51 protein-coding genes, 1 tRNA gene and 1 pseudogene (2 of these 53 cut by a window edge) are annotated in these 55,901 nt (G+C 69.2%); 34 read left to right on the plus strand and 19 right to left on the minus strand.

The genetic code is table 11. The features are described from left to right. Positions 1 to 206, minus strand: the 5' portion of a protein-coding gene (locus tag K8612_RS18915) for a LysR family transcriptional regulator (protein ID WP_223763292.1). Its footprint begins 718 nt before the window's first position; the window shows 206 of its 924 coding nt (coding positions 1-206); its start codon is at positions 204 to 206; its stop codon lies beyond the left edge, outside the window. A gap of 102 nt (positions 207 to 308) precedes the next feature. Between K8612_RS18915 and K8612_RS18920 the strand changes: the two genes are divergently transcribed. Next, positions 309 to 752 carry a DUF4437 domain-containing protein gene (locus K8612_RS18920; protein ID WP_223763293.1) on the plus strand — a complete coding sequence of 148 codons (444 nt, stop codon included), beginning with the start codon at positions 309 to 311 and terminating at the stop codon, positions 750 to 752. Positions 753 to 757: 5 nt separating this feature from the next. On the opposite strand, the gene K8612_RS18925 is transcribed toward K8612_RS18920, so the two are convergent. Next, positions 758 to 1,558 (minus strand): intradiol ring-cleavage dioxygenase, encoded by an 801-nt coding sequence (locus tag K8612_RS18925; protein WP_223763294.1) that lies wholly within the window; start codon positions 1,556 to 1,558, stop codon positions 758 to 760. 143 nt (positions 1,559 to 1,701) lie between these two features. Here K8612_RS18925 and K8612_RS18930 point away from each other — a divergent pair, with 143 nt between their 5' ends. The 6 genes from K8612_RS18930 (at position 1,702) to K8612_RS18955 (ending at position 7,198) form a co-directional block, all read left to right on the plus strand. Beyond that, positions 1,702 to 2,109 carry a DUF3224 domain-containing protein gene (locus tag K8612_RS18930; protein ID WP_223738957.1) on the plus strand — a complete coding sequence of 136 codons (408 nt, stop codon included), beginning with the start codon at positions 1,702 to 1,704 and terminating at the stop codon, positions 2,107 to 2,109. 154 nt (positions 2,110 to 2,263) lie between these two features. Further along, positions 2,264 to 3,319 (plus strand): hypothetical protein, encoded by a 1,056-nt coding sequence (locus tag K8612_RS18935; protein ID WP_223763295.1) that lies wholly within the window; start codon positions 2,264 to 2,266, stop codon positions 3,317 to 3,319. 94 nt (positions 3,320 to 3,413) lie between these two features. After that, a complete protein-coding gene (locus K8612_RS18940; RefSeq protein ID WP_223763296.1) occupies positions 3,414 to 4,646 on the plus strand; it encodes a serine hydrolase in 1,233 nt (410 codons plus the stop codon). Between the two features lie 54 nt (positions 4,647 to 4,700). Continuing rightward, positions 4,701 to 5,333: a glutathione S-transferase N-terminal domain-containing protein gene (locus tag K8612_RS18945; protein WP_223763297.1), complete on the plus strand. Its 633-nt coding sequence runs from the start codon at positions 4,701 to 4,703 to the stop codon at positions 5,331 to 5,333. 180 nt (positions 5,334 to 5,513) lie between these two features. Continuing rightward, positions 5,514 to 6,881, plus strand: a complete 1,368-nt coding sequence (locus K8612_RS18950) for a DUF6861 domain-containing protein (RefSeq protein ID WP_223763298.1) — start codon at positions 5,514 to 5,516, stop codon at positions 6,879 to 6,881. Then, positions 6,881 to 7,198 (plus strand): hypothetical protein, encoded by a 318-nt coding sequence (locus K8612_RS18955; RefSeq protein WP_223763299.1) that lies wholly within the window; start codon positions 6,881 to 6,883, stop codon positions 7,196 to 7,198. Before K8612_RS18950 ends, K8612_RS18955 begins: the two co-directional genes overlap by 1 nt. Before the next feature lie 20 nt (positions 7,199 to 7,218). Here the strand turns inward: K8612_RS18955 and K8612_RS18960 are convergent, their stop codons facing one another. Continuing rightward, on the minus strand, positions 7,219 to 7,650 hold the full coding sequence (locus tag K8612_RS18960) for a helix-turn-helix domain-containing protein (RefSeq protein WP_223738951.1): 432 nt from the start codon (positions 7,648 to 7,650) through the stop codon (positions 7,219 to 7,221). A gap of 75 nt (positions 7,651 to 7,725) precedes the next feature. Between K8612_RS18960 and K8612_RS18965 the strand changes: the two genes are divergently transcribed. Continuing rightward, complete coding sequence (locus K8612_RS18965; protein ID WP_223763300.1) at positions 7,726 to 8,580, plus strand: class I SAM-dependent methyltransferase; 855 nt, start codon at positions 7,726 to 7,728, stop codon at positions 8,578 to 8,580. Here the strand turns inward: K8612_RS18965 and K8612_RS39265 are convergent, their stop codons facing one another. Continuing rightward, a complete protein-coding gene (locus K8612_RS39265) occupies positions 8,581 to 10,278 on the minus strand; it encodes a delta-60 repeat domain-containing protein (protein ID WP_306799672.1) in 1,698 nt (565 codons plus the stop codon). Between the two features lie 81 nt (positions 10,279 to 10,359). Beyond that, positions 10,360 to 11,868, minus strand: coding sequence for an aldehyde dehydrogenase family protein (locus tag K8612_RS18980; RefSeq protein ID WP_223763301.1), 1,509 nt, complete (start codon positions 11,866 to 11,868; stop codon positions 10,360 to 10,362). A gap of 300 nt (positions 11,869 to 12,168) precedes the next feature. Between K8612_RS18980 and K8612_RS18985 the strand changes: the two genes are divergently transcribed. Further along, positions 12,169 to 13,110 carry a 3-hydroxyacyl-CoA dehydrogenase family protein gene (locus K8612_RS18985; RefSeq protein WP_223763302.1) on the plus strand — a complete coding sequence of 314 codons (942 nt, stop codon included), beginning with the start codon at positions 12,169 to 12,171 and terminating at the stop codon, positions 13,108 to 13,110. Next, the gene (locus K8612_RS18990; protein ID WP_223738947.1) at positions 13,107 to 13,706 is read left to right on the plus strand and encodes a hypothetical protein; all 600 of its coding nucleotides are present in this window, start codon (positions 13,107 to 13,109) and stop codon (positions 13,704 to 13,706) included. Before K8612_RS18985 ends, K8612_RS18990 begins: the two co-directional genes overlap by 4 nt. Before the next feature lie 68 nt (positions 13,707 to 13,774). Here the strand turns inward: K8612_RS18990 and K8612_RS18995 are convergent, their stop codons facing one another. Together K8612_RS18995 and K8612_RS19000 are read right to left on the minus strand one after the other, a co-directional pair. After that, on the minus strand, positions 13,775 to 16,882 hold the full coding sequence (locus K8612_RS18995) for an efflux RND transporter permease subunit (protein WP_223763303.1): 3,108 nt from the start codon (positions 16,880 to 16,882) through the stop codon (positions 13,775 to 13,777). A gap of 21 nt (positions 16,883 to 16,903) precedes the next feature. Then, positions 16,904 to 18,061 (minus strand): efflux RND transporter periplasmic adaptor subunit, encoded by a 1,158-nt coding sequence (locus tag K8612_RS19000; protein ID WP_223763304.1) that lies wholly within the window; start codon positions 18,059 to 18,061, stop codon positions 16,904 to 16,906. A 466-nt stretch (positions 18,062 to 18,527) separates the two neighbouring features. On the opposite strand from K8612_RS19000, the gene K8612_RS19005 reads away from it, so the two are divergent. The 11 genes and pseudogenes from K8612_RS19005 (at position 18,528) to K8612_RS39270 (ending at position 28,137) form a co-directional block, all read left to right on the plus strand. Beyond that, positions 18,528 to 18,791: a hypothetical protein gene (locus tag K8612_RS19005; RefSeq protein ID WP_223738944.1), complete on the plus strand. Its 264-nt coding sequence runs from the start codon at positions 18,528 to 18,530 to the stop codon at positions 18,789 to 18,791. An 11-nt stretch (positions 18,792 to 18,802) separates the two neighbouring features. Next, on the plus strand, positions 18,803 to 19,312 hold the full coding sequence (locus K8612_RS19010; RefSeq protein WP_223738943.1) for a phage holin family protein: 510 nt from the start codon (positions 18,803 to 18,805) through the stop codon (positions 19,310 to 19,312). After that, a complete protein-coding gene (locus K8612_RS19015; protein WP_223763305.1) occupies positions 19,258 to 20,208 on the plus strand; it encodes a hypothetical protein in 951 nt (316 codons plus the stop codon). The genes K8612_RS19010 and K8612_RS19015 overlap by 55 nt, the downstream gene beginning before the upstream one ends. Positions 20,209 to 20,343: 135 nt before the next feature. Continuing rightward, positions 20,344 to 21,111, plus strand: a complete 768-nt coding sequence (locus K8612_RS19020; protein ID WP_223763306.1) for a zinc-dependent metalloprotease — start codon at positions 20,344 to 20,346, stop codon at positions 21,109 to 21,111. A 117-nt stretch (positions 21,112 to 21,228) separates the two neighbouring features. Beyond that, positions 21,229 to 21,390: pseudogene (locus K8612_RS19025) on the plus strand (DUF2378 family protein); the annotation flags it as partial. A gap of 234 nt (positions 21,391 to 21,624) precedes the next feature. Beyond that, entirely contained in the window at positions 21,625 to 22,518 is an 894-nt protein-coding gene (locus K8612_RS19030; RefSeq protein ID WP_223763307.1) for an ATP-binding cassette domain-containing protein, read from the plus strand. Then, the gene (locus K8612_RS19035) at positions 22,515 to 23,324 is read left to right on the plus strand and encodes an ABC transporter permease (RefSeq protein WP_223763308.1); all 810 of its coding nucleotides are present in this window, start codon (positions 22,515 to 22,517) and stop codon (positions 23,322 to 23,324) included. The genes K8612_RS19030 and K8612_RS19035 overlap by 4 nt, the downstream gene beginning before the upstream one ends. After that, on the plus strand, positions 23,311 to 24,558 hold the full coding sequence (locus K8612_RS19040; RefSeq protein WP_223763309.1) for an aminotransferase class I/II-fold pyridoxal phosphate-dependent enzyme: 1,248 nt from the start codon (positions 23,311 to 23,313) through the stop codon (positions 24,556 to 24,558). The genes K8612_RS19035 and K8612_RS19040 overlap by 14 nt, the downstream gene beginning before the upstream one ends. Beyond that, positions 24,555 to 25,466, plus strand: a complete 912-nt coding sequence (locus K8612_RS19045; protein WP_223738937.1) for a nucleotidyltransferase domain-containing protein — start codon at positions 24,555 to 24,557, stop codon at positions 25,464 to 25,466. Before K8612_RS19040 ends, K8612_RS19045 begins: the two co-directional genes overlap by 4 nt. Beyond that, positions 25,463 to 27,151 carry an alpha-amylase family glycosyl hydrolase gene (locus K8612_RS19050; RefSeq protein WP_223763310.1) on the plus strand — a complete coding sequence of 563 codons (1,689 nt, stop codon included), beginning with the start codon at positions 25,463 to 25,465 and terminating at the stop codon, positions 27,149 to 27,151. Before K8612_RS19045 ends, K8612_RS19050 begins: the two co-directional genes overlap by 4 nt. After that, positions 27,148 to 28,137, plus strand: a complete 990-nt coding sequence (locus tag K8612_RS39270) for a nucleoside-diphosphate kinase (RefSeq protein WP_306799673.1) — start codon at positions 27,148 to 27,150, stop codon at positions 28,135 to 28,137. Before K8612_RS19050 ends, K8612_RS39270 begins: the two co-directional genes overlap by 4 nt. Positions 28,138 to 28,142: 5 nt before the next feature. On the opposite strand, the gene K8612_RS19065 is transcribed toward K8612_RS39270, so the two are convergent. Next, positions 28,143 to 28,931 (minus strand): hypothetical protein, encoded by a 789-nt coding sequence (locus tag K8612_RS19065; RefSeq protein WP_223738935.1) that lies wholly within the window; start codon positions 28,929 to 28,931, stop codon positions 28,143 to 28,145. A gap of 176 nt (positions 28,932 to 29,107) precedes the next feature. Between K8612_RS19065 and K8612_RS19070 the strand changes: the two genes are divergently transcribed. The 3 genes from K8612_RS19070 to K8612_RS19080 are packed head-to-tail and all read left to right on the plus strand — an operon-like array spanning position 29,108 to position 33,148. Further along, entirely contained in the window at positions 29,108 to 31,759 is a 2,652-nt protein-coding gene (locus K8612_RS19070) for a PEP-utilizing enzyme (protein ID WP_223763311.1), read from the plus strand. Beyond that, positions 31,752 to 32,381 carry a gamma-glutamyl-gamma-aminobutyrate hydrolase family protein gene (locus K8612_RS19075; protein ID WP_223763312.1) on the plus strand — a complete coding sequence of 210 codons (630 nt, stop codon included), beginning with the start codon at positions 31,752 to 31,754 and terminating at the stop codon, positions 32,379 to 32,381. The genes K8612_RS19070 and K8612_RS19075 overlap by 8 nt, the downstream gene beginning before the upstream one ends. Beyond that, positions 32,378 to 33,148 carry a phosphocholine cytidylyltransferase family protein gene (locus tag K8612_RS19080; RefSeq protein WP_223763313.1) on the plus strand — a complete coding sequence of 257 codons (771 nt, stop codon included), beginning with the start codon at positions 32,378 to 32,380 and terminating at the stop codon, positions 33,146 to 33,148. The genes K8612_RS19075 and K8612_RS19080 overlap by 4 nt, the downstream gene beginning before the upstream one ends. Here K8612_RS19080 and K8612_RS19085 read toward each other — a convergent pair. Further along, positions 33,141 to 33,656: a hypothetical protein gene (locus K8612_RS19085; RefSeq protein ID WP_223763314.1), complete on the minus strand. Its 516-nt coding sequence runs from the start codon at positions 33,654 to 33,656 to the stop codon at positions 33,141 to 33,143. The two genes, K8612_RS19080 and K8612_RS19085, sit on opposite strands and share 8 nt — an antisense overlap. Positions 33,657 to 33,826: 170 nt before the next feature. Here K8612_RS19085 and K8612_RS39275 point away from each other — a divergent pair, with 170 nt between their 5' ends. Further along, the gene (locus K8612_RS39275) at positions 33,827 to 34,984 is read left to right on the plus strand and encodes a M57 family metalloprotease (protein ID WP_306799674.1); all 1,158 of its coding nucleotides are present in this window, start codon (positions 33,827 to 33,829) and stop codon (positions 34,982 to 34,984) included. 384 nt (positions 34,985 to 35,368) lie between these two features. After that, the gene (locus tag K8612_RS19100) at positions 35,369 to 36,307 is read left to right on the plus strand and encodes a hypothetical protein (protein WP_223763315.1); all 939 of its coding nucleotides are present in this window, start codon (positions 35,369 to 35,371) and stop codon (positions 36,305 to 36,307) included. Positions 36,308 to 36,917: 610 nt separating this feature from the next. Here the strand turns inward: K8612_RS19100 and K8612_RS19105 are convergent. Next, a complete protein-coding gene (locus K8612_RS19105; protein WP_223763316.1) occupies positions 36,918 to 38,165 on the minus strand; it encodes a sterol desaturase family protein in 1,248 nt (415 codons plus the stop codon). A gap of 67 nt (positions 38,166 to 38,232) precedes the next feature. On the opposite strand from K8612_RS19105, the gene K8612_RS19110 reads away from it, so the two are divergent. Further along, complete coding sequence (locus tag K8612_RS19110; RefSeq protein ID WP_223738928.1) at positions 38,233 to 38,823, plus strand: Crp/Fnr family transcriptional regulator; 591 nt, start codon at positions 38,233 to 38,235, stop codon at positions 38,821 to 38,823. A 28-nt stretch (positions 38,824 to 38,851) separates the two neighbouring features. Here the strand turns inward: K8612_RS19110 and K8612_RS19115 are convergent, their stop codons facing one another. Next, a complete protein-coding gene (locus K8612_RS19115; RefSeq protein ID WP_223738927.1) occupies positions 38,852 to 39,427 on the minus strand; it encodes a hypothetical protein in 576 nt (191 codons plus the stop codon). Between the two features lie 38 nt (positions 39,428 to 39,465). On the opposite strand from K8612_RS19115, the gene K8612_RS19120 reads away from it, so the two are divergent. From K8612_RS19120 to K8612_RS19135, 4 genes are all read left to right on the plus strand, one after another. Then, positions 39,466 to 40,461 (plus strand): hypothetical protein, encoded by a 996-nt coding sequence (locus K8612_RS19120; RefSeq protein ID WP_223763317.1) that lies wholly within the window; start codon positions 39,466 to 39,468, stop codon positions 40,459 to 40,461. After that, positions 40,458 to 42,503: a putative metal-binding motif-containing protein gene (locus tag K8612_RS19125; RefSeq protein ID WP_223763318.1), complete on the plus strand. Its 2,046-nt coding sequence runs from the start codon at positions 40,458 to 40,460 to the stop codon at positions 42,501 to 42,503. Before K8612_RS19120 ends, K8612_RS19125 begins: the two co-directional genes overlap by 4 nt. A 187-nt stretch (positions 42,504 to 42,690) precedes the next feature. Continuing rightward, positions 42,691 to 42,767, plus strand: a tRNA-Asp gene (locus tag K8612_RS19130). 226 nt (positions 42,768 to 42,993) lie between these two features. Beyond that, a complete protein-coding gene (locus K8612_RS19135) occupies positions 42,994 to 44,352 on the plus strand; it encodes a hypothetical protein (protein ID WP_223738924.1) in 1,359 nt (452 codons plus the stop codon). 92 nt (positions 44,353 to 44,444) lie between these two features. On the opposite strand, the gene K8612_RS19140 is transcribed toward K8612_RS19135, so the two are convergent. After that, positions 44,445 to 45,071: a hypothetical protein gene (locus tag K8612_RS19140; protein ID WP_223763319.1), complete on the minus strand. Its 627-nt coding sequence runs from the start codon at positions 45,069 to 45,071 to the stop codon at positions 44,445 to 44,447. A gap of 14 nt (positions 45,072 to 45,085) precedes the next feature. Beyond that, the gene (locus tag K8612_RS19145) at positions 45,086 to 46,765 is read right to left on the minus strand and encodes a hypothetical protein (RefSeq protein ID WP_223763320.1); all 1,680 of its coding nucleotides are present in this window, start codon (positions 46,763 to 46,765) and stop codon (positions 45,086 to 45,088) included. 156 nt (positions 46,766 to 46,921) lie between these two features. On the opposite strand from K8612_RS19145, the gene K8612_RS19150 reads away from it, so the two are divergent. The 3 genes from K8612_RS19150 (at position 46,922) to K8612_RS19160 (ending at position 50,475) form a co-directional block, all read left to right on the plus strand. Further along, a complete protein-coding gene (locus K8612_RS19150; protein ID WP_223763321.1) occupies positions 46,922 to 48,493 on the plus strand; it encodes a serine hydrolase in 1,572 nt (523 codons plus the stop codon). A gap of 128 nt (positions 48,494 to 48,621) precedes the next feature. Next, positions 48,622 to 49,524 (plus strand): bile acid:sodium symporter family protein, encoded by a 903-nt coding sequence (locus K8612_RS19155; protein ID WP_223763322.1) that lies wholly within the window; start codon positions 48,622 to 48,624, stop codon positions 49,522 to 49,524. 123 nt (positions 49,525 to 49,647) lie between these two features. After that, positions 49,648 to 50,475 (plus strand): biosynthetic peptidoglycan transglycosylase, encoded by an 828-nt coding sequence (locus K8612_RS19160; RefSeq protein ID WP_223738919.1) that lies wholly within the window; start codon positions 49,648 to 49,650, stop codon positions 50,473 to 50,475. 12 nt (positions 50,476 to 50,487) lie between these two features. On the opposite strand, the gene K8612_RS19165 is transcribed toward K8612_RS19160, so the two are convergent. The 6 genes from K8612_RS19165 to K8612_RS19190 form a co-directional block, all read right to left on the minus strand. Beyond that, the gene (locus K8612_RS19165; protein ID WP_223763323.1) at positions 50,488 to 52,140 is read right to left on the minus strand and encodes an O-antigen ligase family protein; all 1,653 of its coding nucleotides are present in this window, start codon (positions 52,138 to 52,140) and stop codon (positions 50,488 to 50,490) included. A 25-nt stretch (positions 52,141 to 52,165) separates the two neighbouring features. Then, positions 52,166 to 52,597 (minus strand): hypothetical protein, encoded by a 432-nt coding sequence (locus K8612_RS19170; protein WP_223738917.1) that lies wholly within the window; start codon positions 52,595 to 52,597, stop codon positions 52,166 to 52,168. A 340-nt stretch (positions 52,598 to 52,937) separates the two neighbouring features. Continuing rightward, complete coding sequence (locus tag K8612_RS19175; RefSeq protein ID WP_223738916.1) at positions 52,938 to 53,177, minus strand: DUF2188 domain-containing protein; 240 nt, start codon at positions 53,175 to 53,177, stop codon at positions 52,938 to 52,940. Positions 53,178 to 53,363: 186 nt separating this feature from the next. After that, entirely contained in the window at positions 53,364 to 54,083 is a 720-nt protein-coding gene (locus tag K8612_RS19180; RefSeq protein ID WP_171421246.1) for an ABC transporter ATP-binding protein, read from the minus strand. Then, on the minus strand, positions 54,076 to 55,290 hold the full coding sequence (locus K8612_RS19185) for an FtsX-like permease family protein (protein WP_223763324.1): 1,215 nt from the start codon (positions 55,288 to 55,290) through the stop codon (positions 54,076 to 54,078). The genes K8612_RS19180 and K8612_RS19185 overlap by 8 nt, the downstream gene beginning before the upstream one ends. 13 nt (positions 55,291 to 55,303) lie before the next feature. After that, positions 55,304 to 55,901: the end of an efflux RND transporter periplasmic adaptor subunit gene (locus K8612_RS19190; RefSeq protein ID WP_223763325.1), read on the minus strand. It continues 611 nt past the right edge of the window; 598 of the gene's 1,209 nt are visible here — the last part of the coding sequence; its start codon lies off the right edge, out of view; its stop codon occupies positions 55,304 to 55,306.

The raw sequence follows: 55,901 nt of genomic DNA on the forward strand, positions 1-55,901 counted from the left end.
GCGGCCGGGAGGATGCGCAGCGCCACCGCCGTGGGCTTGAGGCTCGTGGGGGTCCGGTCGAAGAGGCGCGCCCCCAGCTCCTTCTCCAGCACGGCCAGGCGCCGGCCCACCGTGGTGGGGTCCACCTTCAACCGCCGCGCCGCCGCGGAGAGGTTCCCCTCCCTCGCGATGGCCAGGAAGTGCCGCAGGTCGCTCCATTCGGGCATGGCCTGCATTCTCGCAGAGGGCCCCTGCGGAAACGGGCATTTTCGCAGCCCCCGTCCGCCGCCATCCTCCCCGGCGTTTCCTTCCACCGAGGAGTGCCTCCCGTGAAGACCCTGCCCAAGCTCGTCGCCGCCGTCGCCGTCCTCTCCGCGTTCACCTTCGCCGCCGCCAGGGGCAAGGAGTCCGCCGCGTTCCAGCAGACCGCCTATGACAAGCTCGCCTGGACGGAGATGATGCCCGGCGGCCCGTCCGTGCACGTGCTCTGGGGCGACATGAAGAAGGGCCCGTACGCGCTGTTGATGAAGTTCCCCGCCGGGTTCGACTCCGGGCCGCACACCCACTCCGCCAGCTACCACGGCGTGCTGGTGAAGGGCCGCATGACGAACACCAGCGAGGGCGCCGCCGAAGCGGGCGCCGTGGAGGCCGGCAGCACCTGGGACCAGCCCGGCAAGGTGGTGCACCGCAACCAGTGCTCGCCGGACGCCGAGTGCGTGCTGCTCATCGCCCAGGACAAGCCCTTCGACTTCGCGCCCGCGAAGGCGAAGTAGCCGCGTCAGACCTGGATGGGCACCACCAGGGACGCGGCGTAGCCGTCCGTGGTGTTGCCCGTCACCGTCGCCAACTGCGTGGACGCGCCGTCGCTGAACACGTTGTCGCTGGAGAGCGAGACCTGGCTGAGGTTGCGGACGCTCTGCGAATACCCGGACGTCGCATAGACGGTGTCGCAGACGTCCTCCGGCAGGGCCAACTGGGACGTGGCCACCTTGTTGCGCGAGGAGGAGGTCGCCTCCACCGAGGGGTAGATTTCGAAGTGGATGTGCGGCCACCGCCCGCTGTAGCAGGCGGGGAAGACGCTGGTGAAGGTCACCCTGCCCTCCTCATCCGTCACCTGCACCCCGCGCAGGTAGTTCTCCTGGGTGACGCCCGACGAGTACATGGAGTAGCGCCCCGCCTGGTCGCAGTGCCACAGGTAGATGGCGTAGCCCCGGAGCGGCGTGCAACTGTCATTGCTGGCCACCAGCGTGAGGGTGACGGTGAGCGGGATGCCCGCCGCGACGCCGCTCGCGCCCGCGATGCTGGAGCGGATGTCGCTCCGGACGATGCCCGACAGCACCAGGGCGTTGGCTCCGTTGGACCCGTCGCCGGGATAGGGGCCGGCCGTCTCCTCCGGAATCCTCGCGCAGCCGGACGCGTCGTCGTTGCCGCCGCTGGAGTCCGTCCCCCCGCAGCCGATGATGGGAATGAGGCTGGTGAAGGCCATCCAGCGCAGCAGCTCCCGCCGGTCCGTGCGCTTCGCCAGCACCCGCAGGTCCTGCTGGAGTCCGTCGTGGTGGTTCTGTTCGTGGTCACTCATGCGCCCTGCCCCCTTGGAGTGACCGTGACGGTAGGGCAAAGGTCTTAAGCGAGTCCTAAGGCGCCGGGCGTGATGCGTTTTTGCAATCCAGGCGCGGGCTCCTGGCGTATCTGTCCGGCCATCTGGCAAGGGAGCAGGCACCCATGACGAAGCGCGCGAGTGGTCCTTTCGACGTCAAGCTCACCCCCATGGCCCCGGAGGCGGGCGCGGTGGAGGCGGCCCCGGGCCGGATGACGCTCGACAAACGCTTTCACGGCGGACTGGACGCCACGAGCCAGGGACAGATGCTCGCGGTGCGGACGCCGGTGGAGGGGTCCGCGGGGTACGTGGCCATGGAGCGCGTCAGCGGAACGCTGGACGGCCGCGCCGGCACCTTCGCGCTCCAGCACTCCGGGACCCTGACGCGCGGGGCGCCCCAGCTCGTCATCACGGTGGTGCCGGACTCCGGAACCGGCGAGCTCACGGGGCTCGCCGGTTCCATGACCATCGACATCGCGCCGGGCGGGAAGCACTCCTACGACTTCCAGTACACCCTGCCGGACGCGCCATGACCCACCCAGGCGGACGTCCCGCGGTCGATGGCTCCGGGTGGGCGAGCGGGCCCAGCGCGGGGCGCTGACGCCTTCGCGGGCCTGTTCGGGAAGATTGGCGCCGGAGCGCGTAGAAGCAGGTGACGGGAGCCTCCATCCCTCCCGGCACCCCATCATGGCCCGTCCCAAGAGCCCCCTCGTCTGGATCCTCCTCGCGGTCGGAGGCGCCTGCGCGTTCTGCTGCACCGGCACCCTGGGGCTCATGGCCCTGGGGCTCTTCGCGGGAGGCGACAGCGCCACGCCCGGCGCCCCCGGCGCGGTGAGCAGGGCCCAAGGCGGCAGCCCCGGGGAGCCCGGAGGCTTCGCGTTCGACGCGCCTCCGGGCTGGAAGACCCAGCAGGACGGGCGCTTCCTCCTCGAGTGGGAAGATCGGGGCGACACCCTGGGGGTGGAGGCGCTCCGGCTGCCAGCCCTGCCCGGGCTGGATGACGCCGAGGGCCGGCTCGCGAAGCTGTGGCAGGAGCGCATTGGCGCGGACTGGAACGACGTGAAGCCGAACCCGCTGGTGATGCGGCGCTTCGTGGCCAACGGGGCCCGCGCCTTCTTCACCGCCGCGGCGGTGCGCGCGAAGAACAACGACCGGACCTTCCGGGTGAGCCTCTACCTGGTGGAGGCGGGAGACCGCCTGGAGCCGCTGGTGTTCATCCAGAGCTTCATGACGCCCGGGGGCCTGGGCGAGGCCATGTCGGCCTCGTTCTCCTGGAACACGTCCTACGTCCGGGTGGAGGAGGCGCTGAAGGGCGTGCGTGGGAGCCCCGTGGGCCTGCCGCTCGTGGACGACGCGGAGGTGGTGGGCCACTTCGTCTACGGCAGCAGCTCCGCGACCCAGTGGGTCAACACCTATACCGGCGGCACCAGCATGACGGCGGTCTCCTACAGCGTCGACTACACCTTCGGCGCCGATCGCGAGTTCCAGTACAAGTTCGCGGGCGCGTCCGGACAGGTGGGCGCGATGAAGTTCGGCTCCGACGACGACCAGGGCACCTGGAGCGTGAAGCACGACGTGCTGACGCTCACCGGAGCGAAGCGGACACGCCGGTACCTGCTCATCGGGGCCGCGCGCTCTCCTGAAGGCAAGCGCACGCTCTACCTCATGCCGGAACACCCAGGATGGTCGCTGGCTCCGGGCGCCATCGGGCAGAACGGCGAGCTGTATGTGGCGGTGGACTGAAGCGCCCCCATCCGGTGACACCGCCAGGGGTCCCCGGTGTTCCATCCGCCAGCCGGCACGAATGCACCGGCCCTTCCCTCACAGGAGATGGAACATGGCGGTCCTGCACCGTGGAGTGCGGCTGGGTATGGCATTGCTCGCGAGCTTCACGGCCCCCGCCTGCGGGCCGGAGGCACCGGCCGGTGTCGCGCTGGAGTTGGGCGAACAGGAGCTGGAGGCGGCGAAGTCGCCCCTGCCGCCCCTGGACCGCGAGGCGCTGCGGCAGGCCATCGCGGGGCTGCCGAACGCGGAGGTGACGGGCGCGCTGGTCCGGGTGAGCGGCGCGGACGGGCGCTGGCTGGGCACGTCCGGCGTGGCGGACGTCCGCACCGGCGCCCCGGTGCCCGCGGACGCGCACTTCCGCATTGGCAGCATGACGAAGGCGTTCACGGCCACCGTCGTGCTCCAGCTCGCCGCCGAGGGGCGCGTGGACCTGGACCGGCCCGTCCAGGACTACCTGCCGCGCCTGCTGCCCGCGGGCGTCTACGCGCCCATCACCGTGCGCCAGTTGCTCAACTTCACCCACGGCCTGCCCGGCGTGCCGGTGCCGCAGAAGGACCCCGGCTGGTTCTTCGAGAACCGCTTCCGGCGCTTCAGCCCCCGGGAGCTGGTCTCCCTGGCGCTCCCCCAGGGCCCCCGCTTCGCGCCGGGCACGCGGCAGGAGTACGGCAACATCGGCTACCTCGTCGCGGGGCTGCTCATCGAACAGGTGACGGGCCGGCCCTACGGGGACGCGGTGCGCGAGCGCATCCTGCGGCCGCTGCACCTGCGGGACACCTTCGTGCCCGGCAACGACGTGACCCTTCCCGGGCGCCACGCGCGTGGCTACGAGGAGGTCGCGCCGGAAGAGACCGGCTGTCCGGCGGGGGCCATCACCTACGGCACGCGCTGCCTGGTGGACGTCACCGAAGCGAGCCAGTCCGTGCCCTGGGCCGCCGGAGAGATGATCTCCACGGCCGAGGACCTGGACCGCTTCCTCGTCGCGCTCTTCCAGGGGCGGCTGCTGCCGCGCAAGCAGCAGGAGGAGCTGTTCACCGTCCCGGACCTGCCCGCCGCGGGAGGAGGCCGCGCCACCTACAGCGCGGGCCTCTCCCGCTACGACCTGGGCGGCGTCATCTTCTGGGGCAAGAGCGGCGACCGGCACGGCTACAACAGCGGGATGGGCGCCACGAGGGACCTGCGCCGGCGCCTCATCTATTCGGTCAACACGCTCCACATGGGAGGAGAGCCGCCGGACATCGCCGCGCGGATCATCCAGGCGGCCCTGACGGGGCCTTCACAGCCGTAGAGGGTGGGGGCGAGATGGGGTTAGCCTGCCACGCCACATTGACTGGAGGCTCCCATGTCCACGCTCGACACGCCTGTCATCATCGGCCGTTCAAGCTCGCATTTCACGCGCATCGCCCGGCTCTTCGCCGCGGAGCTGGGCGTTGATCACTCCTTCCAGGTGGTGCGGGACCTGCTGTCCACGAACCCGGAGGACTACGGCGGCAACCCCGCGCTCCGGATTCCCGTCCTGAAGACATCGCAAGGGGTCTGGTTCGGCGCGCTCAATGCCTCCCGTGAGCTGTGGCGGCGGTCGAACCCCAGACCCCGGGTGGTGTGGCCGGAGGATCTGGACGTGCCCCTGCTGGCGAACCTGCAGGAGCTCACCCTGCAGGCCATGGCGACGGAGGTGACGCTGGTCATGGAGAAGATGGCCGGCGCCGGTGAGGGGACGACCCATGCGCGCAAGCTGCGGGAGTCCCTGCTCAACATGATGGCGTGGCTGGAGTCGAACGCGAGCGCCGCGCTGGCCGCGCTCCCGCCCGACCGGGACCTGAGCTACCTGGAGGTCACGCTCTTCTGCCTCGTGACCCATCTGGAGTTCCGGGACGTCCTACCCACGGCCCCCTATGAAACGCTGAACCGCTTCTGTCAGCAGTTCGCACAGCGCCCATCCGCCAGCGCCACCCAGTTCCGCTTTGATGTCTGAGTACACCCGGGCTTCGCGGGACGAGCGCGGCTTGTAACGACCCTCCAGGTCATCCGCCAATGGAAGGATGGCTGGGCTGAGGTCTCCACGCGTCATGGACAAACGGGCTTCGTTGCCTCCGAGTACATCTGGACCCATTTGCCCGAACCCAGCGCAAGACTGCATCGGGTTGAAGCGGGCGTGTCCGGCACCGCCATTGCCATCGCGGAAACCTATTACGGCGATCTGGCCACCCAGTGGGGGCAGGACCTGCGCTTCTTCGTCAACGTCCTCGCGAACGTGAACCGCCTGGCCGTGCCTTTGGGGACAACGGGGTGGCGTGAAGTGCACTTTCGCAGCGACACCTTGATCTGGATTCCAGGCCGTGGCTTTGCCCAATCCCTATCGGATGTCGTCAACTCCGGTTCCCGCTCCTACAACCTCGCCACGACGGTGGGCTCCACCGTCGCGCGCGTCACCCAACTCTGGGATGACTTCCATCGCGCGGTCGCCCTCTCCACACGCTATCTCAGCGGGTCCGTCACGCGGCACGCGGAAAAGGTCCTCCAAGACATCGTCATGGCACTGGCCGAGATGGTGCTGGGAGGGATCGCGGTGCTCGCGGTCTCAACCGCGATAGGAGCGGGAATCGGTGCGCTGGCCGGCGGGATCGGCGCAGCACCGGGTGCAGCCGCCGGATTCGAGATCGGGCTCATTGTCCTTGAGTGGTTGGGGCTGGCCATGTTGCTGAACTGGCTCGTGGAGTCCCTCTGGAAGGTGGCCAAGGCATTCCACAAGTTCATCATCACGGTGTGGGATGCGAAGGGGAACGCGAACGCGATCGATCGCGCCGCACGCGAATTCGCAGAGGCCATCGCGACGCTGGTCAGCGCCATCCTGGAAGGGGTGATCATGCTGGCGATGTCTCGCGGGGTGTCCTGGATGGTACGCGCGCTGCGCGGGACAGCCCTCTCGCGCAAGCTGGGAGAGGCCCAGTTGGCGAAGTGGCTTCACAAGCGCCTCGACCTCTTTCGAGAGAAACATGGAGCGCGCCCGCGGGAAGTCCTGGGGAAGTTGGCTCAAACTGTGATGGAAGCCCGCTTCTTTCGGGGAGTGGAGCTCGTCCAACGAACGCCGAAGGGAAATCACCAGTCCCTCGGAGAGTTCGATGGGGTCGACATGCACCAGAGGCTCCTCATCGAATACAAGACGGCGCGGGAGCTTCATCTGTCAAACCCACCGACAAGCCCAGTGAAATGGGCCGAAAAACACATCTTCAAGAGCACCGTCGCCCGCATCAAGGCACTCACAGGGACCGCGACCGGAACACGGCCAACTCCGGAGGGCTCGGCGGAGGTTCCCGCTCTCGTGGAGCTTCAGGGCTTCCGTCGCTTGCAGTTCCGCATTGACGCGGACACTCCGGGACTGCGTGCAGGAGTGGAAGCTGCACTGCAAATGCTCCGTTCGGCCCATCCTGGCTGGACGTTCGAGGTGCGCTGGGGCATTGACCTTCGATTGCCGCCCCTACCCGACTGGGCCACCGTGGGCCACCATCAAGAGAGCCGCTGATGTCTGTCGCAATTCTCGTCACCTTCAAAGCGAAAGACAGGGACTCACTCTACATTCCAGTGGCCACCCAAGGGGCGTACCACGCCTTGTGGCTTCCTGCGGCGGAGAAGCTTGGGCTCAAGTGGGTGCCCCTGTTCGAGAATGGTCCCATCATCGGCGTGGGAGACCTGCCGGCAGTGATGGATGAGTTCCGGAAGCTGCGGGAAGCGCTGGCAGGCAACCCGAAGAATGATTCTCTTCTCGAACGCATCGATTCGATTCTGGAGGGACTCAGCGGCTTGGATCTCAACGAAGTCTCCGAGATCGTCATTGGTTGACGACCGAGCCCGTCCTGGCGCTACGGCCGCCGCGGAGTCTGCTTCCTTCGCGTGCCCATCGCGCCGGACGCGGCGCCTTTGAGGATGCGGCGGAAGGTGGGGCAGTCCAGGTGGCTCGGATGCGGGCAGGCAGCGGCGTGCCGCAGGCCGTCGCGCATCGCGCTCAGCTCGCGGATCGTCCTGTCCAGCTTCTCCGCCTGGGCCGTGAGCATCTTCCGGTCGATTCTTGGCCGTCCGTCCGGCGCGAACATGCGCCCCACCTCATCGAGCGAAAAGCCCGCTGCGCGCCCCATCGCGATCAGCGCCAGCCGCTCCAGCACCTCGGGACCGAACAGGCGGCGCAGCCCCCGCCTGCCGATGGAGGCAATCAGGCCCCGCTCCTCATAGAAGCGCAGTGTCGAGGCGGGAACGCCGGAGCGCTTCGCCACCTCCGTGATGTCCAGTGCGGTCATTCGCTTGACCTCAAGTCGGCTTGAAGTGGCACCCTGCGGCTTCAGGTTCTTGAAGGCAAGCAGGAGGAGACATCCATGGATGACACGCGCCAACCCGAGGACGAGCAGACGAACCTGTGGAACGGCCCCGCCGGACACGCCTGGGTAGAAAACCAGGCGGTGATCGACGCGATGTTCAAGCCGCTCGAAGACCTGCTCGTCGAGGCAGCCGCCGAGGGCTCCGCGCGCCGGGTGCTCGACGTCGGCTGCGGTACAGGCAGCACGACGCTCGCCGTCGCGCGGCGGCTGGGCGCGGAGGGCCTCTGCACCGGTATTGACATCTCGGAGCCGATGCTCGCCGCCGCCCGGGCCCGGGCCGAGCAGGAGGGCACCCCGGCCCGCTTCATCCGCGCCAACGCGCAGCTCCACACCTTCGAGCCCGCGAGCTTCGACATGATCATCTCGCGCTTCGGCGTCATGTTCTTCGAAGACCCCGTCCAGGCCTTCGCGAACCTGCGACACGCCGCCAGGAGTGGCGCCCGACTCCTGGCCATCGCGTGGCGGAGCCCTTCGGAGAACCCGTTCATGACGACGGCCGAGCGCGCCGCCGCGCCGCTCCTGCCGAACCTCCCCGCCCGCAAGCCGGACGCGCCAGGACAGTTCGCCTTCGCGGATTCGAACCGGGTCCACCGCATCCTGGAGGCGAGCGGCTGGGCCGGAATCGACATCCAGCCCATCGACGTCACCTGCACCCTGCCCGAGAAGGAGCTGGTCCGTTACCTGTCCCGGTTCGGGCTCCTCGGGAGGGTCCTCCAGGAGGTGGACGAGAAGACCCGCGCCCAGGTCATCCAGACGGTCCGCGCCGCGTTCGAACCGTTCGTGCACGGAGCGGAGGTCCGCTACACCGCGGCCTGCTGGAAGGTGGAGGCCAGGTCGTCAGCGAGCGCCTGATCACGGCTCGCGGGAGCCGCGGCCGCGCACGTCCAGCGGATCCTGCTTCGTCTCCACGCAGGTGGCTCCCTGGGCCTGGGCCCTGCGGATCCTCGCGTCGCAGTGCTGCCACGCCCCCGCGGGCGTGGCCACGCTCCCGCCAAGGTGGAGCGCGCACGAGGGGTTGTGTCCCCAACTGTCCTCCTGCATCCAGTAGAGGAACGTCTCCGTCATGGCGCCCGGCCGGGTGCACTCGACGAAGTGCGACTTGCCGTCCGCCTTGAAGAACGCGCTCGTCGTCGCGTTGGGGACCTGCTTCTTCGGCGGAAGGACCGTCTCGAAGCGCGCCTGGAAGCCCTGCACCCGGGTGCCGTCCGCCGCCAGCCGGAGAGGAGAGGTCACCGGCTGGCCCGCCAGCTCGTCGAAGAGCCCATCCACCACCACCGACCCGTCCGGCATCGCCGCCACCATCCGGAGGAAGCCCGCGACCTCTGGGTTCCGCTTCGCTTCCGCCGCCGCCTTCCGGTAGCGCAGCCCCGCACCAAGCCCCTGCTGGAACCGCGCATCCACCGAGCCGTCCGCCTTCAAGCGCACGAGCCCCGGACCCCGCCAGGGGCCCTCCGGCGGATCCACGGCGGGGATGTTGTTCTGGGCCAGCACGAGCGTCCCGTTCGGTCCCAGCCCCATCTGCGGCACGCGCATGAAGCGGCCCTGGGGGAACTCCCCTTCCTGTTGGAAGGTCTTGTAGGCGGGGTCGAGCCTCCCGTTGGGCGTCAGGCGCACCACGTGCGCGCGCTTCCCGCCCTGGCCCACCTCCCCCACCCCGATGACCGAGCCGTCTGGACGCGGGGCGATGAGGCTCAACTCCATGCCGTCCTCGCCCTTCATCAGCCAGGACAGGAGGGGCGTGTTGAAGCGCGCATCGGGCTTCCACCGCGCGTCGAGGGCGAGGATGGGAACCTCGGCCCGCTCCCCTTCCGGCTCGAACCGGCCGCTCAGGAAGAGGCCTCCATCGGCCCGCGCGCGGACCTGGTTCAACTCGAACCAGCCCAGCCCGAGCCCCTTCAAGACCGAGTCGAAGCGCACGGCGCGGTCGATGGCGCCATCGGGCGTGAAGCGCAGCAGCCACAGCGGCACCTGCTTCAGGTAGCTCTCGTCTGGCGTTGACGCCGCGACGATGAGCCGCGACTTCGCATCCACCTCCGCGGTGATGATGAACGACGAGGCGCCCACCTTTTCGAGCAGCGCCTCCCGCACCTTGCGGTTGAAGGCGTCCGCCTGCGCCCCCGCCGCCGTGTGGCGGACGAGCACATGGGCAATGCTCGCGGGCCCGCTCTCGCCTTGAGCGGCCTTCGCGTCGCGGGAGTGATACGTCGCGATGTAGCCCCCGGAAGGCACGGCGAGCAGTTGCACCAGCTCCTTCATGCGGTCCCGGTCGGACGCGGCCTCGAGCGCCACGGAGGCCGGTGACGTGTCGCGCTGGCCCAGGGCATCGATGACCACGACGCTGCCCACGGGCTCGCCGTTCAACCGGTTGCAGGTGTGCCCCACCACGCCCCAGGCACCCTTGGGCGCGGGGAGGACGGCCACGAGCTCGCAATCGCCATTCGGCTCGTGGAACTGGTCATGGGGCGACCAGATTCCGTCCTCCTCCGCGAAGGCCCCACCGCCCAGTGCCAGGGCGAGCAACACCGTGCCCGCGTTCCTCAAAGCCTGCATCGTGCGCTCCCGTTTGACTCAAGGTCGCACCATGGTGTCACGCCGCGTGCCCCTTCTGGAACCCACGCGCGGGTGGACGCCTCAGTCAGGCCAGTTGCCTTCCATGGGATGCGGGCCGTCCGTGAAGGCACGCACCAGGTGGACGCCGCCGACGAAGGCGCCCGCCCATGAGCCGCCCTTGCCGCCGAAGGACTCCTCGCGGTCGCCCCGCGAGCGCAGCGCGTTGATGCCCACCTTGAAGGCATGGAGCCGCGCGGCGATGCGTTGGGCGAGCCCCGGGTCGTCCGTCGCCACCGAGGCGACGAGCGCGCCCTGGGAGACGTTGGCCTCCCGCAGCAGCTCCTCCTCGGAGTCCACCGACACCAGGACGTCCACGGGGCCGAAGGGCTCGCGCAGGTAGAGCTCACTGTCTCGCGGGACGCCGAAGAGCAGGACGGGCGGCAGGTACGCGCCCCGCTCCTGCCGCGCGGTGAAGGCGTCCTCCGCGAGCATCCCCTCATGCAGCACCTGCGTGCCCTGCTCCCGCGCCCGGGCGATGAGGCCGCGGAGCTCCTCCACCTTGCTGGGGGAGATGAGCGGCCCGAAGTCCACGTGCGCGCCCAGGACCGGGTTGCCGACGCGCAGCGTGGAGACCGCATCGACATACGTCCGGACGAACTTCGGGACGAGTGACTTCTCGACGACCCAGCGGGTGTAGGCGGTGCAGCGCTGCTTGCCGAAGTCGAAGCCCGCGCGAATCTGTTCGCCGAGCCCGTCCCAATCCGTGAAGTGCGTGATGGCGTAGGCGTTCACGCCCTCCATCTCCAACGCGTAGCGCTTGTCCGTGTCACGCAGGCGGCGGTGGACCTCGCCACCGTTGGCGCGGCCGCCAATGAAGGCGACGCCCGCGATGAGCGGATGGCCGACGAGCGCCTCGGAGAGGTCCCTCCCGCGCCCGCCGACGAGCGACACAGGAAGCCCCGCGCGGCGCAGCAACGCGAACGCGAGGGTCAGCGAGACGCCGCCGCCCTGGGTCGGAATCTTCGCGATGACCGAGTTGCCCGCGAGCGACTGCACGAGCACGTTGAGCAGGAGGACGGAGAAGGGATAGTTCCAGGAGGCGATGTTCGAGATCAGGCCCAATGGCTTGCGGCCATCGATCATCCGGCCCATCTGCTCCAGGTACCACGCGATGCCCGCGAGACACCGGTCCACGTCGTTGGAGGCCGTGGGCAGCGTCTTGCCAATGTCCCACGCGAGGATGCGGACGAGCAGGTCCCGGTGCGAATGGAGCAGCACCACCGCCTCCGTGACCGCACGGGCGCGCTCATCGAGCGGACGGGCCGCCCAGGGCCCGAACTCCGCCGCTGCCTGCTCGACGCCCGCGGCGACCTGGGAGGCGCCGAGCAGCGGCAGCTCCGCGAGGACGCTGCCATCGATGGGCGAGACAGCGTTGAACCAGGCAGGCGGCTGGACCCACCTCCCCGCGATGGGCGAGAGCAGACGCCCCTGGGAGTCGAAGGCCTCCGGCACGGCCCTGCGCGCCTCGGCCAGCAGGAGGCGACTTTCAAGATGACGAAGGGGCTCGCCAACACGTTCGGTATCCAGCATGGGTGCTCCTCCTCGCGCGTCGACCGCGCTGATTCCAATGAAGCCCCGGCCCATGACGAGCTGCGGCATGAGTGCAATATCGTCATGCACGCCGCGTCTGTCTGGGGAGGCAGGCAGGGGCCCGCCGGGCGGTGTGTGCGCCCCCTGAAGGCGAGCCGCACGGGCGCGTCGTGAATCCGAGACGCCGAGGAAGGCCCGGCGCGTCACGCATGCGCCCTGGACAATTGCAGCCACCATTCAAGGGATTGCCACGCGAGCGGCGGGCAGCCACGCTCGCGCCGCATGGGACACAAGCGGCTGATGAGGATTGGCGTTGTCGGCGGCGGGGCCATGGGGTGCGGCATCGCAATCGAGCTCGCCCTTGCCGGCAGGCAGGTGGTGCTCTTCAACAGGCAGTCGGAGAGCAGCGAGGCGGCGCGCGTGAAGCTGGAGCGCGACGCCGCGCTGCTGGTGGACACGGGACTGCTCCGCGCGGAGCAACGCACCGCCGCGCTCGCGCGCATCCGTCGCACCACGGTGCTCGCGGAGGCCGCCGTGGACCAGGACCTGGTCATCGAATCCATCCCCGAGGACCTGGCGCTCAAACAGCAACTCTTCAAGGAATTGGACCGGCTCGCGTCACCGGACACCCTGCTCGCCACCAACACCACCGCGCTGAGCGTGACTGCCATTGCCCGCGACTGCGCGCACCCCGAGCGGGTCCTCTCCGCGCACTACTACCTGCCCGCGCACCTGGTGCCGCTGGTGGACGTCATCCCCGGTGAGAAGACGTCCCCCGACGCGGTGGAGACGGTGCGGCGCTTCCTCGAGGAGCTGGGCAAGTCGCCCGTGGTCTTCGCGAGGGACGTGCCGGGCTCGGTGGGCCCGCGACTGCAGCAGGCGCTCATCGGCGAAGCCTTTCGAATCGTGCAGGAGGGCGTGGCCACGCCGGAGATGGTGGACCGCGTGCTCACCCAGGGCATCGGGAGGCGCCTGGGCGCCTCGGGCATCTTCGACCGGCTGGACCTCGTGGGGCTGGACTTCATCACCGGCGTCCTGCGCGGCTCGGGGCGCCCGGTGCCGCCGGTGCTCGCCCAGAAGGTGGACCAGGGCGAGCTGGGCTTGAAGACGGGCCAGGGCTTCTATCCATGGACGCCGGACAGCGCCGCCGCCTTCGAGGAGCGCATGGCCCGCCACCTCATCACGCAACTGCGCGAGGACCGGGCCGCGGGCCGCCTCCCCCCGCCGGAGTCCGGCGAATGAGCGCCGACGTCGTGCTCGTGGACCCCGCGGCGCTGTCGGACTTCGTCGCGGACGCCATCCGGGAGTACACGGCGTGCACGCCGGAGCTCCCGCCGCGAAGCTGGGCGGTGCTGCTGGGGCGCTTCACGGACGACGCGATGCACGTGGAGCGCGTGGGCTTCGCCACCAACATCCGCGAGACGGACGACACCGTGCTCCAGGAGTTCGAAGCGGCCATCATCCCCCGCTTCGGCGCCTGCTACGCCAACGGCAGGCGCGGCTTCTGGTGTGAGCCCCGCGAGCTGCTGCGCATCACCGCCGAGGCCGAGGCCGAAGGGCTGGAGGTGCTCGGCTCCATCCACCTGCACCCGGACTGGCACCGCATCGGTCCGCCGCACGAGCGCGGCCTGCGCGTCAGCCAGGAGCCCACGCCCATGGACCAGCACCTGTTCCAGGGCAGCGGCTGGCCGCTCAACATGATCCTCTACCTGGAGCGGAGAGAGGGCAGGCTCTACCACTCGCTCGGAGCGTGGGCCCCGCCGTCCGACGCGGAGTCCGGCGCGGGCTGCCGCGCGCTCGCCATCCGGATGCGCACTCCGGAAGCAGGCGTGGCGTAGCCACGCCCATCGGCGCCGAGGAGTCCCACCACGACCCTCCCCGGCGCTCTGGCCCCGCCCGCCGGCGCCTACGCCGCGGCGTCAGGCGCCCGCTGGAGCTCCGGGGCTTCGCTGGCGGCCACGGTGCGCGTCTTGGCGATGAGCAGGTAGATGGCCGGCACGAAGTAGAGGGTGAAGAGCGTGCCCAGCGCCATGCCCGTCACCAGCACGAGCCCGATGCTGTTGCGCGCCGCCGCGCCCGGCCCCGACACCAGGACGAGCGGGAAGTGCCCCGCCACCGTGGCCACCGTCGTCATCAGGATGGGACGCAGCCGCTCCGCCGCCGCCTCCTTCACCGCCTCCAGCTTCGAGCGGCCCTCCTCCTGGAGGCGGTTGGCGAAGTCCACGATGAGGATGCCGTTCTTCGCGATGAGCCCCACCAGCGTCACCAGCCCCACCTGCGAGTAGATGTTGAGCGTGGTGGTGAAGCTGTCCGTGAAGTACGGCATCATCGGGTTCGGCATCCGCAGGAACGTGGTCACCAGCGCGCCGAAGAGCGCCAGCGGCACCGACCCGGCGAGGATGATGAGCGGATCCCGGAAGCTGTTGAACTGGGCCGCGAGCACCAGGAAGATCAACACCACTGCCAGCCCGAACGCCGGGGCGAACGAGTCGCCCTCCAGGCGGAGCTGCCGGGACTCGCCCGTGTAGTCGATGCGGTAGCCCGCGGGCAGGATGCGCGCGGCCTCGGTCTCCAGGAAGGTGAGCGCCTCGTCCAGCGGACGGATGGCCACGCCGCTGAGCTTCACGGCGTTGAGCTGCTGGAAGCGGTTGAGCGACCGGGGCGCCACCTTGTCCTGGAGGGACGCGATGGCCGACAGGGCCACGAGCTTGCCGTCCGGACCGGTGACGTGGAGGTCCTTGAGCTGCTCCGGCGTGAGACGCGAGGTCCGCAGCACCTGCGGGATGACCTTGTAGCTGCGGCCCGCGATGTTGAACCGGTTGACGTAGTTGCCGCCCACGGCGGACCCCAGGTCCTGTCCCACGGTCCCCAGGTTCAAGCCCAACTGCGCCACCTTCTCGCGGTCCACCTCCAGCTCCGACTGGGGCTGGTCCAGCTTCACGTCGATGATGGGCGGGAAGGCGAACATCCCGCTCTGCGTCGCCTTCTCCTGGAGCTGCTGCGCGAAGCCCAGCAGCTCGTCCGCCTCCGCCGTGGAGGCGATGACGAACTCCACCGGGAAGTTGCCGCCGCCCGGCAGCGCGGGAGGCTGGAGCGTGAACGTCTGGACCGCCGGGAGCGTGCTCACCCGAGCCTGCGCCTCCGCCAGTACCTGCGCTGTCGTCCGCTTGCGCTCCTTGAACGGCTTCAGCACCAGGCCCCAGAAGCCGTTGCTCGGCTGCACGATCTGGAAGTTGAAGCGGGACTCCGGCATCTCCATCAACAGCTCGCTCGTCCGCGTCACGGACGGCTTGAGCTGATCCAGGGTCGAGTTGGACGGCGTGCTGACGATGCCGATGACGAAGTCCTGGTCCTCCACGGGCGCCAGCTCCCGGGGTGACTGGCTGAACATCATCAGGGCGAGCACGCTGAGGAAGATCCACGCCGCGTAGACGGGACCGCGCACGAGCAGCGAGCTGTCCAGGGAGCGGGCATACGCGGCCCGCAGGCGCTCGAAGCCGCGGTTGATGACGCCCGCGAGCCCCTTGTCCTCGTGGCCCGCCTTCAGGAGCACGGAGGACATCATCGGGGAGAGCGTCAGCGCCACCACGCCGGACAGGGCCACCGCTCCGGCCAGCGTCAGCGCGAACTCACGGAACAGCGAGCCCGTGAGCCCGCCCTGGAAGGCGATGGGCGCGTACACCGCGGCGAGCGTGAGCGTCATCGCGATGATGGGCCCCACCAGCTCGCGCGCGCTCCGGAGGGCGGCCTCCACCGGGCGCAGTCCGTTGCGCAGGTGGCGCTCCACGTTCTCCACCACGACGATGGCGTCGTCCACCACCAGGCCCACCGACAGCACCACCGCGAGAAGGGTGAGCAGGTTCACCGTGAAGCCGAACACCTGCATCAGGAACACCGTGCCGATGAGCGACACCGGGATGGCCACCACCGGCACCAGGATGGAGCGCACGGAGCCCAGGAACAGGAAGATGACCACGACCACGATGAGCAGCGTCTCACCCAGCGTGCTCACCACCTCGTCGATGGCGTTCTGGATGTAGTCCGTGCCGTCGAAGGCGACGCCGCCGTGGATCTGCTCGGGCAGGTCCTTCTGGAGCGAGTCCATCTCCTTGCGGATGCGCTGCATGACGTCCAGCGAGTTGGCGTTGGGCAGCGACCAGATGCCGACGAACACCGCCGTCTTCCCGTTGAGCGTCACGTCCGTGTCGTAGTCCTCGGCGCCGAGCACCACGTCCGCCACGTCCGACAGCCGCACCACCGCGCCGCCATCCTTGCGGACGATGAGCTGCTTGAACTCCTCCACCGAGCGCAGGCCCGTGTTCGCCGTGAGGTTCACCTGGACGAGCGAGCCCTTCGTCTGGCCCACGGCGGCGAGCGTGTTGTTGGTGGCGAGCGCCTGACGGACCTGGATGGGGCTCACGTTGAGCGCGGCCATCTGGTCCGGCTTCATCCACACCCGCATGGCGAACGTCCGCGCCCCGAGGATGTCCGCGCGCTGCACGCCCTCCACCGAGGACAGCCGGGGCTGCACCACGCGCACCAGGTAGTCGGACAGCTCGTTCTGCTCGAGGAAGTCCGAGGTGAAGTTGAGGTACGCGACGGCGAACTGGCTGTCCGCCGACTCGATGCTCAACACGGGGACCTGGGACTCCGGCGGCAGGTCTCCGCGCACCTGGTCGACCTTGGCGCTGATTTCACTCAAGGCGCGGTTGGCGTCGTAGTTGAGCTTGAGCCGGGCGCGGATGATGGAGATGTTCTGCAAGCTCGTGGACTCGACGTAGTCGATGCCGTCCGCCGCGGCGATGACGCGCTCCAGCGGCGTGGTGATGAAGCCACGGACGAGCTCCGCGTTGGCGCCGACGTAGACCGTGGTGACGGTGATGTCGGCGTTCTCGCTGCGCGGGTACTGCCGCACGTTGAGCGAGCGCAGGGCCTGCAGGCCCGCGATGATGATGATGAGGTTGACGACCAGCGCCACGACGGGCCGCCGGATGAACAGGTCGGTGAATTTCATGGGTTCGCCTTCCTGCGTCCCTTACGGGTTCACCGGCTGGGGAGCGACCTCGGTGGGCGGCGCCAGCGCGTTGTTCACGACGACCGCCGCGCCGTTCTTCAGCTTGAAGACGCCGCTGCTCACCACGGTCTGCCCGGGCTTCAGGCCGGACGTCACCGCGACGTAGTCCCCCCGGCGCTCTCCCAGCCGCACGAACTGCTGCCGCGCCAGCAGGGCCGTCTTGCCCGCCGCGTCCTTGCCCTCGGACAGGGTGAACACCGAGTCACCGTAGGGGGCGAAGAGCACGGCGGTGGCGGGGATGGCCACCACCTGCTCGCTGGCGTCGGAGAGCACCTCCACGCTGGCGAACATGCCCGGCAGGAGCCGGCCGTCCGCGTTGGGCACGGTGGCGCGCATGCGCACGTTGCGGGAGGACAGCTCCACCTCCGGGTTGATGGTGGTGAGGTCCCCCTCCCAGGACTCGCCCGGGAAGACGTCGACGCGCAGGCGCACCTTCTGGCCCTGCTTCACCTGGGCCAGCGCCTGCTGGGGCAGTTGGAACTCCACGATGGCCGGGGTGGAGGACTGGAGGGACGCGATGGGGTTGCCCGGGGAGACGAGCTGCCCCAGCTCCACCTGGCGGATGCCGATGCGGCCATCGAAGGGCGCGCGGATGGTCTTCTTGGCGATGAGGGACTTCAGGTGGGCCACCGCCGCGGCGGACTGGAGCGCCCGCGCGCGGACGGCGTCCAGGTCCGACTGGGTGTTGGCGCCCTGGGCATGGAGCTTCTCGGCGCGCTCGCGGGTCAGCCGCGCGAGCTCCGCGTCGGCCTCGGCGCCGGCCAACTGGGCCTGCTCGCTGGAGGTGTCGAGCTGGACGAGCACCTGGCCCTTCTTCACCGAGGCGCCGTTCTCGAAGCGGATGTCGGTGACGACGCCCGGCAGCTCCGCGCTCAGGGTCACGCCCCGGAGCGCCATCACGGTGCCGACGGCGCTGCGCGTCCCCTGCCAGCCGAGGGACTGCGCCTGGGCGGACGTCACGGACTCGGGAGGCGGCACGAAGGTCTCACCGGCGCTGATCATCGACATGATCTGGCCCGCCTTGACGGCGGCGAGCCCCGCGAAGACCCCGAGCAGCAGCAGCACGCCGAGGATCCACCGCTTGAGGCGGCTGGCGCGGGGCGGTGAGGAGAGAGGCACTTCGGGAGCATTCGCATGCATCGTGGGCACCCACGGGCTGCCGGCAGCAGCCGTGTCAGGGAATGCGCCGCCCTCTAGCCGAACCGCTGTGCGTTTGCGCCCTTGAAAATCTGTTCAGGTTGTGACCACTCCCTGGGTTGGCTTCGCGCGCGAAAAAGTCGGGCGAGGATGTGACCCGGCCGTTAATGGCGCGCGCTGGCGCAGCCGCGGCGCTCGGAGCCACGGGGCATCGTACATGCGCCCAGCCCCCCAGGCCCGATGCCGACCCGGAGCAGCAGCGGTGAGACACACCCCGTCTCACCCGGGCGCGCTATTCCCTGGCTGTCTTCGTGAAGCGCGTCCGCCATTCCGCCTGCTCCACGACCAGCGCCTGCCGCCCTCACGGCAGGACATGGCTGATTGCATCGCTTCATGTGCAGTCGTTCAACGGCACACATGAGCCAATCACGTCAGGGGAGGTTGCGACATGGGCAGCATCATCGAGGAAGAACGCCTCAACGGCTTCGCGAAGCAGCTCGAGTCCATCTCCGGCCAGGGGGACACGCAGTTGCCCCAGCAGCTCATCGGCGGCGCCGTGGGCTTCGTGCGCAAGGCGTCCGACACGCTGGAGCAGAACTCGACGGAGGAGCTGCTGCGGCAGGCGCAGACGCGGATGCGCGAGCGCCCGGGGGTGGCGCTGGCGGGGTGCGCGCTGCTCGGCTTCGTCGCCGCTCGATTCCTGAAGGCGTGAGGGAGATGGACATGGATCCCTCATCCTCACGCGCTCGTGGTCAATACATGGGGCTGGACGCGGACGACGTGCGGGCCCGCCCCCGGTCGGAAGGCTTCCGTGACACGGACGGACTGGGCGAGCAGTCGCTTGGGACCATCGTGTCCGAGTTCCTCGAGCAGGGCCGGCACCTGCTTCGAGCGGAGTTCAGGCTCGCGCGCACGGAGATGCGCTCCGAGGCGAAGAAGGCGGCGGCGGGTGGCGGCATGCTCGCGGCGGGAGGCGTGGTGCTCCTCCTGGGCGCCATGGCGCTGGTGGCCTTCCTGGTCATCGCGTTCGCGCAGGTGATGCCGCTGTGGGCCAGCGCGCTGCTGGTGACCGTGCTGCTCATCGCCTCGGGGGCGGGCATCGCCGCCGTGGGAGCGAAACGACTCAAGGCGGTCCACGCACCGCGCAAGACCATCCAGACCCTCAAGGAGGACAGCCAATGGGCGAGCACGACGATGCGCTCCGCGAAATCGCAGATGCACGGGCACGCATGAGCGTGCTGGCGGATGAGCTCGGCCGCCGCGCGAACCCCGAGCTGCTGAAGGCCCGCGCGAAGGAGTTCGCGCTTGAGAAGAAGGAAGAGGTGACGGAGCACGCGAAGCAGCTCGCCGCGGAGAAGCGCGAGGAGCTGAAACAGCAGGCCCGCGAGAAGGTGCTCGACTGGAAATCCCACGCCAAGGAGAAGGCGATGCGCAAGACGTATGAATGGACGGATGAGGCCACCCACACGCCAAGGGGGCTGGGGCTGCTGGGCGCGCTTCTGGGGGCCGGGGTCGGCTCCATGTTGATGAAGCGGGCGTTCCGCTCGCGCATCGAGGAGCGCGAATACCGGGTCCGCGAGTATGAGCGGATTCCGGTGGGCCCTGGCCGAGAGCGCGTCCCCCTGTACGAGGCCGAGCGCGAGTACTACGGCGCCTACGAAGCCGGCCGGGTCATCCCCGTCCCTGGATACACCACGCGCGAGGAGTCCAGCGGAGGCGAGGGCATGCACCTCAAGGACCGCGCGAGCGAGGCGCTGCACACGGCGAGGGAGACCGTGGGGAGCACCACGGAGAACGTGAAGGACCGGGTGAGCAGCGCCGCGGACACCGTGCGCGGCCGGGTCCACGACGCGGCGGACGCCATGCGAAGCCAGGCCTCGCACCTGCGTGAGCGCGTGCCGTCGCCCCAGGCGCTCCGGGGACGCACCTCGCAGTGGTACGACCGGGCGCTCGAGGAGCAGCCCCTGGCGCTCGCGCTCGGCGCGGTGGCCCTGGGCATGCTGGCCGCGAGCCTGCTGCCGGTGACGGACAAGGAGCGCCAGCTCCCTCCCGGGCCCGAACCTTCGGGCCCGGGAGACAGGCACCCTGAAACATTGTCGCGTATCAGCGGACCTTTCCACACTCGCTAGCTAGGTTCACTTAGCGATAATTTCTCGTTTTGTTGGATTGTACGATTCAAACCCTCTAAAACAGCGACAGTCCACCCGGTGGTCCCGCGGTGGGACCGGGAGCTGGGCTGATCCACGCCAAGAGGGGCGACGAACATGTTCAAGAAGGCTGCTGTCGTCGTGGTGAGCTGTGGTGCGTTGCTGACGGCCTGCGGTGGCGCTCCGCAGAGCGAGAACGAGGAGATTGTCTCCAACCTCGTCGAGGCGGGCTTCCCGGCCAACGACATCATGGTCGTCGACAACGCGGTGTACGTGGGGCGTGACGCGCACGTGAGCCTGGAGGCCTCGCGGGAGATGCTCCAGGCCGACGCGCGGACCGCGGAGCAGTACCGGACGACGAACCTCATCGGCACCAGCGTGACGAAGATCTGCGTCGTTCCCACCAGCCAGTTCAACAGCTACAGCCGGCTCAGCGAGGGGCTCGACCTGGCCATCGAGAACTACAACAGCCAGGGGCTGCGCATCACCTTCGCGCGCGGGTCGGCGTCCGACTGCACCGCGACCATCTCCGCGAAGACCACGAGCGGCACCGGCGGCTCGGCCGGGTTCCCCAAGGGCGGCAAGCCCTACGGCACCATCAACATCGGCACCGGTCTGCAGAGCTACAGCGTGGACGTGAACGAGCACGTCATCACCCACGAACTGGGCCACACCATCGGCTTCCGCCACTCGGACTACTACGACCGCTCCATCAGTTGCGGCAGCGGTGGTGACGAGGGCGCGTCCAACGTGGGCGCCATCCACATCCCGGGAACGCCGACCACGGCCACGCGGGGCGGCTCGGTGATGAACTCCTGCTTCAGCTCGAACGAAAGCGGCGAGTGGAGCAGCTCCGACCGCACGGCGCTGGACTACCTCTACTGAGCGTCGGCTCGCCGCGGGAACTTCACCCCGCGCGCGAGTGCATCGCGGCCCCAATCCAGGGATGCCTCCACGCGTCCGCCCCGCCCCGGGGCGGACGCCTGGAAATCGGCGTCGGAGCACACGCTGCTGGGCAAGGCGCGTGAGTGCAACAGCAACCCGGGCTACCACATGGGCATCATCGAAGCAGGGCTGGCCCGGGCCGGCGCGAAGAACATCCGCGTGGAGCCGTTCGACTTCAACGGCTACGCGTGCTCCTACCGCGTGCGCTGGGACTCGTGACCGCAAGATAAGACATCCCAGTCACACCAACAGGAGGATGTGAGGGATTGGGAAAGGCTCTCAACAAAGCCTCCCTGACGAGTATCGCCGCCTCATCTTCGACGCGGACCGCTGACGCCGGATGTCAGACCGCGTCTGTAGAAGGTCATCCCGACGATGACCGACAAAATCACCTTTCCTGAACAAGCAGTATTTCAGGATCCGATCAAAACACCTGGGCGTCTTCGTCAGTCCATGGGGTCCGCGAAAGGAACCGCCCTGCTCTCCGCGGAGCGGCTTTCCTTCGCCTTCCCCCAGGGGGCGCCCGTGCTCCGCGAGGTCTCCCTTCACTTGAAGGGGGGCGCGTCCGTGGGGCTGCTCGGCGCCAATGGCGCGGGCAAGACGACTTTGCTGGGGGCGATCACCGGCACCGTGCGCGGAACGACCGGCGGCTCGGTGCGGCTCGACGTGGGTGGGCTGCACGCCCGCCGCGCCATCGGGTTCGCGACGCAGGCCATCGCGCTCTATCCCGTGCTCACGGTGGAGGAGAACGTCGGGCACCTGGCCCGGCTGTTGTTGGGGCGCGGCGAAGCCAAGGCCGCCATCGCGCGGACCCTGGAGGAGTTCGCGCTGGGTCCCATTGCCCGCACGCGCGTGCATCACCTGTCGGGTGGGCAGCGGCGGCTCGTGCACCTGGCCGCGAGCTTCGTCCATGCGCCCCCCATCCGGTTGCTGGATGAGCCCACCGTCGCGCTCGACTTCGAGGCCCGCCAACTGGTGGTCCGCCGGGTGCGCGCATGGCGTGAAGAGGGCGCCGCGGTGCTCGTCACCGCGCACTACCCCGAGGACATCGAGGAGCTGTCCACGGAGCTGGTGCTGCTGCGGGACGGGAAGACCCGCGACCTGGGGGAGCTGGGCACCGTGCTGTCGAACCAGACGCGCACGCTGTCGCTGCGTGGCGCGCGTCCCGATGCTTCGTGGGAGCTCACGCTCGCCACCAGCAGCCTGGAGGAGGTCCGCTCGAAGCTGGGCGAGGTCCCCTCCGATGTCCACCTGTCCGAGCTGCGCCTGTCCGGCAACCGGCTCCGCGACATCCTGCTGAGGGACCCATCCCTGAGCGCCTTCGCTCGGGAGTCGGAAGGGCCATGAATCAAGACATCGCTTCCAGTGCCCCCTCCGCGCCCAGCGGCGTGGCGGGTTTTGTCAACGAGGTGCGCTGCTACGCGCTGACGGAGTGGCGGGTGCTCGCTCGCGAGCGCACCGCCATGGTGTTCATCTTCATCCTGCCCGCCGTGCTCTCCGCCATCCTGGGACCCGGTGTGTCGGGGCTCGACGCGGCCCCGGGCGCCATGGGCCGGGCCACCATCGGCTTCGCGGTGATGTTCAGCTACATGGTGGTGACCTACTCCGGTCACGCGTTCTACCGGGACTTCTGGTACCACACCCACGGCAGGCAGGCGCTGATCCGCCCCTCCCGGCTCGCGTTCGCCATGGGCAAGGTGCTGCCCGCTTGCGCGATGTCGTTCGTGCAACTGCTGCTCTTCACGGGCTTCGCGGCGGCGTTCCTGGGACTGCCGCTGAACGGCAACGTCCTCCAGGTGGCCCTCACCGGCGCGGCGCTGGTGACGAGCGGCTCCGCCCTGGGCTTCCTCCTCTTCGCCATCACGCGCAGCACCGCCACGCTCTCCAACCTCTCCTACCTGGTGCTGGTGACGTTCAGCGCGGTGGGTGGCGCCATCGTCGCCACCGAAGCCCTGCCAGGTTGGTCTCGCACGCTCGGCTACGCCACGCCGCACTACTGGGCCCTGCGTGCGCTCAACGAAGCCACCTTCGGCCCGGGCCGCTGGAGCGTCGTGCTCCAGAGCACCGCCGTCATCCTCACCTTCACCGTTGTCTGCGCGACCGCCGCGAGCCTGGCGTTCGACTTCCGGGATGCAAAACATGACACGACCTGAACAAGACACCGCGGGCCCTCGGGCGCCCGTCATCCAACGGCTGCTCGCGGATCCGCGCGTCGCGCAGGCCCGCCTGGGCAAGCGCATTGGCCGCCTCCCCTACTTCACGCGGGTGGAGTCGGCCACCGGCCCCATCACCCGCATGGAGGGCCGGGACATCCTCAACTTCGGCTCCAACAACTACCTGGGCCTCGCGAACGACCCTCGCGTCATCGCCGCCGCGCAGGAGGCCTCCGCCCGCTGGGGCGCGGGCGTGACGGGCTCGCGCCTGCTCAACGGCAACCTGGCGCTCCACGAGGAGCTGGAGGACGCCCTGCGGCGCTTCTATGGCCGCACCGGCGCGATGGTGTTCTCCACCGGCTACGGCGCCAACCTGGGCCTGATGAGCTCGCTGCTGGGCCGCAATGACCGCGCCTGGGTGGACGAGGAGATGCACGCCTCCGTCCTGGACGGCGTGTGGCTGGCGCGCGCGACCATGAAGCGCTTCGGCCACAACGACCCGGAGCACCTGCGGGCCCAGGCGAAGGAGGACACCGCCTCCGGACTCTGTGTCGTGGAGGGCGTCTACTCCATGCGCGGAGACCGGGCCCCGCTGCGCCGGTTCCTGGAGGTGTGCCGCGAGACGCGGCTCGCGCTCGTCGTGGACGAGGCGCACGGCCTGGGCACGGTGGGCGCGCGCGGCCTTGGCACCGTGGAGGAGGACGGCGTCGTCCAGGACGCGGACTTCATCACCATCACCTTCTCCAAGAGCCTGGGCTCCTGCGGTGGCGCCATCATCGGAGACAAGGCGCAGATTGAGGCGCTGCGCGTCCTCACGCGGCCCTTCCTCTTCACCGCCGCCAACACGCCGGCCTCCGTGGCCGCGGCGCTGGCCGCCCTGCGCATCCTCCATGAGGACCCGGGGCTGGTGGCCCAACTGAAGGAGCGGGTGCGCTCGCTGCGCGAGGCGCTGGTGGAGCGCGGGCTGCGGCCCATCCCGTCCGACGGTCCCATCGTCAGCGTGGAGGTGGGCGCGGACTTCGACACGCTCCAGGCATGGAGGCTGCTGTGGAACCGGGGCATCTACGCCAACCCGGTCATCCACCCGGCCGTCCCCGCGGGCCACGGCCTGCTGCGCCTGAGCGTGATGCGGACGCATGAGGAGCAGATGGTGCGCACCGTCGCGGACGCGTGCGCGGACGTTTTCTCGGACTTGCAGTTGTCCCATGAGGGACGCGGGAAGGTGGCATCATGAAGCGCACGCATCAGCTCTCCAGTGGTCAACCGCTCACCCTGCAGACGCTTCGCGCCCACGGCGTGGACGTCGAGCGCATCCTGTCGGAGCTGGTCAGCGACCCCGCCTCGTGCGGCGTGCTGCTGACGGGCTCGCTCGCGGCCGGCAACGGCACGCCCAGCTCGGACGTGGACCTGATGGTGCTGGTCCCGCACCGCACGTCGCTCATCTCCACGAAGGAAGGGGTGCGCTTCAAGAACAGCCGCTTCAGCGAGGCGCTCCAGTACTGCGACGGCATCGAGGTCAACATCGAGCTGGCGGAGCGCGGCCGCGTCGCGGAGATCATGACGTGGATGACGGCCATCGCGCCGGCGCTCTACAAGCCGTCCGAGCTGAAGTTCATCCCCATCATCGACGGCCCCGAGCTGCGCTTCCTGCACCGGCTGCGCGCGGGCTTGCCGCTGATGAACCCGAGCCTGGTGGCGAGCTGGCGGGACGAGTTCCTGGTGGAGCTGCTGCCCACCTACCTCACCGTGCGGCACTTCATGGAGGTCCACGAGTACCTGGAGGACGCCATCAGCCACCGCGCCGTCAGCGAGGAGTCCAGCCGGCACGTGGCGCGCATCGCGGTGGAGGAGGCGCTGGTCTCCATCCTCGCGTCCCTGGGGGTGACGAGCGCGGCGCGCAAGTGGCTGCTCATCGAGTCGCGCAAGGCGATGGCCACCGCGGGCGAGGTGGACCGGGGCCTGCTCGAGGAAGGGCTCCAGTTGCACGCGGACTGCGCGACGGGCCCGCTGGGCGGATGCCTCACGCGCATCGAGGCGCTCCACCAGCGCATGGCCCAACGCATGTCGGCGGAGCCGGAGCTGGCGCGCGCGGTGGAGTTCCTCCAGGGCAGCATCGACTACGTCCTCGAGCATCAGGGATGAACACCTCCGGAGACACGGCCCACCCTGCCCGCGCCACCGCAAAGGCGCGGCTGGGGGACGCGCTGGGACAGCTCTATGGGGCGGAGCGCGCGGAGGCGCTCGTCCGGGAACTGTTCTCGGCGGCGGAGGGCGTCCGCGCTCGCCCGCGGCCCGGGCGCGCGGCGGTGGACGCGCGGCCCGCGGTCATCGCCGTGTATCCGGACCACGTGCTTGACGGGGGCATGGCTCCGCTCGCGGCGCTGCGGCGCTTCCTCCTCGAGGAAGTGGGCGGCGTGGGGCCGGCGCTGCTGCACGTGCTCCCGCCCTATGTGTCGGACGGGGATGACGGCTTCGCGGTGGTGGACCACCGGGCCGTGCATCCCCGCCTGGGGACCTGGGAGGACCTGGAGCGGCTGTCGGAGGTGAGCGGCGGGCTGATGCTCGACCTGGTGATGAACCACGTGTCCACGTCGCACCCGGCGTTCCGGGACGTGCTGCGCGGGGAGGGACGGCCCGGGGACTTCCACCTCTTCTCCGAGCCTCGGGCCATCGAATGGGGCACGCGGGTGCGGACCTCCTCCGTCCTCCAGCGCTTCGGCTCGGTCTGGGCGTGGTGCACGTACGGACGGGCCCAGGTGGACCTGAACCACGGCTCGCCGGATGTCTTCCTCTCCATGGCGGGGACCCTGCTGCGGCTGGTGGAGGCGGGCGCGCGCGTCGTGCGCCTGGATGCCATTCCCCACGTGTGGAAGCGCGTTCCCGGAGGGCCGCACCAGCCGGAGGCCAGGCTGCTGGTGCGCGCGCTGCGCGCCGTGACCGACCTGGTGGATCCGTCCGTGCGCCTGCTCGCGGAGACGGACCACCGCACGGGAGAGCGGTGCTACCTGGGAGAAGCACTCGCGCAGCACGACAATCACCTCGCGGTGCCGCTGCTCGTCTTCGCGGCGGCGCTCGCGGGCGAGGGCGGTCCGCTGGTGGACTGGGTGAACGCGTCCGCGTCGGATGCTCACGGCCGTGACGGCTACGCGTTCCTCCAGACGCATGACGGCGTGCACCTGCGTCCCATGGACCCACCGCTGGATGCCCCCACCCTGCGGCGGGTGATGGAGCGGATGGAGCACGCCGGGGTCCGGGTGTCCCACGCGGACGTGGGGGGCGAACCCCGGCCGTACGAGCTCAACAGCTCCCTGCATCGCATCTTCTCCACGGAGGCGGGGCTCGACGTCGAGCGCTACCTGGCCGCGCACGCGCTGCTCTTCGCGCTCCCCGCCACGCCCTGTCTCTACTTCCCCACGCTGTTCGGACTCCCGGACGCGGTGGGCGTCGAGCCGTCCAATCCCCGCGCGGCGAACCGTCACCGCTACGCGGAGGGAGCCCTGCGCGCGTGGATCCGTCAGCCGGTGCACGCGCGCATCCTGAAGGCCCTGCTGGGCCTCATCCGCCTGCGCGACCAGACGCCCGCGCTGCGGGAGGACAGCGGCTGCGAGGCGCGGCTGCCAGCCCCCCAGGTCCTGCACCTGGCGCGAAGCCATGGCCGTCAGCCCCTGCATGTGTTGGTGAACTTCGGCGCGGAGCCCGTGTCCGTCTCCGTGCCGCCGCGGAAGTGGAAGGACCTGCTCGGCGGGCGTGAGGGCCAGGGGGACGTCCTGCTCGCGCCCTCCGAAGCGCTGTGGCTCGTGGCAGCCGGGAGTGGAGACCTCACATGAGAAACACCGCCAGTGTGTCCGGCCTCGTGGAGGCCTTCGGCTCGCGTCCGGGGAGCGAGGAGTTCGTCTTCACGTTCTTCGACCCGTACGCCATCGGGCTCGGGCTCGCGGAGGAGGCGCTCGCGTTCCTGGAGCGCGAGGGCTTCCGCGCCGTGGACCGGCGCTTCGTCCAATACACGCAGAGCAGCATCGAGGCGGTGTACAGCCCCAACCGCCCCATCGCGCTCGACAAGACGTGGGCCGTGCCCAGCGAGGTGTACCTGCTGGAGTCCTCCTGCGCGCTCATCCTCCGCACCCCGAGCCGGTCGGCCTGCGCGGCGTTCAAGGCGCTCAAGGGGTCGGCGAATCCCCACAAGCGCGCACCGCACCACCTGCGCAGCCAGCTCCAGGCCCCGACGCGCGCGCTGAGCCTCATGCACTCCTCGGACGACACGCGCGCCATGATTGAAGAGGCCGCCACGGCCTTCGATCCCCGGGAGCTGCGCATGCTCCTGGAGTCGGAGGGGCGCCCCACCCGGCGCGCGAGCTCCGCCATCCAGCAGCTCCCGGGGGCCGTCGTGGGGCGGGCGTGGCGGCCTTCGCCCATGGAGTTCCTGGTCCACCTCCGCCTGCGCCTCGCGGAGGAGGTGGAGCTCGTCGCGCCCCTGCCGGAGGCGCTGGTCTCACCGTGGCGCGAGGCCGCGAACGAGCTGGAGGGGCTCCGCTCCGAGCCCTCGGCGTCCCGCGAGGTGTACCTGCGCGTGGTGGCCCGCGAGGCGGCGCTGGTGAACGACGCGGTCCAGGCGGGGCTCTCGCACCCACGCCGGCCCGGGATGTTCGACTACCGCGTGGAGCCGGCGCTCGTCGCCTCGGTGCTGGAGCTGCTCCACCACCCCGCGCTGTACCGCGAGACGGACCTCACGCGGATCATCGGTCCGCAGGGGGCGCTGGTCCGCAACGCCTACGAGCGCGTGCTCCTGCGCAGCGCGCTCCAGGAGTTCGAATGACCCCGTCACCCCGTCAGCGGTACGCGCTCCAGCACCCGGCTCTTGAGGATGAGGTCGTCGTGCGTGCGCAGGATGGAGAGCTCGGTCACGTCGAGCTCCACGAGGGTCGTCTCGCGGAAGCGCCTCAGCACGTCGAAGAGCTCGTCCGCCTCGTGCACGTCCAGCTCGGAGTTGAAGCGCAGGTGGTCCATCAACTGGAGGCAGCCGATGTAGAAGCCCGGGTGGAGCGAGTGGCCCAGGCGCGTCTGGACCTCGGTGAGGTGGTCCACGGGGTTCGGGCCGTCCGTCAGCTCCGGGTAGACGGGGAAGTAGATGCGGCCGTTCTTCTTGCCCCAGAACCAGCCCCCCTTCACCTGGATGCGGAAGCGCGGGAAGCCCTCCAGCCGCTGCTTCACGAAGGGCACGATGTCCGCGATGGGCATCCGCTCGTGCAGCCCGTTGCAGATGGTGAAGTGGTGTCTGTATTTGCGCCGCTCGACGGTCTCCCAGGAGATCTTCCGCGCCGCGGCCGTCATCGCCACGGCGTTCATGAAGCGGTTGAACTGGGGGCTCTGCGCGAAGGCGCCGAAGTCCACGAAGCCCACCAGCGAGACGCGGGGCGCGCGGTAGGTGCCCAGCCAGTCGTAGCCGGCCTTGAGGTCGAACGGCACGACCTCCGGGTGGTCCGGCCGCACCAGCGGCAACTGCATCAAGCGGTACTCGTAGGAGAGGACATGGTCCTCGGACGGGCGGGGCTGAAGCTCATTGCCCGGGCGGCGGTACGCCAGCCGTTCATCCGTGGCGAAGGTTCTCATGCATCGAATCCACCACACGTGGACAGAGGCCACAATGCGATGCCGCGCACGCGCCCTGCCCCACGTCCGCTCGTGCGAGGTCGCCCGTGACAGCCCTGGAACGCGAAGCCGCGACGCTTCGCCCCACCCCTCCGGTTGGAAGTCCTCCTGACTGCCGCATCCGTGGCGTCGGGCCCGTGCACGCGTCCATGCGGGCCTGGGCCGAGCGCGTGCTGGACACGCTCGCCCGGACGTATGACGGCGCGCCGCTGACGCTCGTGTTCAAGGGCACGGTGCTCCCGCGTCCACGCACCCTCCGCGCGCTGCTCCAGGAGTCCTCCGCCGTCATCGCGACCTGGCGGGGAGCGTGCCGCTTCATCGTCGGAAGGACCCAGGCGGTGCGTGAGGTGCTGGAGGGCTGGGACCTGGACGAGGCGGCGAGCCCGCTGGCCCGGATGGGTGACGTGGCGTGCTTCGAGCTGGAAGACGACGAGGTCTCCACCGAGCCCCAGGCCCCCGTGGGCCGGCTCGTGCTGGGGGACAAGGCGCGCACGCTCGACCTCCTGTCGGAGCTGCACGGGCCGTGGCGCATCTCCCGGCCGCACATCGTGCGGGGCGGTGACTGGGCCCGGGACCGGGACGCCGTGCTCCAGCGCATCCGGGAGCGCTTCGGGGACGCGCGCGTCGTGGTGCGCTCCTCCTGCTCCGCGGAGGATGCGTGGAACGCGTCGAACGCGGGGCGCTTCCTCTCCGTGCTCGACGTGGACGCGGGCGACACCGCGGCCGTGGCCAGCGCCATCTCGGACGTGTTCGAGTCGTACGGTCCGGGGGCCCGGGAGGAGAAGGTCTTCCTCCAGTCCTACGTCCACCCCGTGAGCGAGAGCGGCGTGCTGATGGCGCGGCACCCGGAGACGCTGGCCTCCTACTGGGTGGTGGCGTCGGACGTCTCCAGCGGGCGCACGGATCAGATCACCTCCGGCGCCCTGGAGAAGCCCTCCTCCGCGTACGTGGAGCACGGCGTGCCCCGGGGCCTGTTGCCGGATTCGCTCCGCCGCGTCGTCACCGTGGGGCGTGAGCTGGTGAAGCTCATTGGCGTGGAGGCGCTGGACATCGAGTTCGCGCTGGCGGGCGGTGACTTCCACCTCTTCCAGGTGCGCCCCATCGCCAAGGGCTCGTCGCTGCCGGAGGGAGGCGAGGTCCGCCGGGCGATGCTGCTGGCGGATGCCTGCAAGGCGCACCAGGCGCTGCTGCGGCCCAAGGCCCCCGTCGTCGGAGACGGGCCCGTCTACAGCACGATGACGGACTGGAACCCGGCGGAGATGATTGGCCGGCGTCCGCTCCCGCTCGCGCGGACGCTCTACGGCGGGCTCATCACGGACCGGACCTGGGCGGAGCAGCGCGCGGCCTACGGCTACCGGGACCTGCGCGGCACGCCCCTGCTGCGCGACTTCGCGGGGCACGCCTACGTGGACGTGCGCGCCTCGCTCAACTCCTTCATCCCGGCCGTCACCCCGGCGCGCGTGGCGGAGGTCCTGGTCTCCCAGCAGTTGGCCCGGCTCGCCAGCGCCCCCGAGCTGCACGACAAGGTGGAGTTCGAGATCGCGGACACGTGCGCGAGCCTCGGCCTGCGCGAGCGGCTTCGGAGGCTCTACGCGTCCTCGTTGGACGCGGGGGAGCTGGACGCCCTGGCCACCGCGCTGCGGGACATCACGCTCCACGGGCTTCGCGACCTGCCCGCGCAGGTGGAGCAGGTGGAGCAGCTCCGGGCCCATCCGTTCGCGCCGGGCTTCGAGGGCGGGCTCGGCCCCGTCCTCTCGCGCCTGCGCAAGCTGGGCACCCTGCCCTTCGCGCACCTGGCGCGGACGGCGTTCGTGGTGACCGCGCTGCTCAAGAGCTTCGTGCGCGAGGGCGTGATGGATGCCAGCGAGCAGCGCGAAGTGCTCCAGCGCATCCGGACCGTGGCGGGGCAACTGCAAGCGGATGCGCACCGCGTGCGGCGGGGCGAGCTGGGGCTGGAGGCGCTCGTCGCGGAGTTCGGGCACCTGCGCCCGGGGACCTATGACATCCGGATGCCCCACTACGGCGCGGACCCGGAGCGCTACTTCGGCCCGCTCATCTCCGGAGCGGAGGAGCCGTTCAGGCACGAGGCGCCCCTGTCCCGGAGCCTCCACGAGCGCCTGGGCGCGGGCCTCCGGAGCGCCGGCCTGTCGATGACCAGCGAGGTGTTCCTCTCGCACCTGGGCGCGGGCATCGCGGGGCGCGAGTACGGCAAGCACGTCTTCACCAAGACGCTCAGTGGCGTGCTCGAACACCTGGCGGCGTGGGGCGAGCCGCTGGGGCTGGGGCGGGATGACCTGGCGCACCTGTCGCTGGAGCAGGTGGAGACCGCCTTAGCGCTGCCGCCACTGGAGGCCCGGTCGTGGTGCCACGACGCCGTGGAGGAGGCCCGCGAGCACGCCGCCGCCGTCAACCTCATCGAGCTGCCGGACATCCTGGTGCGCACGTCGCACCTGCTCTTCCACGTGAGCAGCGGAGAGCAGCCCCTGTTCGTCACCAAGGCGTGCGTGCGAGCGCCGGTGCTGGTCGCGGACGGGCTGCCAGACCCGGAGCGCGTGCGCGGCAACATCGTGCTGCTGGAGCGCGCCGACCCCGGCTACGACGGGCTGCTCGCGCTCGGCGTCGCCGGCATCGTCACGGCGTACGGGGGCGCGAACTCGCACATGGCGGTGCGCTGCACAGAGCTGCAACTGCCCGCCGCCATCGGCGTGGGCCGGGAGCAGTTCCGGCGGCTGTCGGGGGGCCGGGTGATGACGCTGGACTGCGGGGGGCGCAGGCTCGTCCATGAGTGAGCGCCGCGTGGTCCTCATCACCCAGCGCAGCGACCGTGTGCCGGGGCGCCCGGAGGTGCGGGACGGACTCGAGGACTCCTGGGCCTCGGGCCTGTGGGAGGCCGGCTGGGTACCGTTCCCCGTGGTGAACGTGGCCGCCGCGGCCGTGGCCCAATTCGAGGCCCTGCGTCCGGGGCTCGTCATCCTGAGTGGAGGCAACGACGCGCCAGGCACCGGGCCGGACTCCGTGCCCGCGCGCGACGAGACGGAGTCCATTCTCCTGTCGCTCGCCGCCCGGGCGCGCACGCCGGTGCTGGGCGTGTGCCGGGGCGCGCAGATGCTCGCGCGCTTCGCGGGGATGCGGCTCGTGTCTGTTGAAGGCCACGTGCGCGTGCGCCACGCGCTGACGGGTCCACTCGCCCGGGCGTGGCGGGGCCCGGCGGAGGTGGCGAGCTTCCACCACTGGGGCGTGGCGGAGGACTCCATGCCTGAGGGATGGCACGTCCTGGCGCGCGCGGAGGACGGCGCGGTGGAGGCCTTCGCGAACCGGGAGCGGCGCTCGCTGGGCGTCCTCTGGCACCCCGAGCGGGAGCCCCATCACCTTCACGCAGTCCTCGAATCCATGGAGGCGTACGAACCGTGAAAGCCATCATCCTCGCGGCGGGCCTGGGCACCCGCATGGGGCCGCTCGCGGCGAACCGGCCGAAGTGTCTGGTGGAGCTGGCGGGGGCCCCGCTGCTCGACCATCAACTGGCCGTCTACGCGCACTTCGGCGTGGACGTCACGGTGATGGCCGGCGCGTACCCCGAGCTGACCCGGGCGGGACGCAACGTGCGCGTCGTCGTGAACCCGGCCTACACCACCGGCAACATGGTCTCCACGCTGCGCTTCAGCCTGCCGGTGGTGTCCCGCACGGAGCCGGTCCTCGTCTCCTACGGGGACATCGTCTTCTCGTACGAGGTGCTGGCGCGGATGCTCGCCGCGTCGCGGGACATCGAAGTCGCCATCGACACGCAGTGGCGCCAGCTCTGGGAGCTGCGGATGGAGGACCCCACGACGGACTGCGAGTCCTTGCGCCTGGAAGGCGAGCGCATCGTGGACATCGGCGCGCGGGTGCGTTCAGTGGACGAGGTGCAGGGGCAATACATCGGCCTCTTGCGGTTCGGGCCCGGAGTCCTGCACGCGCTCCTGGAGCGCTTCGACCAGCGCGTGGCGATGGATCCGCGCTACTGGAACATCTCCATGACGGGCTTCCTCCAGGACCTCATCTCCGAGGGCGTGGCGGTCCACGCCGTGCGCATCGCCTCCGGCTGGCTGGAGGCGGACAACGCGGAGGACCTGCGCCGCTACACCGAGGCCCACGCCTCGGGAGCGCTGGCGGGCTTCTGGTCCCCCACGGCCGTCAGATGAGGCGCACCCGGGGGTCCCCGGCGTCCTGGAGCAGGGAGAAGCCAGCACTGTAGCGCTCCTGGATGTCTGGGACGGAGGTCAGCGCGCGGACGGCCGCGTCCCAATCCGGCCAGGTGAGGTGCTCCGAGCGAACGGCGTCACTGAAGGGCGTGTCGTCCGTGAGGTGGAAGTGCACCTGGCCCACGTCCTGCCGGGGGCCCGCGTTGACGAGCACCGACGCGGGGGTCCGCTGCCGTGCTCCGGCGATGAGCGCGAAGAGGTCCACGCGAAGCCCGGCGTGGCGCGGGTGCGCCAGGGCGAAGACGTCCGGCACGCCGCGCAGGGGGACGGCGATGTGGTGGAAGGTGCCGTAGACGGGGCGCGGGTGGCGGTAGATGGCGGCCTGCGCCGAGCGGTCCACGGAGGTGAGGGGCAGGAGCCGGTCCGCGTGCGCGAAGCCGAAGCGCACCAGGGAGCCGGAGGCAGGGGTGCGCGCCATCCGGAACGCAAGCTGTTTCAGGGTTGCCATGAACGTCCTTCGCTCGGGTGTCCTCCAACCGGAGCATGCCCTCGCGGTCTGACAGTCTGCTCTGACACACAAGGCCAGGGCATCCAGAATGATTTTCTGCTATAACCTGTTTGCCTCGTTTTACACGTAGGCGACTGCAATTCATCCCTCTTACAAAGGATCTTCCCTTCATGTTCTCACGAAGCTTCGTCGTCGCGGCAGGGTGCATCGCGCTGGGCCTCGGGTGTGGCGAGCCCGCGGACGAGACGCAGGAGATCGTCGCCAACCTGATGGGGGCCGGGTTCCCTTCCAACGACATCATGGTGGTCGAGGGGAAGGTCTATGTCGGGCGTGACGCCGAGGTGACCCTGGAGGCCTCGCGCGAGATGCTCGCGACCGACACGACCACCGAGGAGCAGTACCGCACGAACAACGTCGTCAGCCCGGCCCTGACGAAGATCTGCGTCAACGGCTCGGCGTTCACCGGGGTGTTCAGCACGGCGCTGGACCTGGCCATCCAGAACTACGCGGAGATTCCGCTCACCTTCACCATGGCGCGCACGCCGAGCACCGGCTGCAGCTTCACCATCAACGCGGTCATCGACCCGAACATGAATGGCGGCGTGGCCGGGTTCCCGGCGAACGGCAACCCGTTCGGGCAGATCACCATCGGCGGCCAGCTCAGCCAGTACGGCGTCGACGTCATCGAGCACGTCATCACCCACGAGTTGGGCCACACCATCGGCTTCCGCCACTCGGACTACTACAACCGGACCATCAGTTGCGGCACCGGCGGCAACGAGGGTGACGCCGGCGTCGGAGCCATCCACATCCCGGGCACGCCGACCACGGCGGTCGTCGGCGGCTCCATCATGAACTCCTGCTTCCGCGCCGTGGAATCAGGTGAGTTCACCGACAGCGACCGCACCGCGCTGAGCGCCATGTATGCGGTGTCCGCCCCCAGCCTGGTCAGCGCCCTGGACCCGAATCGCTGCCTGGACGTGACCAACGGCAACCCCGCGCAGGGAACGCCCACCCAGCTCTGGGAGTGCAACGGCACGGCCGCGCAGCGGTGGAGCCTGACGCCCCAGGGAGAGCTGCGGAGCGGCCTGGCGTCCAATCTCTGTCTGGACGTCGCCAACGGCGATTCCACGCCGGGCACGCGCATCCAGATTTTTGGATGCAATGGCACGCCCGCCCAGCGGTGGACGGTGGTAGGCACCACGGTGCGCAGCGCCCTGGCCCCCAACCGCTGCCTGGATGTCGACAATGGCAGCACGGCGCTGGGAACCCGGATTCAGCTCTGGGAGTGCAACGGCACGAACGCCCAGAACTGGTACACGCGCTGAGCGCGGGCTCCAGGCGGTAGCAGCACCCGCGCGTCCGGAGAGGTGGCCTGAACGAGGCCCCCGGGCGCGCGGCTCCGGGTCGAACCCGGTGCGGGTGCTGCGCACCCGGTGCGGCTACCGAGCCGGTTGAGTCGCATCCCAGAGCCTCGCGGGTCGTTGTTTCGCCCTCCCCCTTGGGTCTCGAATGGCATGGTGAACCTGAAGAAGGGGGGACCACATGCCCGCGACCCATCACCTCGAGGTGGTCGTTGTTGACGAAAAGGGTGCCGCGCTCAAGCTAGACACCGTGACACTGACCTCGGGTCTGGCCGTGAGCCGGGCCGTGGCGGTCTCCGGCGCAGCGCGCATCGCGCTGAGCGGGGTGAATCCGGGCAGGGGCGAAGTGTGTCTCTCATTCGCGGAGGTGCGAACAACGCCGCCTACTGCGACACCTATCGCGAGGATCTCTATTCCGGGAGCACGCACAGGACTGGAGTGAAGACGTCCATTCCCAAGCGCATTGACGATTCCACGGTCGTCACCGTCTTCGACTTCAAGTCCGGGGTGCGGAGCAGGACCGTGAAGAGCGCAGCCGGGTGGTTTGAACTGGATCGCGTCCTCCAGGGGAAGGTGAAGACGCACCTGGAGAAATACTCAGACCCGGCGAACCTGAAGAGGCGACACGACGACGATTCCATCTCCATCCGGCACGTCTACGAATACATCACCGAGCTTGGCACCCGGGCCCCAGGGACCCTGAGGGAGTTTCATCTCTTCTCCCACGCCTGGGCAGGGGGCCCCATCCTGGTCGATACCTACGAGGACGCCGCCTACCAGCCGGGCGGAGCTTCGGAAGCGAGGAGGGATCCAGGGGACAAGGACCCTCGACTCAAGGACTTCGACCCGGTCAACATGCCCCGGCTGAATGACTTCAAGGCCGCCTTCGCCGCCGATTCCATCGTCAAGGTGTGGGGCTGCATGGCGACCACGGCCTATCGCAACCTCATTCGCGCCACAGCCTCGGCCAGGAGCGACACCGACACCGTCTCCTACAACTGGTCCGAGACGGATCGGCGCACCACAACGGCCGCGAAAGCGAAGACGTACCTTCGGGACGTCATCCTGAAGCATAACTACATGGCGAAGTTGTCCGCTGCCATTGGCGGCAGCGCGAAGGTGTATGGGGCGCCTCCAGGAATGGGCGCCAATCTTCGCGCAGTCCCCTTGGGCAAGAAGACCTTCAATTACATGTACGTGGATGGCATCATCTACAAGCGCGAGTACGACTTCCTCAAGAGCGCCATGGGGTTGGTGCCCGATGACACCGGATATCTCCTCTTCTGATTCCGACACGTGGCCTGGCGCCATCCAGGCGTGGCTCCGCGTGGGGCTCGCCGCAACGCTGCTCATGGCCCAGGCCTGTCAGGAGTCGGCCCGGGGCGCAGCGGCCTCGGAACGAGCGGGCGGTGGGAAGGGCCGTGTGGAGGCCCCAGCGCCTTCCGCCGGTCCGGAGGCGACCACCGCGCCTTCGCCGGGCGCCAGCGCGGCGGAGCGGCTCAAGGCGGAGGCGACTCTTGTTGAATCGGCCCGGCTTGTCTCCTGCCAGGGAGACAAGGAGTTGGCGCGGATGCCCGAGCCCCTGTTGGCGCAGCTTCGGACCGCGTTGCCCCGGGCCACGGTTTCACGGGACCCGGCCCTGACGACTCCGCCTTGGGAGTCCGTCCTGCTGGAGCTGAAGCTCCGCGGCGGACAGGCGGTGTTCGGACAACTGGTGCGCGAGGACGTCCTCCGCTTGCGCGAGGAGCGATGGTGCGGCGGGGGGGCACAAGGCGTTGAGCTGCTTCTGACGGATGGCCCCTCGCTACTCCCCTGGTTCCAGCAGCACCTGGGCCCCGCTCCGTCGAAAGAGCATCAGCTTCCGCCAGGGCTTCCCCCTCCTCCCTGACACGCGCGCTCAGCCTGGAAAGGGATTCGCCTGGGACCTCCGGCTGGCGGCCCCCCGAGCCACGCGCAGCCACACCAGCGAGACCATCAGCCACGCCGCCGTGAGCGCGCTCCACGTCTGGGGCGCGCTCGCCTGGACCAGCCACAGCGTCACGGCCACGCCCATCGCGAGCACCCGGGCCAGCTCCAAGGGCTCGCTCCACGCCTTCGACTCCAGCATCCCGCTCCATGCGGTCGCCATCGCCCAGAGCAGCAGGCTCAACGCGACCTTCTGCCACCCCGACAGCGGCGAGGCATGGTGGCTCACCAGGAGCATGAACGGCATCGACGCGAACAACTGGAAGACGAGGTACCCGCGGACGCCAGGCAGCTCCCGTGATTGGTACTTCACCTCCGCGCCCCCCTGCTTCCAGTACCCCAACGCGCGAGGAGGAAGGTCCGCGGGCCGCCAGCCCGTGGGCATCCCCCAGAGCCGCAGCCGGTCCCAGTGGCTCTTCGTGGCGACGGCGTCCGCGAAGAGCCGGGCCCACGCCTGGAAGTTGATGACCGTCGGGTCCCAGGTGTTCGCCGGGGTGGTCAGCCCGTAGGAGCACGGCTCGGTCTCCTCTTCATACGTGCCGAACATCCGGTCCCAGATGATGAGGAACCCCGCGTAGTTCTTGTCGATGTACGCGTCGTTGCGAGCGTGGTGCACGCGGTGGTGTGACGGCGTGTTCAGCCACGACTCCACCCACCGAGGGAGCTTGGGGATGACCCGCGTATGGGGGATGAACTGGAGCACCAGGTGGAAGGCCACCATCGCCAGCACGGCCTCCGGGGGAAAGCCCACCAGCACCAGCGGCCAGTAGAACAGGAACGAGAAGAGGCGCTGTGTCACGCTCGCGCGCAGGGCCACCGCGTAGTTGAGCTCCTCCGTGGAGTGGTGCGGCGAGTGGGCCGCCCAGCCGATGTTGGTGCGGTGCCCGAAGCGGTGGAACCAGTAGAAGAGGAAGTCGACGCCCAGGAAGAGCGCCACCAGCGCCAGGGGCGACGATACGTCCAGCCTCCACGGCGCGAACTGCCCCAACTGCGTGAAGAGGGGCAGCACCAGCAGCGCCACCGCGACGTTGACGCACTGGTTCATCACCGCCGTGCCCATGCTCGCGATGGAGTCCTGGAAGCTGTAGTAGCCGTTGCGCCGCACCACGCACCAGGCGAACTCGGTCAGGGCCAGGGCAATGACGAAGGGCGTCGCCACGGCATAGACGTTGATGGACATGCCGCCGGTATATGGTTCCCGGCGCGGCCTGCGCCTTAACCCAGGTCAAGCCAGGGTCCTTCGAGACGTGAGATTCCCCAAGCTCTTCGAGCGCCTCGCCACGCTGGCCCCGCTTCCTCCCGAGGAGTGGGTGAAGGCCGAGGCCGTGGCGAAGGAACAGGCGCTCGAGAAGCGGGAGCTCTTCCTGCGTCCAGGGGATGCGGCGGACCGGTTCGCCGTGGTGCTCCAGGGCGTCTTCCGGGGCGTGCGCGTGTCGCCACGCGGAGGCGAATCCATCAAGGCCTTCCGAGCCGAGGGAGAGCTGATTGGCGCCTACGCGGAGATGTTGCAGCGGCGGCCTTCGATGACCGCGATCGAAGCGCTCGAGCCGAGCCGCGTGCTGGTGTTCCAGGCGCGGGACTTCCAGACGCTGGAGCAGGGCCACGTGTGCTGGGAGCGGCTGGCCCGCCGGGTGGCGGAGCAGCACTTCCTCCTCAAGGAGCGCCGTGAGCAGGAGTTCCTGGAGCTGTCCGCGGAGGAGCGACTCGTGAACTTCTGGGAGGAGCATCCCCACCTGAAGGGACGGATTCCCCAGCGCGACGTGGCGGCCTACCTCGGCATCACCGAGGTGGGCCTGAGCCGCATCGTGTCGCGGCGCCGCAAGCGCACCCCGGCGTAGCGAGGATCCGCGAAGGCGCCCTTCCGCACTACGCCTTGGGGAACTTGACGGCGACGGCGGTGACCTTGACCAGCTCGTAGGACTCCTGCCGGTTGAGCAGGTTCGTCTGCTGCGCGACCAGTTGGGCGCGGAACTCCACCTGCCTCGCCTCATGATCGAAGATCGCGTAGACGACGTAGTACCGCGCCTTGCGAACCATCGTCTCCGGGTCGACGGAGAGTTGGACGTCGTCCGGGTTCAGGCTGCTGTCGACGACGCACTTGAAGCCGGCCAGCTTGTGCAGGTTCTGCGAGGCGCTGTCGGTGCGGGCCTCGTGCCGGATGAAGATGCGGCCATCCTGGAACTTGTACCAGAGGCTGCAACCGCTCAGGTTCGCGGTGAAGAAGTACGTGACGGTGTCGGTGGTGAGATCGATCCCGCCCTCCGTGACGTCACCCGACTTCCAGGGCAGGTAGAAGGCATCCGGGGACCTGCTCTCCTCGAGCGTGGCCAGCTCGCGGTCTTCCAGCGTGTCGAACGTCACCGCGTAGACGCCCATGCCGGAGCCAGGAGCGGGACCGAGGATGAGCGGCTTCTGCTTCTGTCTGCCAGATGCGTTTCCCATGAGGCGCATTCATAGCAGCAGGTCCGGCCGTCCGAGCCGTGAATACCATCCAGACTCAAGCCATCACCGGGCGGCATGACCCGCGGGGCACCATCGAGTGGGAGACGGCTCTCATTTCCTCGCCCGTGCGCCCCATGTTAGGAGTTGCCCGGTTCCGGGAGGAGTTCATGCGTTCATCTCAGGCATTGGGGCCGACCCTCTGCTGGGTCTTTCTCATCGTCCTGCCGTCCGTCGGGCTGGCGGCTCCAAGCAGCGAGGTGAAGAGCCACCTGAATGCCATTGCCAACCTCTACGAGGAGCTCGAATTCGAAAGTGCCCTCGGTCAGGTCGCCACGGCACGGCAGCAGGCGAGCGGACCGGAGGACGACGTCGAGCTGTCTCTTTGGGAAGGCCTGCTCCTGGCGGAGTTGATCCGGACGGAGGAGGCTTCCGCCGCCTTCACGTCGGCCCTGGTCCTGCGGCCGGACGCACAGCTCCCCGTGAAGGTGTCGCCCAAGGTGTCGAACCAGTTCGAAGCGCTGCGGAAGGCCGTGAAACGCGCGCAGCAAGCGCGCCGTGACCTCCCCAGTCCCACGCCTGCGCCGCGCCAGACGACGGATGCGCCGCGGGAAGTGGCTCCGCCGTCCTCACCGCCCCGAATCGCGTCTCCGTCCGACATCGCGTCGGCGCCCACCGCGTCCCCGCTCCAGGTGACCCAGGAGGCTCGGACGGGTTCCTTGCGATCCAGGGCCTATATCCCTGCCATTGCCGGTGGCGCGCTCACGGTCGCGGGTGGGATTTCCTGGGCCCTGTCTCGTGGGGAGGCATCAAAGCTTCGCAACGCGGACCCATCCCTGGCGACCTCCGCGGACATTGACCGTTCCGTGCCGCGAGGCCGGACACTGCAAGCCGCGGGCGTGGGCCTGCTGGGGGTCGGTGTCCTGGGGCTGGGGTTGGCGGCGGGCATGTATCTGATGGGGGCTCCCGAGGAGAAGTTCGCCATGCGAATGGGGACGGATGGACGGTCGGCGCTTGTGTATGGGAGGTGGCCATGAGCTTCCCTCGACTGCGCGCGGCGCTGGTCGTGTTCGTGCTCGCGAGCGCGGCCTGTACCGACTTCGACCTGGAAAAGCAGAAGCTGTGCAAGCAATTCCCCGAGCGGTGTGACGCCATGGACGACACGTCCGGAGCGCTGAACGTCACCGTCGGCTACAGCGGCTTCATGCGCGGATGCGTCACGGTGACGGCCACGGACGCGGACAACGCGAGCAACACGAGGAGCCTCGACGTGGCGATCCCCGGCAAGGCGCCGGGCACCGTGTCGGCGGAGGTGTTCCGCAAGAAGGACTGGGGCCGCACGCTGCGCGTGACGGCGCAACTGCGTGAACTCGACTGTTCTGGCCCCGCGGTGGGCGCCGCACAGGAAGCGGCGGCGCAGGTTCCCGCGGAAGGCACGCTGGACGTGGCCTTCACCGTGAGGGCCGTCGATGAGGATGGCGACGGCTACTTCAGCAGCGCCGACGCGGCGGGTGTCGTCAGTGGTACCGATTGCAACGACAGGGACAGCGCCGTGAGCCCCAGCGCCCTTGAGGTGTGCAACGGGAAGGATGACAACTGCACCCTCGGGGAGTCGGACGCGACCGACAAGCAGGTCTGGTACACGGACGCGGACGCGGACGGCTACGGAAGCCTCCGGGTGGAGAGCTGCGTCCAGCCTGTTGGCGCCGTGGCGGTTGGAGGAGATTGCAACGACGCCGACGGGCAGGTCCGGCCGGGTCGGACGGAGTTCCGCTGCGATGGCAAGGATGACAACTGCAATGGCATGAACGACGAGGACTTCAGCGTCGGCTATGACTGCATTGATGTTCAGAAGTGCGTGGGCAAGACCGCGTGTGCGGCCACCCCGAGCCAGGTGGTCTGCACGCGACTCCCGGGGCAGGATCCGGTCGCTTGGTACGTGGACGTCGACGGCGACGGTTCCAAGGGGCAGCTCGCGGGAGTGGGCTGTGAGTCGCCCGTGGACGGCGGTGTTGCCCAGTCCGAGGACTGCGACGAGAGCTCTGTCTACGTCCGGAATGGACTGGCGGAGTCCTGCGACAGGCTGGACAACAACTGCTCCGGAGGCGTGGACGAAGGGTGCGTGCTCCCCGATTGGGCCACCGATGCAGGGGTTCTCGGAGCCGTGGACTCGCTGAAGTCCATTGCCCTTTACGACGACGGGCAGAAGGGCTGGCTCGCGGGCCCGAACAAGCTAGCTCATCTGGACGGTACGAACCCGGGAATCAAGGAGTTCACGGATGCTTCCTGTCGGAAGTCCTGGAATGCGGCCTGGGTCGCCCAGGATGGCCGGGTCTTCGTCGTCGGAGAGGACGGATGGCTTTCGACTCGGAGGCCCGTCGACGGGTCTGAACAGTGTTTCACGCCTCAGGTTGCTACCGACAAGAACAACACGGACTTCAATGGCGTCTTTGGAATTGATGATCCGGTGTCCGGTCCCACCGTCTACGCGGTCGCGAGCAACGGCAAGATCTACCGCTGGTCTCCTCCCTACAATGGAGCAAACGACCTGGCTGAGGTCACGAACGTCCTCGCGAACCTTCGTGCGATCGGTGGCTTGAAGACGGTGAGTTCGCTCGTGGCGGTAGGTGTTTCGGGCGTGGACGGCAAGGCACGGGCGTATCGCGCCAATTCGACAGGGAGCACGTGGACGGAGGAATCTCTCAATGCTCCGGACACAGAATTCGTGCGCGCGGTGCATGTCCTGAACGGTCAATACGCCTATGCAGCAGGCGACAAGGGGCGGGTCTTCGAGTGGATCGGAGGAGCCGGCTGGCATGCCCTGCCGCAGCTCCCCATTACCAACGGTGCAACGGATGCCCCCCAGGTCATGGATGTGCTCGCCTTCAGCAAGAATGGCATTTATGCGGTGACGAGCGCGAACACGATCGAGTTCTTCAATGGCAGTGCTTGGACCACCGTGCACACGGCAGCGCAGCCCCTGAGATCGCTCGATGGCCCCAGGCCTACCCGATTTGCCGCGGCAGGCGACCGCAGCACCGTGGTGAACTTCACGGCTCCCGCCCCGGTGGCCCCCTGACCCCACCGAAACCGGGTGAAGCGCGTCGACCCAATCGGCGCGCGCGTCCCCAGCCCCCGGCGCATGGGCCGAGCCGCCATCCAACCAGCGAGCGCTCCTTCCCACTGTACTTATCCGGTGATCAGCGGTAGATCGGCGCCCGCCCAGGGCGGCAGCCGCAGCACCTGTTCCGCCCAGGAGCGTTTGTGGGGAGTTAGTTCAGTTGGTTAGAACGCCGGCCTGTCACGCCGGAGGCCACGGGTTCAAGTCCCGTACTCCTCGCCAGTCAGAAGGGCCCGGAATCGCAAGGTTCCGGGCCTTTCGCTTTTTCCGCGCAACGGATGGCCTGATGGTGGGTGTGGTCCACCCCCTCTGGCTTTGCCTTCCTGTCCCTTGAGGCCGGTTGCGAAACCATCTCCGTCAGGCTTTAAACTGCCGCCCGTCACGGCCAATGCCTCACAACCAGACACCAACAGGGGGCGTGGCCTCAAGGGCCACGGAACAGACAAGCATGAATACTGCCATTCGATGGATTGGGATGCTGGCCACGTGCGCGTGGCTTGCCGCGTGCCAGGGGATGCCCGAGGAGGGCTCCGAAGTCATCCGCATGGAGATCGCCCTGACAGGGGATGTCTGCGGAGTCAGCTCGGCCAACGCGACAGTCTCCGCGCCGGACATGACGACCCTGGGTCCCGTGGCGCTCCAGGTGACGGATGCGTCCATCCAGGGCCGCATCACCCAGGTCCCGGCGGGCACGGCGCGGACGGTCCAGGTGAACGCGCTCAACGCCTCCGGCCGGGTGGTGTACTCGGGAAGCACCCAGGTGGATGTGGTCGCCGGCAGCGTCACCTCGGCCAACCTCGTCCTGCGCCGCGACCTCACGAACTGCCCCAGCACGCCGGGGACCGGTGGCATCGACATCGTCGGCTCGCTGGAGACGGGCGAGCCGTCCAGCGACGGGGGCACGTCCGACGGTGGCTCGACCCAGGATGGGGGCATCGTCCTCGACGGCGCGCAGCTCGCCTTCAACGTGGATGACGCCACGCTGACCAGCGGGGGCATCATCCACTTCTTCGACCGCAACGCCGACCGGGTCCACCGGCTCGACGTGAAGAACCGCCGCTTCCTGAGCGCCTACGCGGGCACGGCGGACGCCGTGTCCATGGCGGTGACTCCGGACGGGGCCACCACGTACCTGGCCTACACCGGCGGGCGCATGGACGCCTTCTCGAGCGACGGCACCGTCCGCTTCTTCGCCGCGGCGCCGGAGACGGTCTCCAGCATGGTGGTGGCCGGAAACTACCTGTTCACCATCGACGGCTCCGGCGCCTGGGATTCGCACTCGCTCTACCAGCGAGCCACCGGTGCGCGCGTCGCCACGGCCGAGTGGCGCTACTCCGCTCGCGCCCTCGTGTTCTCCCCGGTGAACAAGCGCGTCTACCTGCTCAACGCGGGCGTGTCGCCGACGGACGTGACGATGGTGGACGTGGATCCGGTGGCGGGCACGCTGGGCGCCGAGCGGGACTCGCCGTACCACGGTGACTACAACCTGCCCAACCCCATCCGGCTCCTGCCGGACGAGTCAGGCGTCCTGGTGGGCAGCGGCCTGTTCTTCAACGCCGCCGACCTCACCTACCGCACCAGCATGGGCCTGTCGTTCGTGGACGCCGCCTTCCACAACGGCCGCTACTACCTCATCGACACGGTGGGCAACACGACGCAACTGCGCGTGCTGAGCAGCACCTTCGACATCCTCTCGGCGGGCTACTACCCCGGCCTCGCGAAGCGGGTGTTCGTGCACGACGGTGAGCTGGTGCTCGTCACGGAAGTGCGCACGGGGCAGCTCCAGGTGCGCATCCTCGCGCCGTAAGCCGAAGCACCGCGGATGCAGTCAAAAGCCCAGCAACCCCACCGGGTTGCTGGGCTCTTTCTTCCCTGCGGCGTAGCGGTGGACCCCTTCCGCTACTGCGTGACGTCGACGGTGTAGACGCCGTCGCCGGACGTGGCGGTGCCCGTCACGTGGGTGCTGCCCGGCGTGCGGCGGACCTGGCCGGTGCCGTCGTCCTCGATTTCACCCGTGAGGGTGAGGTCCAGGGTGACGCTGCCCTCCAGGTCCCCGGTCATCTGGAAGGGCCCCTTGAGCGTCCCGGTGAACGTGCCACCCGGGATGTCGCGCAACTGGAGGGTGAGCTCCGGCTGCGCCGCCGTGTCCGCGCTCGAAGCGTAGGTGATGTTCACCGGCTCCTCGTCCCCGCCCGGGAGGATCTCACCGTCGGAGTAGCGGGTCATGCCGATGCGCAGGCGCATGCCCTTGTTGGCCGAGCTGCCCTGGTCCACCTGCCCGGTGACGAGCAGCGTCCCGGAGGCGGCGCCCGTCGTGGACTGGGGCGGGATGTTCGCGCTGGACGCGGCGTTGAAGCCGAGGAAGCCCAACTGCAGGGCCTTGCTCACGGACGGGTCGAGCCCGAGGTACGCGCGGCGGGCCTGCTCGTCCGAGCTGATGTCGTCATCCCCGCAGGCCGTGAGGCCCAGGGACAGGAAGAGGGAACATGCGACGGCGGTCAAGGCACGCGGAAGGGGTGTGAACATGATGGGTGTCTCCGTCATCCGATGGTGCTGTTGCACGTGCAGGGCGTCGTGCCGGTGCAGGCTTCCCCGGTGACCGTCTCGCAACTGAGCAGCGGGCAGCACGGGCTGGTGGTCGAGCAGGCCTGACCGGCGGCGGAGCAGGTCGACCCCTTCTCGCAGGTGCCGACGATGCTCCCACCCGGAATGTTGCAGCCGAGCCCGACGCAGCAGTCCGCGGGCGAGGTGCAGGCCTGGCCCTGCGGCTGACAGGCGCTGGGGGCCGAGCAGGTGCCACTGGTGCAGATGCCGGAGCAGCAGGCGGAGCCCGAGGCGCAGGCCTTCCCGTTCGCGGCGCACGTGCCCGCGTCCGTCCCGCCCGTGCCTCCGTCCTGGGTGCCCGTGCCGCCGTCCGTGCCGCCACCGCCCGGCACGTCCCCGGTACGGCAGGCGTAGCCGAACTCGGAGGCGATGAAGCAGGTGGTGCCGGCGCAGCACTTGGAGGCCTGCGGGTCACAGGGCGTGCCCACGGGATCGCACGTCGTCGTCTTCTGGCAGGTCAGGCCGCCATCCGCGCCGGGCAGGCAGCGCGCGTCGCCGCAGCACTGGTCGGAGAACTGGCACTGCTGGCCCTGCGCGATGCAGCACGGCTCCTCGCCGGTGTAGCCCGTGGGGCAGCCCGCCGGGCAGTTGTTGTTGGGGCAGCCGCCGAAGCAGCGCGGGACGCCGGAGGAGTCCACCTTGCACACGGCCTTCTGACCGTCGCAGCAGGCCTCGCGGGCGTTCACGTCGATGATGCCGCCGTCCGGCAGTTGGCCGCTGCCGCAGATGTTGCCCACCGGGTTGCAGCCATTCGGCTTGTCACAGCGGCTCTCGCGGCAGTCCACCGCGTTGGACAGCTTCTCGCCGCCGCAGCACACGCCGTCGTCGGTGCAGTAGTCGCCCGTGGGACGGCAGCCGCCCACCGGTTGGCACACGGTGGTGCCGAAGCCCAGGTCCACGCACGTGCGCGAGCAGCAGGTGCTGGAGCCCGAGCACGGGTTGCCGTCCTGGAGGCAGCCGCCCGCGCCGCCACCGCTGACCGCCACGCAGCGGCCCGGGGTGCCCGTGTTCTCCTGCGAGCACACACCGCCGCAGCAGTCCGCGCCCTTCATGCACAGGTCGTTGTTGGCCTGGCACGAGTACGCCGCCTTGCAGATTCCTCCCTGGCAGTTGCTGGAGCAGCAGTCCCCCGCGCCGGTGCAGGCCTGGCCCGGTACCTTGCAACTGCTGGTGTTGTTGGAAGGCAGCGCCGCGCACTTGCCGTCCGCGCCGCAGATCTTCGTGCAGCACGCCTCCGCGCTGGCGCACGTGCTGCCCACGTCCAGGCACTGCAGCGTGGAGCACTTGCCGTCCAGGCAACTGTTCGTGCAGCACTCGATGCCGCTGGTGCAGGCCTCACCCGCGGCGGTGCACTGGGCGCTGGGGGCCGGACAGACGCCCGTGTCCGAGCAGAGGCCCGTACAGCACTGGGCGCCCGAGTCCCGGCTGCACGCCGTGCCCTCGCCGAGGCACTGGGAGCCCGGTCCCGCGTCGGGCAGGGGCTGCCCCGCGTCCGTTCCGGCATCCACCGTGACCGGCGGTGAGTCCGGCGGCTTGCCGATGTCTCCACTGCTACAAGCCACGACACCCAGGGCCACACCCAGGGCCCCCAGCAACAGCCAGCGGTTTGCCTTCATCCCCTGGAGACCCCGGACGGTGACGACCGGCCACGCGAGAGCCCCGCCCACGCCCTGATTCCAGGCCCTTGCGGCAGCCGCCCTCCCCGGACCGGCAATCAAAAGGAGGTGCTGGCGTACACACCTCGCGTCCCTCTCCCATCCTTCGGTGACCCCATGCGTCGTTCCCTGTCCTACCTCGTGCTCGCGGTCATCCTGTTCGGCCCGGGAGGCGCGGCCCTCGCGGCGGAGGGGACGAAGAAGCCCGCCACGCAATGGTTGGCCAGCCCGGCCCAGGCGGCCCGCGCGGCGCGCGTGGAGGCGGGCCTGGCCCCGGTCGTCATCGAAGGCGAGAAACCCCAGCGCCTGACGCTCCCGCAGTGGATGGCGCTGTACCGGATCCCCGGGCTGAGCATCGCCGTCTTCGACAAGCACGCCATCGCCTGGGCCAGGACCTATGGCGTGAAGGAGGCGGGTGGCTCGGAGCCCGTCACCCTGGAGACGCTGTTCCAGGCGGGCTCCATCAGCAAGCCGGTGACGGCGCTGGCGGCGCTGCACTTCGTCGAGGCCGGCAAGTGGTCGCTCGACGAGAACATCAACGACAGGCTGCGCTCGTGGAAGGTCCCCGAGAACGACTTCACGAAGGAGCAGAAGGTCACCCTGCGCAGGTTGCTCAGCCACAGCGCGGGGACGACCGTGCATGGCTTCCCCGGGTACGCCGTCGACGCGCCCGTGCCCACGCTGGTGCAGGTGCTGGAGGGCGCGGCGCCCGCGAATACCGCTCCGGTGCGCGTCGACCTCGTCCCCGGGACCAAGACGCGCTACAGCGGCGGTGGCACGTCCATCGTCCAGTTGATGATGGTGGATCAGCTCCAGAAGCCGTTCCCCCAGGTCATGCGGGAGACGGTGCTGAAGCCGCTTGGCATGAGCAGCAGCTCCTACGAGCAGCCCCTGCCTCCGGCCCTCGCCGCCAGGACGGCGACCGGGACGTACGCCAGCGGGAAGAGCGTCGCGGGCCGCTGGCATGTGTACCCGGAGATGGCCGCGGCCGGACTTTGGACCACGCCGTCCGAACTCGCGCGGGTCGCCCTCGAGGTATCCAGCGCGAAGGCGGGGAAGTCCCAGCGCGTGCTGTCGCAAGCGATGACGAAGCAGATGCTGACGCGGCAGTCGGAGGCGTTCGGATTGGGCTTCCAGGTGGAGCCCGGCACCGACCGCTTCTGGCACGGAGGCTCGGACGAAGGCTTCCAGGCCGCGTTCATGGCCTTCGGTGACACGGGCAGCGGCGTGGTCGTCATGGCCAACTCAGACAATGGCTTCCTGCTCTTCGATCGCCTCATCGCCAGCGTCGCGGCCGAGTATGGCTGGACCGCGTTCAAGCCCGAGCCCGTGTCGCCGTCCTCCCAGGTGGATGTGCTCATGCGGCTCAAGGGCGTCGACACCGCGCTCGCCTGGTACACCGCGAAGCACCGCGAGGGCATGAAGGGGCTGGAGTCAGGGCACCTGAACCAGCTCGGCTACCGGTTGCTGGCAGACGGCAAGGGCGCGGAGGCGGTGCGGGTGTTCGAAGCGAACGTGAAGCTCTTCCCGGCGGATGCGAATGCCTATGACAGCCTGGGCGAGGCGCAGCTCCAGCTTGGACAGAAGGAAGAGGCCATCGCGAACTACAGGAAGTCGCTCGCGCTGGACGCGGGGAATGCCAACGCGGTGAAGGTGCTCCAGAAGCTTGGCGTGCCCACCGGGAAGTGAGCGCGGGGCCTCCGCCTGGAGTTGCATCGGCCGCGGGCCCCCTGGGCTGAAGTCCCGGACGCGGTGCGGCGTGGCGCCGCAGGTCGGGATTTCTGGCAGAGTGGAGCGAATCCACCGGGGGGTATTCCATGCAGAGCAACGTCATCACCGAGGTGTTCCTGCCCATCGCGCTGGGCGTGATCATGCTCGGGCTGGGCCTGAGCCTCACCCTCGCGGATTTCCGCCGCGTGGCCCTGTTTCCGCGCGCGGCGCTGGTGGGCCTGGGCTGTCAGACGCTGCTCATGCCCGTGGTCTGTTACGGCATCGCGACCGGCTTCGGGCTGCCTCCGTCGCTCGCCGTGGGGTTGATGTTGTTGTCCGCCACGCCCGGTGGCGCGACCGCGAACCTCTTCAGCCACCTGGCCAAGGGCGATGTCGCGCTGAACGTCAGCCTGACGGCGGTCAACAGCGTGCTGTCGCTGTTCACGTTGCCGCTCATCGTGAACCTCTCCGTGTCGCACTTCATGGGCGAGGAGCGGGCCATCCCCTTGCAGTTCGCGAAGATCCTCCAGGTGTTCGGCATCGTCCTGGTGCCCATCTCGCTGGGCATGTGGGTGCGCGCGATGCGGCCCTCGCTCGCGCAGGGATTGGACCGGCCCGTGCGCATCCTGTCGGCGCTGTTCCTGGTGCTCGTGGTGGCCGGGGCGGCGCTCAAGGAGCGGGACCAGGTGGTGACGTACTTCCAGAGCGTGGGGCTCGCGGCGCTGGCCTTCAACCTGGCCAGCATGGCGGTCGGCTTCGTGGTGCCCATGCTGCTGCGCATCGAGCGCAAGCAGGCGGTGGCCATCGCGATGGAGGTGGGCATCCACAACGGCACGCTGGCCATCGCCATCGCGTCCAGCCCCCGGCTGCTCAATGACGGCGTGATGGCCATCCCCGCGGCCATCTACAGCATCATCATGTTCTTCACCGCCGGAGTGTTCGGCGCCCTGGTCGCCCGGAAGCAGGCCGCGAGCGCGGCTGCGGTGGACCTGCATCCCCAGTCTCATTGAGGGACTTCGGCGGTCCTCTATTTGGACGTGTCCCGGAGCAGCCCCAGCAGGCGAAGCATCTCCAATTAAAGTGAAAGCATGCGAGTCGGCCTTTTGAAGCGGGTAATCAGGTGCACCCTTCTGATGGCCTCTGTCGCGTGCGTGTTCGCCCTCATTTATGTCGCCTGGCTCTGGGTCGACACCCCTGACGTCACCCACCTCAAGACGCAGCGGCCCTCGACCACGGCCTTGATGTGGCTCAGGGAACGGGAACGGGCGCCCCAGGCCCGGCTCCTTCCGGAGGACTGGATCCCGGTTGAGCACATGCCTCTGCTCGCGTGTGCCGTTGTGAAGGCGGAGGACAGGATGTTCTTCCGTCATGGTGGCTTCGACTGGCACGAGACGCGGGTCGCGCTCTGGCAGGCGTGGCGCACGGGACATCTGCGCGGGGCGAGCACGATGACCGCGCAGCTCGCCCGCACCCTGTTCCTCTCACCCGAACGGTCCCTTGAACGGAAGCTGCGGGAGGCCTTCCTGGTACAGGACCTTGAGAAGGCTCTCTCAAAGAGAGACATCCTGGAGCTCTACCTCAACACCATCGAGTGGGGAGACGGCGTCTACGGGGCCGCCGACGCCGCCCGTCAGTATTTTGGAAAACCGCCTGACGTACTCGACCCTTTCGAAGCAGCAACGCTGGCGAGCCTCATCCCGGCGCCAGGAGCGCCGCTGGTTGGCAAGAACCTCGACCGCTTCAACCGCTCCCACGCCAGGGTGCTTCGCCAGCTCTACCGCTCACGCATCATCACGCAGGAAGAGCGTGACGCGGCGGAAGCTTCGCGGCGGACAGGTCTGTCTGACGCGGCAACCACTCCCTGGCCAACACACCATGCATGGGTGCCACGGCATGACCTGATGCCCTTCCTGGACCAGGAGTGTGGCCTCGAAGACGAGCTCGCGAATCGGCGGCACTGAGTCGAGGAAGGCCTACGGGTTCGCGGAGGAGGCCGTCTCCAGCAGGCGCAGGACGGTGCCGCAGTCATGATGGGTTGAGCCCTGGAGCCTGGAGGCGAGATGGGGCTCCACCGCGTCGGCCCTCCGTGCGAACGCCAGGGCAGAGGGCAGATCGCCTCGCGACTCCGCGCACCTGGCTGCGACACAGAGCAACCCCACCAGATGCGGGGCCTCCGCGATGGCACGATCCAACAGGGGCGCCGCCGCCACGCAGTCACGGCTCCGGGACAAGCGAAGCGCCGCCCGGGAGAGTGCTTCGACATGCGCCGTGGCGACAAGAGCCTGCCTCGGGCCCAGGGTCGCGATCAGGTAGTAACGCCCCAAACACCACGTCCCTCCGGCAATCAGCAGCGCCAGGATGACGAAGGCCTTTCTACGTACGGAAGAGGTGAACACACACGGCGTTCCCTCCGCCATCGCGAGGCCGACGAGCACGCCCCCTGCGGCAAGCTGTTCCGCATGCAGCAGCGGTTGGTCGAAGACGGCATGGACGCCGAAGACGGTCAGCGCCGCTCCAAGCCCAGGCACGGTGGCGGCCCTGACTCGCCTCGCGACGGTCCAGGAGAACGCCCCCCAGGCAGTAAGGCCGAGCAGCCCCGTCTCCGCGAGGATCCGCAGCAGGTCGGACCGTGGGGCCCGTCCATCTCCATAGGGAGGAGGATGCAGGCCCGCTTCATGGGCGAATCGTGAGCTGGCGTCCGTCCATGCCGTGGGGCCCATGCCGAGAAGGGGCGCGGAGGCAACGATGGAGCGGGTGACCATGGCTTGCCCGACGCGATAGCGCCCCGACCCCTGGTCGTGCTCCGCGATTCTCATGAGAGATGCCGCGAAGGGAGAGGACTCCTGCCAGCGCAATCCCGGCCAGGGGACCAGGACTGCCAGCCCCACGGCGAGCACCAGCAGTAGCAGGACTCGAGACAGTCGCGTGCGGAGGTCCGCGCCCATGGGTCCACGAAGCAGGCCGAACCCGGCCAGGACCACCGCGATCCCGAGCCCCAGCCACACACTGCGACATCGCGTGAGCACGACGATGATGACCAGGAGCACCGTCGAAGCGCCCCAGGCGATACCCTTGCCACGAGCAAAGCGGGCGATTGCGAGCGGGAGGATGAGCCCGACGAAGCCCGCGACCTGATTGCGCCCACCGAGGGTCGATGCGGGCCGCCGGAGGTCAACCCAGGGCAATTCCAGGCCCAATGCCTCCAGCAACGCCACGGCCGCCACGACCACCGCCACACCCGTGAGCAGCGCGACGAGCCGGTCGCGCTCCGGGGCGTCTCTGGCGAGCCGGGCAGTCACCACCGCGATGATCAACGCCGAGGCCTCGGCCGCGATGCGTTCAAGGCCGAGCTGAAGTGACGCCGTGCCAGCCATGGTGGACACGAGGCCCACCAGAATCATCCCGGCCCAGGCCAATACCGGGGCGGAAATTCCAGGGGGCTCCCGTCGGGAGAGGCCCCCGTGGAGCGCGAGCATCAGGGCGAACACTCCGAGCGCCAGACGTTTGGGGACGTAGACTCCGTCCCCGGCCTCCAGCCCCTCCGCACCGATGAGCAGCGCAGTGGAGACGAGGACGCACCCGACCAGCGCGCGCTCGATGCTGACGGCCTCCCAACGTGAGTCCATTCAGTGGCCCCTGCTCGGATTGAGGTTACTCCTCTTCCGCGCACGTGCCGTTGTTACAGACATAGCCGGGTTCGCAGTTGAAGTCGTTGTTGCAATCTCCGCAGTTACCCTGACCAAGACAATCGGGAACACACTCGGTGCCCTCGCAGTAGTATCCCGTTTCGCAGCCTGTGTTCATGCAGTTGTCCGGGTCGTCGATGCACATCCCGTCCATACAGGTCTCCCAAGGCCAGCAGAGGACCTGCTCACAGGGGTCTGGTTCGGGTGGCGCTTCGATGCAGAAACCCTGCGCCGAGTCGCAAATTTCGCCTGCATCGCAGGGCGTAAAAACATCACAGGCGGCGCCGACGACACGCTGGCGGGCATTAGACAAATGATTGTCGGGAACTGTTGCCCCACAACTGAGCGTTCCCACAGCCACCACCAGTGCAGCCCACTCGCGAATGTGCTTCGTCATGGTGCCTCGCCTCCCTGGATGCCGCGTGGCACGTCTGCGTCCATGCGGGACAGGGATTGTCCTTACAAAGAATCCACGGTTCAACAGGTTCTCGCGGATGCCCGAACAGGCAAGGCCCGGACTCCACGGGGACGGGCCTGCGCAGGGTCTCGTGGAACGACGGGCACCTGGCGCCGCTGAGTCATCGGCCTGCCATAGCCACTCCGCACAATGCGACGCGGGGACGATACGGCGAGCCCAAAACTAAAACGGACTGGAGGCTCCGAAAGCCCCCAGTCCGTCACCAGTTCATGCACATCCAGCTTCGTTTATTGGCAGCTACCGACTGCAATCGACGCTGCTACCCCTTGGACGAAGCAGGGTCGTTGCCGTAGCTGTTCTTCTCTCCAATGGTGCCATCACGCTTGTGGATGGTGTGCTCGACGCCCTGCTCTTTCGCCTGAGACCTTCCAGCATCCTCGGCCCGATCCTTGAGCCGGTGCGTGCTGAGGATCTTGCCGTCTTGCTGATTCACCCATCCGCTGCCGTTCGGGTTGGGAGTCGTGTGCACGCCGCCACCGCGGTTCGTGTTCTTCGCCACCTGCGTACCTCGGCCCGGAGCACTACGCCCACGCGCGGACGCGGATCGACGTGGAGGACTTCATCGACTGCCAGGTCGCGCGGCTCTCCCTGGGCAACGACTGGCGGCTGCGCGTGACGAACCCCCTCCCGGACGCGCCCGCCGGGAAGGACGGCCGCTGGCGGTGGCTCGTCTACGCCCTCCACGCTACCCGGGCGTCGGTGCCGGCGGAGACGGCACGTGGGGGAGGTCGCTCGCGATGCGGCCATCCACCACGGAGATGATGCGGTCACAGCGCCCCGCCAGCCGCGCGTCGTGCGTGACGATCAGGAAGGTGGTGCCGTGCTCGACGTTGAAGCGGCGCAGGAGCGCGAAGACCTCGTCCGCCGTCCGCGTGTCCAGGTTCCCGGTGGGCTCGTCCGCGAGCACCAGCCGGGGCCTGGGGGCGAGCGCCCGGGCGATGGCCACGCGCTGCTGCTGGCCTCCGGAGAGGGCGTTGGTCAGGTGGTGGGCGCGCGAGGCCATCCCCACCTCCTCCAGCAGCCCCAGGGCCCGCTCGCGCATCCACGGCTCCTGCCGGCCACGCTGGGCCATGAGCGGCATCATCACGTTCTCCACCGCGGTGAAGGCAGGCAGCAGGTGGTGGAACTGGAAGACGAAGCCCAGGGTGCGGCCGCGCGCGACGGAGCGCCGGGTGTCATCCAGTTGGGACGTGTCCTCGCCCGCCAGCACGATGCGGCCCCCGGTGGGGCGGTCCAGCAGGCCGATGAGGTTGAGCAGCGTGCTCTTGCCGGAGCCGGACGGCCCGATGAGGGCCGCGAACTCGCCGGTGTCCACGCGCAGGTGGATGCCATGCAGCACCGGGGTGATGACCGTCTCACCGTAGGACTTGGTGACGCCCTCCAGCTCCAGCACCGGCTCAGCCATTGCGGATCACCGTGGCGGGGTCCAGCCGCGCGGCGCGACGGGCCGGCGCGACGGCCGCCAGCAGCCCCGTGGCGAGCGCCACCGTCCCCGCCGACAGCAGCAGCGTGGGGGTGACGGCCACGGGGAAGCGCGGCGAGCCATCCGGGTTGAGCGCCAGCGTGGCGAAGAACATCGCGAGGCCCGTGCCCAGCGCGCCGCCGAAGACGGCGCCCACCGCGCCCACCAGGACCCCCTGGATGAGGAAGATGCGGGTGATGCGGCCGGTGGGCGTCCCCATCGCCTTGAGGATGCCGATCTCACGCGACTTCTGCACCACGCTGACCACGAGCACGCTGGCGATGCCCAGCGCCACGGCGACGAGGACGAAGAGCTGGATCATGTAGCTGCTCGAGCTCTGGCTGCGCAGCGCCACCAGCAACTGCCGGTTGAGCTCCATCCAGCTCTCCGCCTTCTGCCCGGTGGCCAGCGCCGCGTCGCGCGCGATGCGTTCGGCCTGGAAGACGTCCGTCACCCGCGTCTCCAGCGCCGTCACCCCGCCGGGCAGGCCCAGCAGCGTCTGCGCGCTCTTGAGGGGCAGCAGCACCCAGCGCGCGTTGACCTCGTTGCTCCCCAGGTCGAACACCCCGACGATGGCGAAGCGCTGCCCTTGCGTGGTGGCGGTGCCCACACGGAGCGTGTCGCCCACGGTGACGCCCAGTTGCCGCGCCAGCTCCGTGCCGATGAGCACCTCGCCGCCTCCCAGCCGGCACCCGCCCAGCACCACGCGGGGGCACACGTCGATGATCCGGTTGCTGCTCTCCAGGTCGATGCCCCGGAGGACGACGCCCCGGTTGGCGCCGCCGTTGAGCGCGAAGCCGGAGCCGGACGCCACCGGGGCCACGGCCTCCACGCCCTCCATCGCCTCCAGGGTCCCGCGCACGCCCGGCCAGTTCTCCAGCGCGATGAGCCGCTGCGGCGGACGCTGCACCCGGGCGGCGACCGCCACGTCCGCGGGCGCGAGCGTGACGGGCACCTCATCCGGACGCCGCACGATGACGTGGGGCTGGCTGCCGAGCGTCTGCTTCACCAGCGTCGCCTGCAGGCCGGTGATCAACGCGGAGAGGAAGACGAGCACCGCCACGCCCACCGCCACGCCCGCGAGGATGAGCACCGTCTGGAAGCGCCCCTCGCGCAGGAAGCGCACCGCGACCATCCACTCGAAGGGCATGTGCCGGCTCCGCTCAGGGATGCGGGCGGACGCGCGCGCCCTCGCGCACGGCCTGCTCGGAAGGAAGGATGACCTGCTCGCCGCGCTCCAGGCCGCGGGCCACCTCCACGGCCCCCTCCCCTCGCAGGCCCAGCACCACCGGGACGCGCGTGGCCCGGCCGTCCCGCACGGCCAGGACCCAGGGCGCGGCCCCCTGCGCGTCGCGCACCGCCCCGGTGGGCAGCACGAGCGCCGGGTCGCGGCGGCCCGTCTCCACGGAGATGGACACCGTCATGTCCGGGCGCAGGGACGGCGGCGGAGCGGGCACGTCGAAGCGCACCGTCACCGTGCCGCGCTCGGCGTCCACCTCGGGGGCGAGGTAGCGCAGCGTCGCGTCGAAGACCTCACCGGGGAAGGCGTCGGTGCTGACGCGCGCCGGCTGGCCGGGCTTGAGCTGCGCGAGGCTGCGCTCGTCGGGCGCGGCCTCCAGCTCCTTGCGCAGGTCCCTGGCGAGCAGCACGAGCGCGGTCCCCGGCTGCACCGAGTCACCGGGCTCCACGAGCCGCCGCAGCACCGTGCCGGCCGCGGGTGCGCGGATGCGGGCATGGTCCAGGCGCGTCTGGGCGGCGAGC

Origin of the sequence: Corallococcus sp. AS-1-6 (assembly GCF_020037015.1) — a bacterium.
Classification (GTDB): Bacteria; Myxococcota; Myxococcia; order Myxococcales; family Myxococcaceae; genus Corallococcus.

What these genes read in the sequence shown, in the direction of transcription:
- K8612_RS19005 (WP_223738944.1), top strand. Translation starts at nt 18,528, where the DNA reads ATGGGCAGCATCATCGAGGAAGAACGCCTCAACGGCTTCGCGAAGCAG.
- K8612_RS18925 (WP_223763294.1), bottom strand. Translation starts at nt 1,558, where the DNA reads ATGAGTGACCACGAACAGAACCACCACGACGGACTCCAGCAGGACCTG.
- K8612_RS19165 (WP_223763323.1), bottom strand. Translation starts at nt 52,140, where the DNA reads ATGGACTCACGTTGGGAGGCCGTCAGCATCGAGCGCGCGCTGGTCGGG.
- K8612_RS19180 (WP_171421246.1), bottom strand. Translation starts at nt 54,083, where the DNA reads ATGGCTGAGCCGGTGCTGGAGCTGGAGGGCGTCACCAAGTCCTACGGT.
- K8612_RS19010 (WP_223738943.1), top strand. Translation starts at nt 18,803, where the DNA reads ATGGATCCCTCATCCTCACGCGCTCGTGGTCAATACATGGGGCTGGAC.
- K8612_RS39275 (WP_306799674.1), top strand. Translation starts at nt 33,827, where the DNA reads ATGTTCTCACGAAGCTTCGTCGTCGCGGCAGGGTGCATCGCGCTGGGC.
- K8612_RS18930 (WP_223738957.1), top strand. Translation starts at nt 1,702, where the DNA reads ATGACGAAGCGCGCGAGTGGTCCTTTCGACGTCAAGCTCACCCCCATG.
- K8612_RS19035 (WP_223763308.1), top strand. Translation starts at nt 22,515, where the DNA reads ATGAATCAAGACATCGCTTCCAGTGCCCCCTCCGCGCCCAGCGGCGTG.
- K8612_RS19115 (WP_223738927.1), bottom strand. Translation starts at nt 39,427, where the DNA reads ATGGGAAACGCATCTGGCAGACAGAAGCAGAAGCCGCTCATCCTCGGT.
- K8612_RS19065 (WP_223738935.1), bottom strand. Translation starts at nt 28,931, where the DNA reads ATGAGAACCTTCGCCACGGATGAACGGCTGGCGTACCGCCGCCCGGGC.
- K8612_RS19045 (WP_223738937.1), top strand. Translation starts at nt 24,555, where the DNA reads ATGAAGCGCACGCATCAGCTCTCCAGTGGTCAACCGCTCACCCTGCAG.
- K8612_RS19020 (WP_223763306.1), top strand. Translation starts at nt 20,344, where the DNA reads ATGTTCAAGAAGGCTGCTGTCGTCGTGGTGAGCTGTGGTGCGTTGCTG.
- K8612_RS19170 (WP_223738917.1), bottom strand. Translation starts at nt 52,597, where the DNA reads ATGACGAAGCACATTCGCGAGTGGGCTGCACTGGTGGTGGCTGTGGGA.
- K8612_RS19105 (WP_223763316.1), bottom strand. Translation starts at nt 38,165, where the DNA reads ATGTCCATCAACGTCTATGCCGTGGCGACGCCCTTCGTCATTGCCCTG.
- K8612_RS18960 (WP_223738951.1), bottom strand. Translation starts at nt 7,650, where the DNA reads ATGACCGCACTGGACATCACGGAGGTGGCGAAGCGCTCCGGCGTTCCC.
- K8612_RS19040 (WP_223763309.1), top strand. Translation starts at nt 23,311, where the DNA reads ATGACACGACCTGAACAAGACACCGCGGGCCCTCGGGCGCCCGTCATC.
- K8612_RS19050 (WP_223763310.1), top strand. Translation starts at nt 25,463, where the DNA reads ATGAACACCTCCGGAGACACGGCCCACCCTGCCCGCGCCACCGCAAAG.
- K8612_RS39265 (WP_306799672.1), bottom strand. Translation starts at nt 10,278, where the DNA reads ATGCAGGCTTTGAGGAACGCGGGCACGGTGTTGCTCGCCCTGGCACTG.
- K8612_RS19085 (WP_223763314.1), bottom strand. Translation starts at nt 33,656, where the DNA reads ATGGCAACCCTGAAACAGCTTGCGTTCCGGATGGCGCGCACCCCTGCC.
- K8612_RS19145 (WP_223763320.1), bottom strand. Translation starts at nt 46,765, where the DNA reads ATGAAGGCAAACCGCTGGCTGTTGCTGGGGGCCCTGGGTGTGGCCCTG.
- K8612_RS18980 (WP_223763301.1), bottom strand. Translation starts at nt 11,868, where the DNA reads ATGCTGGATACCGAACGTGTTGGCGAGCCCCTTCGTCATCTTGAAAGT.
- K8612_RS19160 (WP_223738919.1), top strand. Translation starts at nt 49,648, where the DNA reads ATGGCCTCTGTCGCGTGCGTGTTCGCCCTCATTTATGTCGCCTGGCTC.
- K8612_RS19030 (WP_223763307.1), top strand. Translation starts at nt 21,625, where the DNA reads ATGGGGTCCGCGAAAGGAACCGCCCTGCTCTCCGCGGAGCGGCTTTCC.
- K8612_RS19150 (WP_223763321.1), top strand. Translation starts at nt 46,922, where the DNA reads ATGCGTCGTTCCCTGTCCTACCTCGTGCTCGCGGTCATCCTGTTCGGC.
- K8612_RS18990 (WP_223738947.1), top strand. Translation starts at nt 13,107, where the DNA reads ATGAGCGCCGACGTCGTGCTCGTGGACCCCGCGGCGCTGTCGGACTTC.
- K8612_RS19155 (WP_223763322.1), top strand. Translation starts at nt 48,622, where the DNA reads ATGCAGAGCAACGTCATCACCGAGGTGTTCCTGCCCATCGCGCTGGGC.
- K8612_RS18940 (WP_223763296.1), top strand. Translation starts at nt 3,414, where the DNA reads ATGGCGGTCCTGCACCGTGGAGTGCGGCTGGGTATGGCATTGCTCGCG.
- K8612_RS19075 (WP_223763312.1), top strand. Translation starts at nt 31,752, where the DNA reads ATGAGTGAGCGCCGCGTGGTCCTCATCACCCAGCGCAGCGACCGTGTG.
- K8612_RS19185 (WP_223763324.1), bottom strand. Translation starts at nt 55,290, where the DNA reads ATGCCCTTCGAGTGGATGGTCGCGGTGCGCTTCCTGCGCGAGGGGCGC.
- K8612_RS18965 (WP_223763300.1), top strand. Translation starts at nt 7,726, where the DNA reads ATGGATGACACGCGCCAACCCGAGGACGAGCAGACGAACCTGTGGAAC.
- K8612_RS18985 (WP_223763302.1), top strand. Translation starts at nt 12,169, where the DNA reads ATGAGGATTGGCGTTGTCGGCGGCGGGGCCATGGGGTGCGGCATCGCA.
- K8612_RS39270 (WP_306799673.1), top strand. Translation starts at nt 27,148, where the DNA reads ATGAGAAACACCGCCAGTGTGTCCGGCCTCGTGGAGGCCTTCGGCTCG.
- K8612_RS18945 (WP_223763297.1), top strand. Translation starts at nt 4,701, where the DNA reads ATGTCCACGCTCGACACGCCTGTCATCATCGGCCGTTCAAGCTCGCAT.
- K8612_RS19140 (WP_223763319.1), bottom strand. Translation starts at nt 45,071, where the DNA reads ATGTTCACACCCCTTCCGCGTGCCTTGACCGCCGTCGCATGTTCCCTC.
- K8612_RS18995 (WP_223763303.1), bottom strand. Translation starts at nt 16,882, where the DNA reads ATGAAATTCACCGACCTGTTCATCCGGCGGCCCGTCGTGGCGCTGGTC.
- K8612_RS19135 (WP_223738924.1), top strand. Translation starts at nt 42,994, where the DNA reads ATGAATACTGCCATTCGATGGATTGGGATGCTGGCCACGTGCGCGTGG.
- K8612_RS18955 (WP_223763299.1), top strand. Translation starts at nt 6,881, where the DNA reads ATGTCTGTCGCAATTCTCGTCACCTTCAAAGCGAAAGACAGGGACTCA.
- K8612_RS19125 (WP_223763318.1), top strand. Translation starts at nt 40,458, where the DNA reads ATGAGCTTCCCTCGACTGCGCGCGGCGCTGGTCGTGTTCGTGCTCGCG.
- K8612_RS19015 (WP_223763305.1), top strand. Translation starts at nt 19,258, where the DNA reads ATGGGCGAGCACGACGATGCGCTCCGCGAAATCGCAGATGCACGGGCA.
- K8612_RS18935 (WP_223763295.1), top strand. Translation starts at nt 2,264, where the DNA reads ATGGCCCGTCCCAAGAGCCCCCTCGTCTGGATCCTCCTCGCGGTCGGA.